87 protein-coding genes and 1 pseudogene (1 of these 88 only partly in view) are annotated in these 50,562 nt (G+C 66.4%); 5 read left to right on the forward strand and 83 right to left on the reverse strand.

What is annotated here, in order from left to right; all coding sequences use genetic code 11:
• Nucleotides 1-67: 67 nt before the first annotated feature.
• The gene (locus IH80_RS0121585; protein WP_030962596.1) at nt 68-517 is read right to left on the reverse strand and encodes an SRPBCC family protein; all 450 of its coding nucleotides are present in this window, start codon (nt 515-517) and stop codon (nt 68-70) included.
• A gap of 163 nt (nt 518-680) precedes the next feature.
• Here IH80_RS0121585 and IH80_RS0121590 point away from each other — a divergent pair.
• Nucleotides 681-893: pseudogene (locus tag IH80_RS0121590) on the forward strand (radical SAM protein); the annotation flags it as partial.
• An 83-nt stretch (nt 894-976) separates the two neighbouring features.
• Here the strand turns inward: IH80_RS0121590 and IH80_RS40965 are convergent.
• Nucleotides 977-1,465, reverse strand: coding sequence for a hypothetical protein (locus IH80_RS40965; protein WP_158943546.1), 489 nt, complete (start codon nt 1,463-1,465; stop codon nt 977-979).
• A gap of 636 nt (nt 1,466-2,101) precedes the next feature.
• Nucleotides 2,102-2,302: a hypothetical protein gene (locus IH80_RS0121605; protein WP_051809718.1), complete on the reverse strand. Its 201-nt coding sequence runs from the start codon at nt 2,300-2,302 to the stop codon at nt 2,102-2,104.
• Between the two features lie 173 nt (nt 2,303-2,475).
• On the opposite strand from IH80_RS0121605, the gene IH80_RS42555 reads away from it, so the two are divergent.
• The 4 genes from IH80_RS42555 (at nt 2,476) to IH80_RS0121620 (ending at nt 4,058) form a co-directional block, all read left to right on the forward strand.
• Nucleotides 2,476-2,901: a helix-turn-helix domain-containing protein gene (locus IH80_RS42555; RefSeq protein ID WP_158943548.1), complete on the forward strand. Its 426-nt coding sequence runs from the start codon at nt 2,476-2,478 to the stop codon at nt 2,899-2,901.
• Nucleotides 2,870-3,328, forward strand: a complete 459-nt coding sequence (locus IH80_RS42560) for a DUF5753 domain-containing protein (RefSeq protein ID WP_234432339.1) — start codon at nt 2,870-2,872, stop codon at nt 3,326-3,328. The genes IH80_RS42555 and IH80_RS42560 overlap by 32 nt, the downstream gene beginning before the upstream one ends.
• Nucleotides 3,325-3,534: a DUF397 domain-containing protein gene (locus tag IH80_RS0121615; protein ID WP_030962601.1), complete on the forward strand. Its 210-nt coding sequence runs from the start codon at nt 3,325-3,327 to the stop codon at nt 3,532-3,534. Before IH80_RS42560 ends, IH80_RS0121615 begins: the two co-directional genes overlap by 4 nt.
• A gap of 71 nt (nt 3,535-3,605) precedes the next feature.
• Entirely contained in the window at nt 3,606-4,058 is a 453-nt protein-coding gene (locus IH80_RS0121620; RefSeq protein ID WP_030962603.1) for a hypothetical protein, read from the forward strand.
• Nucleotides 4,059-4,065: 7 nt separating this feature from the next.
• On the opposite strand, the gene IH80_RS0121625 is transcribed toward IH80_RS0121620, so the two are convergent.
• The 80 genes from IH80_RS0121625 to IH80_RS0122020 all read right to left on the reverse strand — a co-directional run.
• Nucleotides 4,066-4,278, reverse strand: coding sequence for a hypothetical protein (locus IH80_RS0121625; protein ID WP_030962605.1), 213 nt, complete (start codon nt 4,276-4,278; stop codon nt 4,066-4,068).
• 110 nt (nt 4,279-4,388) lie between these two features.
• On the reverse strand, nt 4,389-4,523 hold the full coding sequence (locus IH80_RS46905; protein ID WP_267883523.1) for a hypothetical protein: 135 nt from the start codon (nt 4,521-4,523) through the stop codon (nt 4,389-4,391).
• Between the two features lie 18 nt (nt 4,524-4,541).
• Nucleotides 4,542-4,868 (reverse strand): recombinase family protein, encoded by a 327-nt coding sequence (locus IH80_RS0121635; RefSeq protein WP_030962606.1) that lies wholly within the window; start codon nt 4,866-4,868, stop codon nt 4,542-4,544.
• Between the two features lie 67 nt (nt 4,869-4,935).
• Nucleotides 4,936-5,622, reverse strand: coding sequence for a DUF2637 domain-containing protein (locus IH80_RS0121640; RefSeq protein WP_051809722.1), 687 nt, complete (start codon nt 5,620-5,622; stop codon nt 4,936-4,938).
• Between the two features lie 77 nt (nt 5,623-5,699).
• Entirely contained in the window at nt 5,700-6,044 is a 345-nt protein-coding gene (locus IH80_RS0121645) for a hypothetical protein (protein ID WP_030962608.1), read from the reverse strand.
• A gap of 94 nt (nt 6,045-6,138) precedes the next feature.
• Nucleotides 6,139-6,303: a hypothetical protein gene (locus IH80_RS44840; protein WP_158943552.1), complete on the reverse strand. Its 165-nt coding sequence runs from the start codon at nt 6,301-6,303 to the stop codon at nt 6,139-6,141.
• The gene (locus IH80_RS0121655) at nt 6,300-6,521 is read right to left on the reverse strand and encodes a hypothetical protein (RefSeq protein WP_158943554.1); all 222 of its coding nucleotides are present in this window, start codon (nt 6,519-6,521) and stop codon (nt 6,300-6,302) included. Before IH80_RS0121655 ends, IH80_RS44840 begins: the two co-directional genes overlap by 4 nt.
• A gap of 5 nt (nt 6,522-6,526) precedes the next feature.
• Nucleotides 6,527-6,715, reverse strand: coding sequence for a hypothetical protein (locus IH80_RS0121660; RefSeq protein ID WP_030962611.1), 189 nt, complete (start codon nt 6,713-6,715; stop codon nt 6,527-6,529).
• Nucleotides 6,716-6,793: 78 nt separating this feature from the next.
• Nucleotides 6,794-7,021 carry a hypothetical protein gene (locus tag IH80_RS0121665; RefSeq protein ID WP_030962612.1) on the reverse strand — a complete coding sequence of 76 codons (228 nt, stop codon included), beginning with the start codon at nt 7,019-7,021 and terminating at the stop codon, nt 6,794-6,796.
• Nucleotides 7,022-7,103: 82 nt separating this feature from the next.
• On the reverse strand, nt 7,104-7,424 hold the full coding sequence (locus IH80_RS0121670) for a hypothetical protein (protein WP_158943556.1): 321 nt from the start codon (nt 7,422-7,424) through the stop codon (nt 7,104-7,106).
• A 14-nt stretch (nt 7,425-7,438) separates the two neighbouring features.
• Nucleotides 7,439-7,711, reverse strand: coding sequence for a hypothetical protein (locus tag IH80_RS0121675; protein ID WP_030962615.1), 273 nt, complete (start codon nt 7,709-7,711; stop codon nt 7,439-7,441).
• An 86-nt stretch (nt 7,712-7,797) separates the two neighbouring features.
• On the reverse strand, nt 7,798-8,061 hold the full coding sequence (locus IH80_RS0121680) for a hypothetical protein (RefSeq protein WP_030962617.1): 264 nt from the start codon (nt 8,059-8,061) through the stop codon (nt 7,798-7,800).
• Between the two features lie 67 nt (nt 8,062-8,128).
• Complete coding sequence (locus IH80_RS0121685) at nt 8,129-8,455, reverse strand: hypothetical protein (RefSeq protein WP_030962618.1); 327 nt, start codon at nt 8,453-8,455, stop codon at nt 8,129-8,131.
• 107 nt (nt 8,456-8,562) lie between these two features.
• Entirely contained in the window at nt 8,563-8,712 is a 150-nt protein-coding gene (locus IH80_RS44845; protein ID WP_158943558.1) for a hypothetical protein, read from the reverse strand.
• Between the two features lie 75 nt (nt 8,713-8,787).
• On the reverse strand, nt 8,788-8,964 hold the full coding sequence (locus tag IH80_RS44850; protein WP_158943560.1) for a hypothetical protein: 177 nt from the start codon (nt 8,962-8,964) through the stop codon (nt 8,788-8,790).
• Nucleotides 8,965-9,062: 98 nt separating this feature from the next.
• Complete coding sequence (locus IH80_RS0121700; RefSeq protein WP_030962619.1) at nt 9,063-9,413, reverse strand: hypothetical protein; 351 nt, start codon at nt 9,411-9,413, stop codon at nt 9,063-9,065.
• Between the two features lie 87 nt (nt 9,414-9,500).
• The gene (locus IH80_RS0121705) at nt 9,501-9,701 is read right to left on the reverse strand and encodes a hypothetical protein (protein WP_030962620.1); all 201 of its coding nucleotides are present in this window, start codon (nt 9,699-9,701) and stop codon (nt 9,501-9,503) included.
• 80 nt (nt 9,702-9,781) lie between these two features.
• Nucleotides 9,782-9,994 carry a hypothetical protein gene (locus IH80_RS0121710; protein ID WP_030962622.1) on the reverse strand — a complete coding sequence of 71 codons (213 nt, stop codon included), beginning with the start codon at nt 9,992-9,994 and terminating at the stop codon, nt 9,782-9,784.
• An 85-nt stretch (nt 9,995-10,079) separates the two neighbouring features.
• Entirely contained in the window at nt 10,080-10,634 is a 555-nt protein-coding gene (locus tag IH80_RS0121715) for a hypothetical protein (protein ID WP_030962623.1), read from the reverse strand.
• Between the two features lie 51 nt (nt 10,635-10,685).
• Nucleotides 10,686-10,820: a hypothetical protein gene (locus IH80_RS46910; protein ID WP_267883524.1), complete on the reverse strand. Its 135-nt coding sequence runs from the start codon at nt 10,818-10,820 to the stop codon at nt 10,686-10,688.
• A gap of 26 nt (nt 10,821-10,846) precedes the next feature.
• Nucleotides 10,847-11,617 (reverse strand): sigma factor, encoded by a 771-nt coding sequence (locus IH80_RS0121725; RefSeq protein WP_051809724.1) that lies wholly within the window; start codon nt 11,615-11,617, stop codon nt 10,847-10,849.
• A 169-nt stretch (nt 11,618-11,786) separates the two neighbouring features.
• On the reverse strand, nt 11,787-11,918 hold the full coding sequence (locus tag IH80_RS46915) for a hypothetical protein (protein WP_267883525.1): 132 nt from the start codon (nt 11,916-11,918) through the stop codon (nt 11,787-11,789).
• A 55-nt stretch (nt 11,919-11,973) separates the two neighbouring features.
• A complete protein-coding gene (locus IH80_RS47405; RefSeq protein ID WP_420708825.1) occupies nt 11,974-12,432 on the reverse strand; it encodes a DUF7169 domain-containing protein in 459 nt (152 codons plus the stop codon).
• A 199-nt stretch (nt 12,433-12,631) separates the two neighbouring features.
• Nucleotides 12,632-13,000 carry an HNH endonuclease signature motif containing protein gene (locus tag IH80_RS47410; protein WP_078906683.1) on the reverse strand — a complete coding sequence of 123 codons (369 nt, stop codon included), beginning with the start codon at nt 12,998-13,000 and terminating at the stop codon, nt 12,632-12,634.
• On the reverse strand, nt 12,997-14,925 hold the full coding sequence (locus tag IH80_RS0121740) for a DNA polymerase (protein ID WP_051809726.1): 1,929 nt from the start codon (nt 14,923-14,925) through the stop codon (nt 12,997-12,999). The genes IH80_RS47410 and IH80_RS0121740 overlap by 4 nt, the downstream gene beginning before the upstream one ends.
• Nucleotides 14,922-17,420 (reverse strand): phage/plasmid primase, P4 family, encoded by a 2,499-nt coding sequence (locus IH80_RS0121745; RefSeq protein ID WP_030962629.1) that lies wholly within the window; start codon nt 17,418-17,420, stop codon nt 14,922-14,924. Before IH80_RS0121745 ends, IH80_RS0121740 begins: the two co-directional genes overlap by 4 nt.
• 73 nt (nt 17,421-17,493) lie before the next feature.
• Complete coding sequence (locus tag IH80_RS0121750; protein WP_030962631.1) at nt 17,494-17,982, reverse strand: hypothetical protein; 489 nt, start codon at nt 17,980-17,982, stop codon at nt 17,494-17,496.
• A complete protein-coding gene (locus IH80_RS0121755) occupies nt 17,979-18,353 on the reverse strand; it encodes a DUF6915 family protein (protein ID WP_051809728.1) in 375 nt (124 codons plus the stop codon). The genes IH80_RS0121750 and IH80_RS0121755 overlap by 4 nt, the downstream gene beginning before the upstream one ends.
• Nucleotides 18,350-18,544, reverse strand: a complete 195-nt coding sequence (locus IH80_RS0121760; protein ID WP_030962634.1) for a hypothetical protein — start codon at nt 18,542-18,544, stop codon at nt 18,350-18,352. The genes IH80_RS0121755 and IH80_RS0121760 overlap by 4 nt, the downstream gene beginning before the upstream one ends.
• The gene (locus tag IH80_RS0121765; protein WP_030962635.1) at nt 18,541-18,948 is read right to left on the reverse strand and encodes a hypothetical protein; all 408 of its coding nucleotides are present in this window, start codon (nt 18,946-18,948) and stop codon (nt 18,541-18,543) included. The genes IH80_RS0121760 and IH80_RS0121765 overlap by 4 nt, the downstream gene beginning before the upstream one ends.
• Complete coding sequence (locus tag IH80_RS0121770; protein WP_030962636.1) at nt 18,941-19,351, reverse strand: hypothetical protein; 411 nt, start codon at nt 19,349-19,351, stop codon at nt 18,941-18,943. Before IH80_RS0121770 ends, IH80_RS0121765 begins: the two co-directional genes overlap by 8 nt.
• Nucleotides 19,348-19,707 (reverse strand): hypothetical protein, encoded by a 360-nt coding sequence (locus IH80_RS0121775; protein WP_030962637.1) that lies wholly within the window; start codon nt 19,705-19,707, stop codon nt 19,348-19,350. The genes IH80_RS0121770 and IH80_RS0121775 overlap by 4 nt, the downstream gene beginning before the upstream one ends.
• Nucleotides 19,707-19,904: a hypothetical protein gene (locus IH80_RS0121780; RefSeq protein ID WP_030962639.1), complete on the reverse strand. Its 198-nt coding sequence runs from the start codon at nt 19,902-19,904 to the stop codon at nt 19,707-19,709. The genes IH80_RS0121775 and IH80_RS0121780 overlap by 1 nt, the downstream gene beginning before the upstream one ends.
• A complete protein-coding gene (locus IH80_RS0121785) occupies nt 19,904-20,143 on the reverse strand; it encodes a hypothetical protein (protein WP_030962640.1) in 240 nt (79 codons plus the stop codon). The genes IH80_RS0121780 and IH80_RS0121785 overlap by 1 nt, the downstream gene beginning before the upstream one ends.
• A 77-nt stretch (nt 20,144-20,220) precedes the next feature.
• Nucleotides 20,221-20,946, reverse strand: a complete 726-nt coding sequence (locus IH80_RS0121790; RefSeq protein ID WP_030962641.1) for a phiSA1p31-related protein — start codon at nt 20,944-20,946, stop codon at nt 20,221-20,223.
• Nucleotides 20,943-21,215 carry a hypothetical protein gene (locus IH80_RS0121795; protein WP_030962642.1) on the reverse strand — a complete coding sequence of 91 codons (273 nt, stop codon included), beginning with the start codon at nt 21,213-21,215 and terminating at the stop codon, nt 20,943-20,945. Before IH80_RS0121795 ends, IH80_RS0121790 begins: the two co-directional genes overlap by 4 nt.
• Nucleotides 21,208-21,702: a hypothetical protein gene (locus IH80_RS0121800; RefSeq protein WP_030962644.1), complete on the reverse strand. Its 495-nt coding sequence runs from the start codon at nt 21,700-21,702 to the stop codon at nt 21,208-21,210. Before IH80_RS0121800 ends, IH80_RS0121795 begins: the two co-directional genes overlap by 8 nt.
• Nucleotides 21,703-21,763: 61 nt before the next feature.
• Entirely contained in the window at nt 21,764-22,267 is a 504-nt protein-coding gene (locus IH80_RS0121805; RefSeq protein WP_030962646.1) for a DNA cytosine methyltransferase, read from the reverse strand.
• 88 nt (nt 22,268-22,355) lie between these two features.
• Complete coding sequence (locus IH80_RS0121810) at nt 22,356-23,069, reverse strand: hypothetical protein (RefSeq protein ID WP_030962647.1); 714 nt, start codon at nt 23,067-23,069, stop codon at nt 22,356-22,358.
• Between the two features lie 326 nt (nt 23,070-23,395).
• A complete protein-coding gene (locus IH80_RS39585) occupies nt 23,396-23,980 on the reverse strand; it encodes a hypothetical protein (protein WP_037880731.1) in 585 nt (194 codons plus the stop codon).
• Nucleotides 23,971-24,321, reverse strand: coding sequence for a hypothetical protein (locus IH80_RS0121825; RefSeq protein ID WP_030962648.1), 351 nt, complete (start codon nt 24,319-24,321; stop codon nt 23,971-23,973). Before IH80_RS0121825 ends, IH80_RS39585 begins: the two co-directional genes overlap by 10 nt.
• A 7-nt stretch (nt 24,322-24,328) precedes the next feature.
• Nucleotides 24,329-24,772 (reverse strand): hypothetical protein, encoded by a 444-nt coding sequence (locus tag IH80_RS0121830; RefSeq protein WP_158943562.1) that lies wholly within the window; start codon nt 24,770-24,772, stop codon nt 24,329-24,331.
• Complete coding sequence (locus IH80_RS0121835) at nt 24,765-24,986, reverse strand: hypothetical protein (RefSeq protein WP_030962651.1); 222 nt, start codon at nt 24,984-24,986, stop codon at nt 24,765-24,767. The genes IH80_RS0121830 and IH80_RS0121835 overlap by 8 nt, the downstream gene beginning before the upstream one ends.
• Nucleotides 24,983-25,285, reverse strand: a complete 303-nt coding sequence (locus tag IH80_RS0121840; protein WP_158943564.1) for a hypothetical protein — start codon at nt 25,283-25,285, stop codon at nt 24,983-24,985. Before IH80_RS0121840 ends, IH80_RS0121835 begins: the two co-directional genes overlap by 4 nt.
• A 2-nt stretch (nt 25,286-25,287) precedes the next feature.
• Complete coding sequence (locus IH80_RS45395) at nt 25,288-25,446, reverse strand: hypothetical protein (RefSeq protein WP_199819292.1); 159 nt, start codon at nt 25,444-25,446, stop codon at nt 25,288-25,290.
• Nucleotides 25,446-25,625 (reverse strand): hypothetical protein, encoded by a 180-nt coding sequence (locus tag IH80_RS0121850; RefSeq protein ID WP_030962654.1) that lies wholly within the window; start codon nt 25,623-25,625, stop codon nt 25,446-25,448. The genes IH80_RS45395 and IH80_RS0121850 overlap by 1 nt, the downstream gene beginning before the upstream one ends.
• Nucleotides 25,622-25,831, reverse strand: coding sequence for a hypothetical protein (locus tag IH80_RS0121855; protein WP_030962656.1), 210 nt, complete (start codon nt 25,829-25,831; stop codon nt 25,622-25,624). The genes IH80_RS0121850 and IH80_RS0121855 overlap by 4 nt, the downstream gene beginning before the upstream one ends.
• Nucleotides 25,832-25,896: 65 nt before the next feature.
• On the reverse strand, nt 25,897-26,112 hold the full coding sequence (locus IH80_RS0121860) for a hypothetical protein (protein ID WP_030962657.1): 216 nt from the start codon (nt 26,110-26,112) through the stop codon (nt 25,897-25,899).
• Nucleotides 26,109-26,249: a hypothetical protein gene (locus IH80_RS44860; RefSeq protein ID WP_158943566.1), complete on the reverse strand. Its 141-nt coding sequence runs from the start codon at nt 26,247-26,249 to the stop codon at nt 26,109-26,111. Before IH80_RS44860 ends, IH80_RS0121860 begins: the two co-directional genes overlap by 4 nt.
• Nucleotides 26,243-26,428, reverse strand: a complete 186-nt coding sequence (locus IH80_RS0121870) for a hypothetical protein (protein WP_234432335.1) — start codon at nt 26,426-26,428, stop codon at nt 26,243-26,245. Before IH80_RS0121870 ends, IH80_RS44860 begins: the two co-directional genes overlap by 7 nt.
• Nucleotides 26,429-26,516: 88 nt before the next feature.
• Nucleotides 26,517-26,699: a hypothetical protein gene (locus IH80_RS0121875; protein ID WP_051809737.1), complete on the reverse strand. Its 183-nt coding sequence runs from the start codon at nt 26,697-26,699 to the stop codon at nt 26,517-26,519.
• The gene (locus IH80_RS44865; protein ID WP_158943568.1) at nt 26,696-26,911 is read right to left on the reverse strand and encodes a hypothetical protein; all 216 of its coding nucleotides are present in this window, start codon (nt 26,909-26,911) and stop codon (nt 26,696-26,698) included. Before IH80_RS44865 ends, IH80_RS0121875 begins: the two co-directional genes overlap by 4 nt.
• 87 nt (nt 26,912-26,998) lie before the next feature.
• Nucleotides 26,999-27,226 carry a hypothetical protein gene (locus tag IH80_RS0121880; RefSeq protein ID WP_158943570.1) on the reverse strand — a complete coding sequence of 76 codons (228 nt, stop codon included), beginning with the start codon at nt 27,224-27,226 and terminating at the stop codon, nt 26,999-27,001.
• Nucleotides 27,223-27,804: an RNA ligase family protein gene (locus IH80_RS0121885; RefSeq protein ID WP_030962662.1), complete on the reverse strand. Its 582-nt coding sequence runs from the start codon at nt 27,802-27,804 to the stop codon at nt 27,223-27,225. The genes IH80_RS0121880 and IH80_RS0121885 overlap by 4 nt, the downstream gene beginning before the upstream one ends.
• 70 nt (nt 27,805-27,874) lie before the next feature.
• Entirely contained in the window at nt 27,875-28,072 is a 198-nt protein-coding gene (locus IH80_RS0121890; RefSeq protein WP_030962663.1) for a hypothetical protein, read from the reverse strand.
• Entirely contained in the window at nt 28,069-28,404 is a 336-nt protein-coding gene (locus IH80_RS39590; RefSeq protein ID WP_037880733.1) for a hypothetical protein, read from the reverse strand. The genes IH80_RS0121890 and IH80_RS39590 overlap by 4 nt, the downstream gene beginning before the upstream one ends.
• Nucleotides 28,401-29,189, reverse strand: a complete 789-nt coding sequence (locus tag IH80_RS0121900) for a hypothetical protein (RefSeq protein WP_030962664.1) — start codon at nt 29,187-29,189, stop codon at nt 28,401-28,403. Before IH80_RS0121900 ends, IH80_RS39590 begins: the two co-directional genes overlap by 4 nt.
• Entirely contained in the window at nt 29,186-29,989 is an 804-nt protein-coding gene (locus tag IH80_RS0121905) for a hypothetical protein (protein ID WP_030962666.1), read from the reverse strand. The genes IH80_RS0121900 and IH80_RS0121905 overlap by 4 nt, the downstream gene beginning before the upstream one ends.
• 237 nt (nt 29,990-30,226) lie before the next feature.
• The gene (locus IH80_RS0121910) at nt 30,227-30,823 is read right to left on the reverse strand and encodes a hypothetical protein (protein ID WP_030962667.1); all 597 of its coding nucleotides are present in this window, start codon (nt 30,821-30,823) and stop codon (nt 30,227-30,229) included.
• A 1,085-nt stretch (nt 30,824-31,908) separates the two neighbouring features.
• On the reverse strand, nt 31,909-32,190 hold the full coding sequence (locus IH80_RS0121920) for a hypothetical protein (protein WP_030962670.1): 282 nt from the start codon (nt 32,188-32,190) through the stop codon (nt 31,909-31,911).
• A 9-nt stretch (nt 32,191-32,199) separates the two neighbouring features.
• Entirely contained in the window at nt 32,200-32,802 is a 603-nt protein-coding gene (locus IH80_RS0121925; protein WP_063757325.1) for a hypothetical protein, read from the reverse strand.
• Between the two features lie 82 nt (nt 32,803-32,884).
• Nucleotides 32,885-34,765, reverse strand: a complete 1,881-nt coding sequence (locus tag IH80_RS40980) for an SGNH/GDSL hydrolase family protein (protein ID WP_030962673.1) — start codon at nt 34,763-34,765, stop codon at nt 32,885-32,887.
• A 2-nt stretch (nt 34,766-34,767) separates the two neighbouring features.
• Nucleotides 34,768-35,070, reverse strand: coding sequence for a hypothetical protein (locus tag IH80_RS0121935; protein ID WP_030962674.1), 303 nt, complete (start codon nt 35,068-35,070; stop codon nt 34,768-34,770).
• The gene (locus IH80_RS0121940) at nt 35,070-35,963 is read right to left on the reverse strand and encodes a peptidoglycan-binding protein LysM (protein ID WP_030962675.1); all 894 of its coding nucleotides are present in this window, start codon (nt 35,961-35,963) and stop codon (nt 35,070-35,072) included. Before IH80_RS0121940 ends, IH80_RS0121935 begins: the two co-directional genes overlap by 1 nt.
• A 68-nt stretch (nt 35,964-36,031) precedes the next feature.
• A complete protein-coding gene (locus IH80_RS44870) occupies nt 36,032-36,628 on the reverse strand; it encodes a hypothetical protein (protein WP_030962677.1) in 597 nt (198 codons plus the stop codon).
• Between the two features lie 82 nt (nt 36,629-36,710).
• Entirely contained in the window at nt 36,711-36,971 is a 261-nt protein-coding gene (locus IH80_RS0121950; protein ID WP_234432336.1) for a hypothetical protein, read from the reverse strand.
• Complete coding sequence (locus IH80_RS0121955; protein WP_030962680.1) at nt 36,968-38,074, reverse strand: DUF5047 domain-containing protein; 1,107 nt, start codon at nt 38,072-38,074, stop codon at nt 36,968-36,970. Before IH80_RS0121955 ends, IH80_RS0121950 begins: the two co-directional genes overlap by 4 nt.
• Nucleotides 38,074-39,969 (reverse strand): hypothetical protein, encoded by a 1,896-nt coding sequence (locus IH80_RS0121960; RefSeq protein WP_158943572.1) that lies wholly within the window; start codon nt 39,967-39,969, stop codon nt 38,074-38,076. Before IH80_RS0121960 ends, IH80_RS0121955 begins: the two co-directional genes overlap by 1 nt.
• A gap of 463 nt (nt 39,970-40,432) precedes the next feature.
• On the reverse strand, nt 40,433-44,968 hold the full coding sequence (locus IH80_RS0121965; RefSeq protein ID WP_030962682.1) for a peptidoglycan DD-metalloendopeptidase family protein: 4,536 nt from the start codon (nt 44,966-44,968) through the stop codon (nt 40,433-40,435).
• On the reverse strand, nt 44,968-45,291 hold the full coding sequence (locus tag IH80_RS0121970) for a hypothetical protein (protein ID WP_234432337.1): 324 nt from the start codon (nt 45,289-45,291) through the stop codon (nt 44,968-44,970). Before IH80_RS0121970 ends, IH80_RS0121965 begins: the two co-directional genes overlap by 1 nt.
• A gap of 74 nt (nt 45,292-45,365) precedes the next feature.
• Nucleotides 45,366-45,719, reverse strand: a complete 354-nt coding sequence (locus IH80_RS0121975; RefSeq protein WP_030962685.1) for a hypothetical protein — start codon at nt 45,717-45,719, stop codon at nt 45,366-45,368.
• Between the two features lie 102 nt (nt 45,720-45,821).
• On the reverse strand, nt 45,822-46,403 hold the full coding sequence (locus tag IH80_RS0121980; protein WP_030962687.1) for a hypothetical protein: 582 nt from the start codon (nt 46,401-46,403) through the stop codon (nt 45,822-45,824).
• Between the two features lie 63 nt (nt 46,404-46,466).
• Nucleotides 46,467-46,832, reverse strand: coding sequence for a hypothetical protein (locus tag IH80_RS0121985; protein ID WP_030962688.1), 366 nt, complete (start codon nt 46,830-46,832; stop codon nt 46,467-46,469).
• On the reverse strand, nt 46,825-47,184 hold the full coding sequence (locus tag IH80_RS0121990; protein ID WP_037880737.1) for a hypothetical protein: 360 nt from the start codon (nt 47,182-47,184) through the stop codon (nt 46,825-46,827). The genes IH80_RS0121985 and IH80_RS0121990 overlap by 8 nt, the downstream gene beginning before the upstream one ends.
• On the reverse strand, nt 47,184-47,537 hold the full coding sequence (locus IH80_RS0121995) for a hypothetical protein (protein ID WP_030962690.1): 354 nt from the start codon (nt 47,535-47,537) through the stop codon (nt 47,184-47,186). The genes IH80_RS0121990 and IH80_RS0121995 overlap by 1 nt, the downstream gene beginning before the upstream one ends.
• Nucleotides 47,534-47,917, reverse strand: a complete 384-nt coding sequence (locus tag IH80_RS0122000; RefSeq protein WP_030962692.1) for a hypothetical protein — start codon at nt 47,915-47,917, stop codon at nt 47,534-47,536. The genes IH80_RS0121995 and IH80_RS0122000 overlap by 4 nt, the downstream gene beginning before the upstream one ends.
• 237 nt (nt 47,918-48,154) lie before the next feature.
• The gene (locus IH80_RS0122005; protein WP_030962693.1) at nt 48,155-49,171 is read right to left on the reverse strand and encodes a major capsid protein; all 1,017 of its coding nucleotides are present in this window, start codon (nt 49,169-49,171) and stop codon (nt 48,155-48,157) included.
• A gap of 13 nt (nt 49,172-49,184) precedes the next feature.
• The gene (locus IH80_RS0122010; protein ID WP_030962694.1) at nt 49,185-49,583 is read right to left on the reverse strand and encodes a head decoration protein; all 399 of its coding nucleotides are present in this window, start codon (nt 49,581-49,583) and stop codon (nt 49,185-49,187) included.
• Between the two features lie 20 nt (nt 49,584-49,603).
• The gene (locus IH80_RS0122015) at nt 49,604-50,242 is read right to left on the reverse strand and encodes a hypothetical protein (protein WP_030962695.1); all 639 of its coding nucleotides are present in this window, start codon (nt 50,240-50,242) and stop codon (nt 49,604-49,606) included.
• A gap of 41 nt (nt 50,243-50,283) precedes the next feature.
• Nucleotides 50,284-50,562, reverse strand: partial view of a hypothetical protein gene (locus IH80_RS0122020; protein ID WP_030962697.1) — the end only. The gene runs 531 nt beyond the window's last position; the window shows 279 of its 810 coding nt (coding positions 532-810); its start codon lies beyond the right edge, outside the window; its stop codon occupies nt 50,284-50,286.

Raw genomic sequence — 50,562 nt, forward strand, 5'->3', positions numbered from 1 at the left:
CCGCCCGACCCCGCCCGACCCCGCCCGACCCCGCCCGGGCCCCTTCGGGCCCGGGCAACGGCCTTGCTCAGGCCTTGCCTTCGACTTCCGCGGCGAGGTTGGCCAGCAGGGTGTCGTAGATCCGGCCGAGGCCCTTGGGCGCGAAGGTGCGCTCGAAGAAGCCGCCGATGCCGCCGGCGCCGTCCCAGACGGTGGTGACGACGGCCTTGGAGCGGCCCTCGCCGGCCGGGGTGACGACCCAGGTGGTGACCATGGAGGAGTTGCGGTCCTTCTCCACGAGCTGCCCGTCGGTGGGTTCGGTGACCTCGAGCAGGCAGTCGCGCACGCGCTTGCTGGTGGCCTGGAGCTTCCAGTGCACCAGGGTGCCCTCGCCGTCGCCGCCCTCGCGCACCTCGTACTCGCTGAAGTGCTCGGGCAGCAGCTTGCCCCGGGTTCCGCTGTAGTCCGCCAGCGTGTCGAAGACCGTCTCCGCGTCGGCCCCGATGATGCGCTCCGTGGTGGCCTCGACCTGCGCCATACCTGTTCCTCCAGCAGTTGTGTCCGCTCGTCACCGCGAAGCCAACCACCTCGGGCGCGGTGGCCCAAATCCGGGCCGGCCGCCCGCCGCCGCAACCCGGACCCGCACGATCATGGGAACGTTTGTTCTATTCTCTCGGCAGAGCCAGCAAGGGAGGCGCACCATGCGCTGGGAGAACCTGACCGAGGGCCCCACCGGGCCGGCCGCGCTCTTCGGGGCCGGCGCCGTCGTGACCCGCACGATCGACACCCCCGAGTTCCGGGGGATCACCTTCCACGAGGTGCGGGCCCGGTCGATCGTGAACCGGGTGCCCGGCGCCTCGCGCATGCCGTTCGAATGGACCGTCAACCCCTACCGGGGCTGCAGTCACGCGTGCCCGTAGTGCAGTCTCTCACAACGAATGGGGGTGTGCGACCACATGACAAAGCCCCGGTCACAGACCTGACCGGGGCTCAACAGTCAGACGCCAGCGCCAACCGGCAGTAGCTCCCGCGCTTGCTTCATCAGCACTTCGTCGACGAGCAGCCGCTTCCGTCCGGCCTCGTCGGTTTCCGTGCCCGTGATGAAGGTCAGCCGGCCGGTGTAGACCTCAGAGTGCCCGTACATGAACGAGGACCCCTTGTCTCCGTCTGCGCCGCCCCGGTTGTCTACTTCGAGGTGCCAGTCCACATCCTCCAGGAGAAGACTTCCAGGCTTGGCGACCGTGAGGGACGACCACCCGGTGCACAGGATCCAGTTCGCCGGCGACATGGACCCGACCACATGCCGCGCTGCAACGTCCCACCAGTGGATATCAGGCGCCGCGGGGATCGGGATGTAGCCGACCACAGCCGTCGTACCAAAGTGTCCTGTGCTCGTGTACGCCGCTACTCCGTACGTGTCCGGCCACATGTGCAGCATGGGGAACAACATGACTCTGCCGGTCCCTGTGAGCTCTCGTCGTGCCATTGCGCCTCTCCTCACCCATGGGTCAGCCCCGCCCTGGATCCTGCCAGAGCGGGGCCGTGATCACTTTCTAGCTGGGGCTAGTTGTCGCCGCAGCCGGACGACGGGTTGGAGCCGCCTCCGTCGCCGTCCTCGATGTCGGTGTTGTCGGGGTCGCCCTTGACGGTCCACTGCGGTGCCACTCGGTACATGTGCCTGTCCCTATCTCTCGATGGGTGGTGCATGACTGGTGGTGCAACCCACCCCACTTGGGGGCGGGGGCTTACCCGCCCTCGCCGAAGGCGTTGCCCCGCCATAGCGGCTCGGGGTGCTCATTCGACGAGGGCGGAGTCAGGGGGCGGCCGTCAACGCGCGGGATACGTCGACGACCGCTTTTGGGGAGCGGGCAGGGCCCCAACCTCACCTCCGGCGTACCGGTGCTGAAACCCTGCCGCCCCACCGCACGCCCATCGCTCAGCGATCGACGGCGGGTCTGCGTGGGCGCGTGTTGTCACCCTCTATGGCGCCGCGGACGGAATCGGCTACGCCGTAAGCGTGCTCCACCCATTCGGCATCTGCCGCTTCCCTCACACGACGCTCAACCGCGTCGCGCAGTTCCTGGAGAAACATCGCGTCAAACCGGTACCCCGCGGCCATGGTTCACGCCCCATGGGGGTGGCTGCGGATCTCGTGGGACGCCTCCGCCGCACGGGCGGGGTTGTACTCCGGCGACGACTTGTTCATGTACTTCAGTCGCTGCGTGTACAGCGCGGCGCAGATGTCGCACCCCGTCACGGGCTGTGGATTCGGAAGGAGGCGTTCCACCTCTGCCGAAACGGTCGTGCCGGGTTCCATGGACATGACGCACCCCTCACCGCAATCGCGTTGTGACGCTCAGTGGCTGTGCAATCAGCGTGGCACTTGCAGAGCCGCAATGCAACCGTGCGGCTCGGATTTACAAATCTGCATATTCGCGAGGCGAGTTGCGCCGCTCGTGTGGAAGCATGGGGCCGTCGGCCAGAGAGGGAGGGTCCATGGGTGCACCATCGGTACGTGCGCGTCGGTTGGGCGTGGAGCTGTGCTCCCTGCGGGACGCGAAAGGCCTGAAGCAGGACGAGGCGGCCCGTCATATCGGTTGGGACGGGCCACGTCTCTCGCGCCTGGAAGGCGGTCGCGCCGGCATCAAGACCGATCTTCTGGGTGAACTCCTCGATCTCTACGGAGTCGACGACGCGGCAAAGCGGGACGTCCTGACGACCCTGGCTCGGGCAGGAGCGCGCCGGGGATGGTGGCAGACGTACAAGGACATCATCTCGCCGGCGTACGCGGAGCTGATCAGTCTGGAGGCGGACGCGAAGAGCCTGCGCAGCTACCCAGACGCTCCTCGTCCCCGGACTCCTCCAGACGGCCGCTTACGCCCGCGCGTCAATCTCTGCAATCAACATGGGGTCCACCCCTGATCAGGTGAACGCCCTCGTCGAGGTACGGCAGGCACGTCAGTCCGTGCTCTCCCGCCCGGAGCCGCTGGAGGTGTGGGCCATCATCCACGAGGCGGCCCTCCGGTCGTCGACGGCGGACGCGTCGGTTATGGCCGGCCAGTGTCAGCGGCTGCTCGACTTGATGGAGCTGCCGAACGTCTCGATACAGATCATCCCTCTCGACGCCCCACCGCATCCCGGTATGGCGGGTCCGTACACGCTGCTCGGTTTCCCCGAGAGCGCTGACCTTGACGTTGTTCTCGTGGAGCACCTGGCCAGCGCGCTATATGTTGAAGACGCTGCCGACGTGTCGGTGTACGGAACTGCGTTCGAGCACCTGCGGGCGCATGCCCTTCCCTTCGACAAATCGGCCGACCTCACCGCAAGAATCAAGCAGGAGCACAGATGACCATCACGAACGCTTCCGCCCACGGACTGACCTGGGCCAAGTCCAGCTACAGCGACGGGGGGAACAACTGCATCGAGGTTGCCGCGGGCCAGATGGCAGGCGCCACACCCGTTCGCGACTCGAAGGTTCCTGCCGGCCCGGCGGTCGTCTTCGGCGACACGTCGTGGGGCGTCTTCGTCGACGCCGTCAAGGGCGGACAGCTCTAGCACCAGAAACACCCCCAGCGCCCGTCTTCGAGGCTGGAGGCGGGCGCTTCGCTGTGTCCTAAGGGGGACGCATGAGCACGGATGATCACGTGTGGTCGGACCAAGTCGCGTGTATGACTCTCGCGTTTACGGCCGGCATGGACTACTGGGACCAGCCTGACGGCCCATGGGGCGAAGAGGCCAACGCGCGCTACCGGTTAGGTGGCGCCGCCCTGGCGCGCTACGACGAGAGCGCGGCAAGCTGGCTCCGGGAAGCCGTCGACGAGGAGCACCCCGGCGCCGCGTTCCGCATGGCGCTGTGGGCGTTTCGCCAGGACTATCAGGACGTCGGGAAGGTGTGGCTCGTCCGCGCCGCGGACCTAGGCCACGGGGATGCCACGCAACTGCTCGACATGCACGAAGACTGTGAAGCGGCCGGCATCCGCGGGCATCGGCTCGTCGATTTCCTGCTTGCCGCCATTGACGAGGACTGCCAAGATCTTGCCTTTGCGCCGGAGGTGGCTCGACTGCTCGCGCGATCGTAGTGCGGTGCTACTGCTCTGCACCCCATACCTCCGGACCTCCCCCGCGCCACTCGACGAGGGAGGAGAGGGCCGCCCCTTCAGGGTCCAGCTCCAGCCCTGCGCGGCGGAGAAACTCGACGAGGTCCCGCATGGACGTCGCGCGCCCCAGTATGGTCCCGTCGATGCGCACACGCCGGCCGCCCTCGTCGTCGGGCGGGTGGACCACTACGCGCAGGCTCATGCCTCCAGAGTGCGGAGCCCTCCGCGGGCCGCACGCCGTGTGCGCCGTCCGGGTGACGCCCCAGAAACGCAGAAAGCCCCCGCCGGATGTCCGACGGGGGCTCTCGGTGATCAGTCTTCGTCTACTGCGTGCACGTCCATAGCGGTGAGCACAGCGGCCAGCCCCTCGGGGGTGACGTGCTGCTCGTAGACAACCTCTTCCCCCTCGTCGCTGGTGTAGTTGACGGTCAGACGGACGCTGCTCATGCCGTTCCTTTCGGCGATCTATTGGGTCAGCTGCACGCTTCCGCCCGCTTCCGCAAGGCGGGCCACCCACAGGTCGTAGACAGCCTTGTTACGGCTGACACGCGAGGCGCCGTCGACGGCGACCACGGAGGCTACACCGCGTTGCACACGCTCGATCAGCTCGTTAAGGGCCACATCGTTGGCCCCGGCTTCACCGGGTACAAGGATGTCCTCGACCCAGTCGACGATCAGGTGACCGGTCCGCGCAGCCCAACTCTCGATCGCTGCGCGCTGGGCGTCAGACTCCGTCATAACACGAGCGGTATTTACACGTACGTAGCCAATGGCGGGGACCGGGTCGGACACGTGCTCTCCTCGTAGTTCGGTTACGGTTGAAGTTTCTCATCAGGCACTGACAGGCGTGGTCAGCGCTCTAGACGCCGACGGGACGACGGGTGTCGCGGTACCGCTGAGTGCAGGCCTGAAGGTCCACGCGGACCGTTCCGGGCTTCGGCCCGTCGTACTTCCGGATGTGCCCCTGCGCAGCCCATCCGCGCACGGTTTCGACGGCCACGCCCAGCGCGTCAGCAACCTCCGCGTACGTCCGCAGAATGGGCTTCTCCGGCTCTTCCAGGGGCTCCGCGACCACTTCCTCCGGCAGTTCCTCGCGCGGCCCCTCAGCGGGCAACTGCGGCTCCTGCGCGGGCTCTTCCGCCGCCTTGTCGACGTCGTTCCGCTTGCGCGAGTGGATCAGCAGCGACCCCCCGAGGAACGCAAGCACTGGCCACCCGGCGACGATGATTCGGAGTTGCACGGGCGGGTTCGTCAGGTCCAGCACGCCAGCCGTGGCCACGTTGGCGCCGAGGGACGCGGCCAGGGAGAGGACGAACCACAGCCACGGGCCCGGAGCAACTTGCCCGGCCGCACGCGCCGCACGGATCCGCTTCCACGCCATGACGAGCAACAGATCCACGCTGACCGGGTAGGCCCAAGCCTTCCACCCGTTCTGGCCTGCCGCAGCTGCGATGTCGTGGATGTGGCTGAAGGAGATGGCGGCCGCGATGACGGCCTGAATCAGGATCGGGTCAACGTCGCGCAGGCGGCGCAGTTGGGCTCTCATGTCTCCTCGTTCGTGTGCAGGGTTCGTACATGGGTGGAGCCCCTGTCTCCGCAATTGACAGGGGCTCCGGGGGTTGGTCAGCTCCAGCGACGCTCACCGACGCGGGCCCACGCCTCCTCCAGCGTCAGGCGCCCGCGCTCGTCAAGGCGGGTCCCGGTCACGTCGTGAGTGGCGTCGGGGCAGTGCGAGAACAACATGCCCAGGATCTTTTGGGCTGTGTCCGCGTCGCACTCCTGGCACAGGTGCGACGCCGCGCGCTCCCCCTTGGGCTTTGTCGTCAAGACCGCCGGCCGCGTGCAGTAGTCGAGGCCGACGACCTTGTAGCCCTTGAGTACGTGGTGCCCGTCGTCGAACACCACGCGGTTCGGGTCCTCGTAGATGATGCGGGCGTTCTCACAGAGGTTTCCGCGACTGGTCTTCACATTTACCACCCGTTCGTGAGTTCCTTGCGTGACTTCATGGTCGCACAGTTATGGCGTGCGCCACAACATCTAACGGCGACTTCCGTGAGTCGACTTACGGAGCCTCACGCAGCACGGCCACCATGGCGCCCGACGGGAGGGTGACGACGTGGCCCCGGCGGACCGGTGTGGTGTTCCAGCCCCGTTCGCGCGCCTGCCGTAACAGGCGGGAACGAACCTCGTCGTCGACGACGCCAGTGATGCCGCTCTCGAACGTCACGCGGTAGCGCACGGTCGCTCCGGGACGCTCCGGCGGACGGTGATCGGCTCCAGCCGCGGGAGGTAGACCACTCCCCCGTCGACGGTCGGTACGGCGACGTCGCTTGGGCCGGCAAGGCGCGCTTCCTGCGCCGCCATCCACTCCCGACCGTGGCGGGTGAAGACGTCGTGACGGCGGATCATGTGGGCGACGGTGGGGACGTCCTTCAGGATGCTCATTGTCATCACGCCTTCGAGGCCGTGCCGAGCGTGACCGTCATGACGCGAGTCAACTCGACACGCGACTTCCCGGGCATGCAGCGCGCCGCGCTGTCGAATGCCTGCACAGCGTCCGCCTCGTTGTCGAACTCTGTCGTCACGTCGTCGTCCGTTGCGTCAACGCATCGCAGGACGTAGCGCTCTTTGAACTGCATGGTGCCTCCTCAGTGAGTGACTCACGGAATGCGCGGAGCCCCTGCGTCCGCAATTCGCAGGGGCTCCGGGGTGAGGTGTTAGAGCACCTCGTAGGACTGCGACCAGCCCTTCATGACTCGCTCGATCTCCGTCGGGTCCGTGGAGAGGTAGCGGGCCGGCCCGAAATCCTCGCGGAAGCGGAACACCGCGCCCGACGGGGAGACTTCCTCCACCGTCCCCGTCTTGACGAAGTGAACCTTCCCCAGGGAGTTGAAGCGGGTGACGCGAACGCGGGTGCCGGTGGTGATGGTGATGGTGGCGTTCATGGTGTCTCCTCCAGTTCGGGGGCTCCGTGTGAGCTCCTTGCGTGACTCCATAGTGACACAGTTATGGCGTACGCCACAACATCTACCGGTGAGAAATTTGCTCCGCATCCATCAACGCCGCCTGCGTCCAGTCGCGGACCCGCCGCTCGGCGTTGGTCAGCACGTCGTCGCGGGACCGTGCGGCCTCCAGGGTGATCGAGCGGCCGGAGTACCGGCACAGCGCGGTTCCGGGATAGAACGGCTCCGTCAGCCGGCACTGTCCATCGGAGCCGAACGAAGGGAAATGGTTGGCCAGGAAGCCATCGCGCTGCCCTGGCGACGCGCCGCACGGGCAGCTGACAAACCACATGCGCAGACCGTGGGCATAGTGATTCGGAGGAAGAATCAGTGCATCAGAGTCCACAGTGGGCCCCTTAATCAGACCAGGACGACGAGCACGGCCGTCACGAGCACCGCCAGGGCCAGGGCCACGAGGGCGTGAACCCCGGGGTCGTCGGACCACTGAAGCCGGCACCGGCGGACCGACGAGGCCCACACGATGCGCCCTGACGGGGTGCGGACATGGAAGGGCTCCAGCGGATCCGCGTACATGTCGACAGCCGTGAGGCGTCCACGCACGCCGACGTGCCGGCCGTACGGGGTGGAGGTGACCGTCACACGGTCGCCGAGTCGGATGGGGCGAGAGGACATGGCGTGTCCCTTCGGAGATGGGTGGTGCTTCGAGTGCCCCGGGTGAGCTATGACGCTCGTACGGCTGGACCGTCCCGGGGCCGACGTCACTCGGCGTCGTCTGCGTGCTCCTCATGGCGCTTCGACGCTTCGCGCCACGTCAACGCGTGTTGGCGGTAGACCTTTCGGGAGTCGTCGGCCAATACGTGTTCGAGCTCCGCCAAGGTTCGCTCGCGCGCGGTTTCTGCGGCTTCCTCCGCGCGCCACTTGACGATCTCTTCCGGGGTGGCGTCGGTCAGGATGAACGTCTCGGTAATACTTTCGAACACCGCAAGCAGCCCGTTCGGCTGCTTGATGATCTGCTGTCCCATGCTCGTCTCTCCTCAGGCAGATGGGTAATGCGAACCTACCGGGCAGCGCTGTCAGCGTTCGCGTCCGTTAGCGCGACGGACTGCCGCCGAAATAGCGGCCGAAGCTGAGGGACTCCAGTACCGCGTAACGGGACAGCTCGTCGCGGGCGGCGTCGCCGGATAGCTCTACGACGCGAGTGGTCGTCCGCCCCTCCATCGTTATGAACTGCCAGACTCCGGGACGTACCTGAGTGGCGTAGACGCGGGTGTCTGTGGCGTCGCGGCTCTTGTAAATGGGGAAGCGCAGGGTGTCCGTGCGGAGCTGCGCTGCGTGCTCGCGCATCTCGCCGGCCAGAATCGGGTCTTCGACGTAGTTGGCTCGCTGCTCCAGACGATCCGCTTCGGCGTTTTCCATCGCCTTCCCTCTCTGCTCAGTCGGTTTGCTTCGAGTGCCCCGCCGCGGGTTCGAACCGCGCGCCCGCCGGGGGAGGTCGGAGGGCTTGCCTATGCGGGGCGGATAGTTCAAAGGCTCCGGTCAACCAGCCGGAACATCTGCTTGGTAACGATCTCCAGGCGTCCGAAGTGGTATGCCGCCCGTGCCGAGTCTTCGTTCATGTCGTTCACGATCTCCGTGTACCGCTGACGGAGTCGCTCCAGCTCGATGGTGTCCATATCTCCTCCTACGGCCTGCCTCATCAGCGCGGGGAGGCCATCGTTTGCGGACGCCCCGGAGGGCGTTTCGGCGTATCAGTACAGGCTGTGCATGTCACGCACGGGCACCGTGCGGTGCTCGCCCGTCCGGACGTTTCGGAGGAGGTAGCGGTCTCCGACCACGGCGCGGCGGACTTTCCACTCTCGACCGCCAACCACCGAGCGCACGCAGCACACGCGGTTGATGTTGTTCATCAGGTCAACGGTGAACATGGCGTCTCCTCAGGATTCCTGCTTGCATCGAGTGCCCCGGGCGGAAGTCGAATCCGCCAGCCCTTACGGGCCACCATCGGGGCGGGTGGGGCGGAGCGTCAGCGACGGACGCCCGGGATAAGGCTCTGGATGATCCGGCTCGCCTCCGCGTAGTCGTCGAGGCTCGGGCCCGTCTCCTGCGGCTCCTCGCGCTCAGCCTGCTCCCTGTCGGATTTGGCACTGAGGCGCGCCTCGTGCTCGTCGTGCAGCACGCGAATGTACGCCAGTGCCTCACGCTTAGTGGCGCGCTCGCCGTCGGCCGTCATCTCGCCGGGGTGGGTGATCATCCACCGAGGGCCGGCGGGGAAGCCGGTCTCACGCGGGTTTTCGGCCGGGCAGTTGTCGACGCTGTACGTGCCGTGGTTCGTGTGGACCTCGTACCGCCCGGGTCCGATGCGCGTCACCTTCATAGTTGCTGCTCCCTGGTGTTCGAGTCTTCGAGTGCCCCGGGCCGGATTCGATCCGGCACCGTCGCGGCCTGGCCGGGGCGGGTGGTGCTAGCGGGTGGCGCTCCGTGCGTTGTTCTCTCGGAGCAGCAGGCACAGGCCCGGAACTGCCGCGTCGTCGATGTCGACGAACCAGCGGTTCGTGTCAAGGTCGTAGTCCGCGGACTCCAGTGCCGCGCGAGCCTCGTCGTCGATGTCCAGGGTCAGCAGCGTTTCGCGGGCCGCGTGGGTGAAGTTGGGCTTCGGGTTCATGACGTCCTCCCCTGCCGGACCCTCCGTGAGTCCCTGGCGTGGCTCCATAGTGGCACAGTTATGGCGTACGCCACAACCCCCTAGTCTCCGGCCAGGAACGCCGCCATCGCGATCACGTCCGCGGCCGTGTGTTCGGTGCCGGCCAGGAGCTCCTTCGCGCGGGTGACGAGGGCTTCGCGGTCAGCTCCCCGCGGCCGGTCGGCCGGCTCTACCTCCTCCGCCCACGTGACGCCCCCTGAGTCGTCGACGACCCGGAACGGCACCTCGTCGTCTTCGATGTCGATGCTTGTCACGCGCCCTACCCGACCTACATGACTAGCGTCCCAGCTGTCGGAGCGCGTGACCCGAACGCGATTACCGACCTTGATGTCCGCCATCTCAGTTCCCCTCCAGGTACGCGGCGATCCGAAGCCAGTCGGCGACGTCCCCGCCCGGCGCCAGGCGCTTCGCGGCTTCGAGGAGTTCAAGGCGAGCGGCACGCTCGTCGGTGACGGTGGAGGCAGCAACGTCGTCGGCCGGCGGCTCGTTGACGGGTTCCAGGCCGTTGCCGATGTGCTCGTAGTCGAATCCCCAGCTGTCACCCGGTTGGTTACCTGTCGTGGCGAAGTCCCCAAACGGATGATCCAGACTGGTAACGACCAGGACATCACCGACGTTGATGGCCGCGAAGTTCAGATCGGCTTCCGTCACGCGGAGTCGATCGCCCGTCCGGACCGTGATGGGGCTGGCAGGCTTCGCCTCTCCCCCGTCAATCTCGTCGCACAGGGCGATGATCCCGCGGGCAAAAGCCCGCGCCTCAGCGGCGGGGATGGAAGCGTTGGCCTTCTCAACGCTGTCGTTGTAGGCCTCGATGTGGACGCTGGCACCCGCGCGGTAGGCCTTCAGAAAGTCGTTCTCCGCCCAGCGGCATTGCGCGTGGAAGGTCTGGCTCATGTTCTCTCCTCGTGGTTTGCGGAGCTCCGTGAGTCGACTTACGGAGCAGGGTCAGAGCTCGTCGAGGTCGGGCAGCACGTCGGACAGCTCGTCGACGGCGTAGCGCACCTCGTCGCCCCAGAGGGCGGCCTCGTCGGGGCGGACGCCCTGCACGTCGTAGGCGTCGAGGGAGGGGAGTCGGGTCATGGCAGTTCTCCAGTTCAGTGAGTGTCTTACGCAGCGATGCCGTGGGCGTCGGCCACCATGCGGGCACGAAGGGCGGCTTCGGCCCGGTACGGCTGGACGGACCCGGGCTTGATGCCGAGGTGGCCTGCAATCTGGGCGTCGGCCATGGGCTCCATACCGACGCCGTGGAACGCCCGCAGCGCGAACGACTGGCGCGGGGCGATCTGCGTCATGAGCCAGTGGGCCAGGTTGCGCCGCTCCGCCACGTCGGTGAGCTCGTGGGAAGTGTCCGGAATCGTTTCGCCAAGGGTCATGTCGTCCCCGTCGCCGGCGCCGGTCGGGGCGTCAAGGCACTCGACGTTGGCGAGTGCGTCGATGATCCCCATGAACGATTCACGCGACATGCGTCGTGTAGGATTCGCGGCGCTCGTGATGATCATCCACGCGGCCTCGATGTCCCCTTCAGTGGTCCAAAGCAACTGACGCACGCGCAGGACGGTGGACGCGGGGGCCGTCAGGCCGACGGAGTGCCGTACCCACTCTTCCGCCACGCTGCGCCGGATGGAGCGGTAGGCGAACGAGGAGAGCTGTGCGGCGGACGACCCGGTGACGTACGCGTGGACGTGCTGTATCAGCGCCACGCGGGCTTCCTGGAGGAGATTCTCCGCGTCCTCGGGCTTTGCACCCGGGGCCACCGCCCGCACGATCCCGACGAGGACGGGCTCATAGGCGCTGACGATCTGCCACATTGCGTCCTGGTCGCCGGCCTGCGCCGCGTGAATCATCTCGTCCGTGACCGTAACCGTCTGGGTGCTCATGTCGTTCCTCCGTGTGTGAGTGACTGGCGTGATTGGGTTATGGGGGAAAACGAGGCCGATCCAGTACCGGCCTGATGTGACGTGCGTCACTCATGCGACGAGGCGTGCGGGTACGACAAAGCCCCCGCCCCTGACGGGAAACGGGGGCTCCGTGAGTCGACTTACGGACCTAGGCGGTGAGGTCAACCATGGGAATGGCCAGGGCGTCGGCCACCGCAACATCAGCGGTCCCCAGCGGGCAGGCGTCCCACTCGGGGAGCCGGTAGAGGGCCTGCACCGACGCCCAGTTGATGCAGTGCACGGTTACGAGCAGGGCGGCATAGGCGCCGGCCAGTTCAGCCAGCGTTCCACGTTCATCAGGAGTCCGCTGGGGCCCTGTCATGACAATCACTCGCGACCCCCCAAGGGACGAAAGCGGATGCGTCCTCCCCCTCCCAGCGGGAGAGCGCGCGATCCATGGATGCGGAGACGCCGAGCACGTACGCGATTGCCGCGGGCAGATATTCAGCGCCGATCTGGAGTTCTGTCGTCAGCGCCTGACGCGCCGAATCTAGTGCTATGTCCTCCGTCGGGCGGGACGGACCGCTCTTCACAGAGCCTCCGGCCCCGCCCTGGCCCGCCGTCGGGCGTCGTCCCCGGGCGGTCAGCGCGTCGTCGTACGCCGCAGACATCTGGCGCAACTCGTCGACCGCTTCCTGAAGGCGGTTGAGCAGTTGTGCCATCCGATGACCGGTGGCGTGTTCAGGACTGTAGGTCACGCTCTGCGGCCGGGCAATTGCCATGCGACGAGAAGTCGCCGTCCAGTCTGATCCCATTCGCTCCCCTATGTACAGATTCGTGAAAACAGGTCAGCGGGTATGACTTGTGGCGTACGCCATGCCTCACCTGCGGATATGGCGTACGCCACAGGTCAACTCTCAACTATTGCCGTTATGAAACCGTGACCTTATGGAGGAGGTGTGAACGTTGCCCGCGGAACTCTCGCCGCGGACCCGTCCGCTCCACTCATCGACGTCATGGGGCTTGACCTGCGAAAACTGACAGCCACTCAGCTACGTCACGGTCGGCCTTCGCCCGGTTGCACTCCGCACACGCTGGCGCGATGTTCCACATCGCATGCACACCGCCCTTTGCAAGCGGAGTGATGTGGTCCATCTCTGGTACAACCATTTCGCTGAACGAGCCGTCACAGTAGACGCAGGACCACCAGTCGAGCTCCTCCCAGTGCTGGACCACTGCGGCACGAGAGGGCCCGTAGGCGGGCTCAATGGGCCTCAAAAGGGGCGTGATGCGCGTGTGGCGGCGGACGAGGCGGTTTGCCGCGGGTCGGTTTCCGGCCATCGCCCGGCGAACGAGCGTTACCCTCCGTGGCGTCGGCGTCATGCGCGGACTAGCTCCGCGGCAGCTGCCTCCTCCGGGTGAGCCGCGTACCAGGGATCGTTTTCGATCATCGTTGCCGCCTTTTTCATGTAGAGCGAGCCCCACGACACCCCACCCACTTCCGGGTCTGTGTCGAGCGGTACGCCGAAGAAGTCCATGCGCATGGACGCACCCACCTCCCGCGCCACGTCCTCCGCGATGTCCGCCGGGGCGGAGCCCAACACCTCGTCATGAATCGGGAGGTACAGGAAATCATCGACGAGGCCCCTGTCATCCATGTCGATCAGCGCCTGACACAGGACGTCGCGTGCAGTGCTCTGAACCGCGTAGTTCGTCGCGGCGTAGACACGGTCCCGGTCCAGCGGAAGGCGCCGGCCGACGGGTGTCCAAACGACATAGCCGTCAGCGCGGGCGGTGCGCTGGAGCCTCGTCGAGTAGCGCCTGATCGCCCGATAGGTGCGGTCGTACGCGCCGATGGCCGTCTTGACGTCGCCCAGCGGAGCGCCGGTCTGACGGCTGAGCGTGGTCGCCCCGCCTCCGTAGACCTTTCCGAACCCCACGCCCTTGCACAGCTTGCGGTGAAACGTCGTGTAGTTGGGGCCGTAGATCAGTTCCGCAGTGAAGCCGTGGAGGTCCCGTCCTTCCGCGATGGCCCGCTTCATGACGGGCTCATCCGCCAGCGCTGCCAAGACGCGCATCTCCACAGCCGCATAGTCGACGCTGAAAATCCGGTGTCCCGGGTCCGGCAGCAGTGCGCGGCGGATGGTCCAGTCTCCGGAAGGGAGCTGCTGGAGCGGCGGCCCGGAGATGGACATGCGCGCCGTCCGGGCCTGCAGGCTGTTGATCTTCGGGTGGATCCGGCCGGCGTCGTCGAGGCCGTCACGCATGGCTATGCCGTACGACGTCGCCCACTTGCCCGCCCTCTTCGACCTCAGCACTGCATCCGCAAGCGGGTTCGGGGTCCGTGTCCCGCGCGGTTGCCACTGCGCGTCAAGGTCGGCCAGGTCGAGGAGGATGCTCTTATCCACCTTCAGAGCGCCGCTGTCAGTGGTCTCCGTTAGCGTCTCCCCCATGCCCAGAAGAGCCGCCGCCACCTGCTTCGGAGCGTTCACCGACGTCACGCCGTACTGCCGCGCGCGGGCCGCGTGATGGCCGGCGTCTTCCTCCAGGCGGCCGACGAGGCCCCGCACGTACTCCTGATCGACGAGCATTCCGCGCCGCTCCATGCGGGCGCAGATGAGCATGATCCGGTGCTCAAAGTCGACGAGGCGCTGAGGGATACCGGCCGACGTCAGCCGCGCGAGCAGTACGGGCAAGAGCCGACTGACGAGGATCGCGTCAAGGCCGGCGTATTGGAGATAGATCGGGTGATTGATGTCGATCTTCCGCCACCCGGTCGCCTTCGTCTCGCCGATACTGCGAAAGACCTGCGTCAGGTCTTCCTGCGTGTCCGGCGCCGAGGGGTCAACGTCCTTGGCGCACAGCTCCTTCAGGCGGAGTCCGTATCCACCCTCGTGTCGGGGTCGCGGATCGAACAGGTGAGCGATAATCTTCGAGTCCAGCGACTTCAGCCCCAGCACCTCCAGGGGCACACGCAGGTGCTTATCCAAGACCAGAAGATCGAAGGTCGCGTTGTGGAAGACGAGTCGAGGCAGCGTCAGCAGGGCCCACCGCGCGGCTTCCTGAGCCGCCGGGCGGCCCTCCACCTGGAGGACCCACGCCGTGTGGGCGTCGCCGACCTGCACGGTGCGCAGGCCGTACGACGGGCTGAAGGTGTCGAGACCCGTCGTTTCGGTGTCGGCGCCGACTATTTCGCCCGCGAGCGCCTTGCGCTCTACCCAACGGCGGAAGGCGTCGAGGTCCGCAGCCGTTTCCGGCACGTGCGTCAGGGTCTCGTCGCCCGCGACGGTGTAGGGGAAAAGCTTCACGCTGCTGCCTCCTCTCGTGCCTGCCCGAAGATGTCTGTTCCGGTCGTGCGGGTCGCGTCGGTCTGGGCCTCGTCCGCTACGGACTCGGCATCGCGCTGCGCCGCCTGCGCCTCTGTGTCGGAGGCAAGGCGGATGCCGTCGAAGCCCCACCGGCCACCGCGCTTGGCTTTCTTGAACCCGCGAGACTCCAGCTCGACGCCCAGTGCCCAGCCGGAGAGCACTTCCTTACGGCTGAGTCCCGCGTCCTCCGCCCACTCCGCGTAGGCGCGACGGACCGCCATCGGAGCCACCCGCGCGCCGACTTCCTGAACCAGCCGCGCGGCAATGAACTCCGCAAGTCGGTCTTCGCTCTCGCGGTAGTCCTGCGTGGCGGTGGCGACGGACGCGGGCTCCTGGAGCCCGTGCTCGTACCACTCCTGTGCGCCGCGCACGGCCCACGCGAGAATGCCTTCCGCCTCCGCACGGAGCTTCTGAGGAAGGGAGGTGTCTGCCGTCGTTCCGCGGTGGAACGTCGCTTCGAAGGGAATCAACTTCACCCGGCGCCAGACTCCGAGATCCTGCGACAGGATCGCCGGCTTGTAGTTGCCTGCGACCATGAGGAGGAAGCTCGGGACGTAGGTGAACGGGTTGCCGTAGAGCCGCCTAGTCGTCACCGGGTCGCCGCCTGTGAGCTGCTTGACGAGAGCCTCCGCCAGGCGGCTGTACTTCTCCGTCTCCGACGCCGTCACCAGCCTCGCGCCGCGGAGCTCCGCCAGTTCGGGCGACGCCTGACCGACGGCCGTCCGCTGCTCGAAGGTGCTGAACTCCGTTGACTTTGTAACGCCGCGGAACACGTGCAGCAGCGCGTCCAGAAACGCGCTCTTCCCGTTGCTCCCCTGGCCGTGCATGAAGGCAAAGCACTGTTCGGCCGTCGACCCGGTGATTCCGTAGCCGACGAGGCGCCGCATGAATGCCGGCATCTCGGGGTGGTTGGGGAACACCTCCGGGAGGAAGGCCTCCCAGCGCTCCGCGCGAGCGTCGGGGTTGTATGCCACGTCGAGGCGGCGCGTGATCATGTCCTCCGGCCGATGCGGGTGCAGGCGGCCGGTTCGCAGGTTGATCGTTCCGTTGGCGACGGACAATAGATCCTCATCCGCGTCGAAGTCCGCGGCCTGCGCCGGTACGCCGGGTACCGACGGAAGCACCTTGATAACGTCCTCGATCGCCCTGTTGGTCAGCGCCTTCAGCGCCAGACGGCGCGCTCCGTCGTCCCCGGACGCGATCAGTTCCGCACCCATCTGGATCAGCGCGGACCGGACGTCTGCACCACCCGGCGTCCAGATGGCCCCATCCCAGACAAGGAAGCCGAGCCCGTTGGCGTACCGCACTCCCCCACCGTTGCGCGCCATGTAGTCACGCAGTCGCACGGCTATGCCGGCGTCCGTCTGGTCGAAGGCTTCGCGAGCAGAGACGCCCATCGTCTGGACTGCGGCGTCAGTGGCGGAGACGTCGGCCGTCTCCCTCGTCTGAGTGGGGGGCGTTGTCGGCGCCAGGTCCACGACTGCCGCCGTACGAACCGCTGCATGGAGTGCCGTGGGGAAGGACTCCGTGTCTCGCTCGCGCCAGTCCGTCAGGTCGTCCCCGTCGTTCGGGATCTCCAGGCGGCGCACCATGACGCCCGCCCGCACGAGGGCGACGGCAAGGGAGTCCGTGAAGCCGGCGCCCGCGCGGTCCCGGTCCCCGGCAATCACGACGTCGAGATCCCGCAGGCCCGCGGCAAGCTCCGCAACGAGAGCGGCGTTCCGCGCCAGTCCGGCGCCGCGAATCGCCACGGCGTCGTAACCGGCACCCACGGCCGTCAGCGCGTCGCCCGGACCCTCACAAATCAGAACGGTGTCAAAGCCGGCGCCGGAGCGCAGGACACCGTACTTCGCCCACGTCCGCCCCTCTACGTTGGTCAGGCCCACCCATCGGGCGGGGCACTGACCCGAGAGGTCGCGGCCCTGGAGACCACGGACGACACCGTCAAATCCGAGGAGCGGAACGGTCAGACGCGGGTAACGCGTGAACCTCGACGAAAGCCACGACTGTGGACGGGAGCCCTCCGCTGCGAAGCCAACGCCAAAGTCCTCCGCCGCCTCCGGCGAGAGGCCGAAGCGCTGCATCAGGTAGTCCGTCGCCCGCGGAGACGACATCAGCGCGGCCGACGTCTCGTCTACGAACATCCGCAGACCGGCAATCTCACCCGGGCCGATGCTCTCCGGCGCCGCTGCGCTGATGGTGCGGGCGCCCTGGCCGTCGACGTTGAAGAGGTCTCCGTCCCGAAGTCGCAGCTTCTCCAGGATTTCTGCGCGGTCGCACCCGGTCCGGCAGACGACGAGGAGCTTCCCGTCATCCTTCAGCGTCAGTTTCAGCGACGGGTGCCGGCGGTCGTTGTGCGCCGGGCAGAGCGCAAGGTAGCCGTCGTGATCCTCCTCCACGCCGCTCAGCCGCGCCAGGATGTCTGTCAGTCGCAAGGTCTCTCCCCTCGTGGGCAAGCCGAAGGGGCGCCCCGAAGGACGCCCCTTTCAGCGGTGTTCGGTTGTGGTGTTAGTCGTGCGAGTAGTGCTCCACCTCGATGCCGTCCCGGCGGACCGTCACCTGTGCGTGGTCGCCAAACGCGTCCATCAGCACGTTCTCGAACTCTCCGGACTCCACCACGCCACGAAGCGCTTGCACCCGGTCGTAGCGCGCCTCGTCCGGCCCCTCATACGGCAGGTACTCCTTCGTCTCCCACTGGTAGCGCCGGTGTCCGAGGGAGGGATGCGAGCTGTTGTCGGCCTCCAGCTCGTAGAGGTCTTCGACCTCCGTGTCCGCCTCCGTGCGCACCCACAGTCCGTACGCGGAGAACTCGCACGGGTCGCCATCGTTGAAGTAGGGCGTGTACTGCCTCCACCCGAACTCGACGATCGTCGGATCGTCGAGAACTGCCTGCATGATGGGCTGAAGATCCTCGATCGGCCGCTGAGCTACGCGGGTGCTCGCCTCGGAGTAGTCTCCTTCAACGGGAATGCCGAGAAAGTTCCGTGCACCGGTCATACTGCGACTCCTTCGGGCGTACTAAGCAACAGGTGTGAGAGCGGAACTGTCTTACGGCGGGCTCCGGACATCCATGGCGAAATAGCCATGCCGGCGATGTAGTCCGTCGGCGAGGGAAGCCAGCCGAGATCCTCCAGGATGTGCCGCTCGGCGATCAGGCGGACGGGGATCCGCTTCCGCCCCACCGTCAGCGTGTCGCCGAATATGCGCTGACAGAGGTAGACGCCGGCCGTGTGGTGATAGAGCGACCGGTGCCGGACGTCACCGATGATCTGCTTTGAGCTGTCGATGAACTCTTGTATCGGGAGGTAGTCCTCCGGCGTACCGCCCCACTTGCGGGCAGCTGACTGCGCGTGGTGCCAGGAGTTCACGATGCCTCCCGGATGATCACGACAGCCTCACCCGGAGCCAGGTCGTCGACTAGGTCGCCCAGGTGCTCCCAGACGCTGACCATGTCCGCGTCGGACACCGATACATCCGCCTCTCCACGCTGGAGCGACCCCGCGTTCACCTCCAGCCGCCCCACAGCGCGCGTCACCTTCCACGCGTCGAAGGTGCTCACGCCGCCTCCCGGAGTTCCTCGTCGATGCCGTACCAGCGGTCAAAGGACTCGTCCTGGAGCGCTTCCTCCATGAACTTCAGCCGGTTCATCAGCCGCACATCCGTCGCCAGGTCCCGCACGACGTACGCGTCACCGACGCCCTTCATGCGCCGCTTGACGACCGCACAGCCGAACGGTTGGCCGGCGTGGATGGCCTCTCGGTTAGCCTGCGCGATGTAGTCGGAGAGGGTGATCGTCTTCTCCGCCTTCGCCTCCAGGGCGTGGAGGTAGTAGCCGTCGATGTCCCCGATGTCCTTCGCGCCCGTCTGCACGTTGCGGTGCGCGGCGGGGTTGTGGTGCTCGCGGAGGTAGGCGACGACGAGGGATTCAAAGGCGGTGCCCTTTGCCTTGTTGGGGTTAGCCATCGGCGCCGCCCATCAAGCTCCGGTAGAAGTCCTCCGCCACCTGCGGGTAGCAGTCCTCCCCGGTCTCCTCGTCGCACTCCAACGCCTTGTGCTGGTCATAGTCCTGGTGTGCCATGAAGTTCCGGAGAGCGTCCTCCACGTCGGCAACGGTGGGCGGCGTGACGCCGACGTGCGCCGGTACGGTGCCGTCCGCCTTGCGGAGGACGACCACGTTGTGCCCGAGTTGCCCGCTCCGCGGGTGCTCCGACTCCTGCCGGCCGTACTGCGCGGAGATGTCGATCCGCATCGACAGGTTGCCGGTCCGGCTACGGAACGCGGTGCCGACCTTGACGCGTCCGTGCGTGGTGGATGCGGAGAGGATGTAATCACCCTCTTCGATTTCGACGCCGAATGAGTCCTTCACTGTGCGGCCTCCCACTTCCCGGCCTCGTCCCGTCGGCTGCACGTCTGCCACGCCAGTTCCGTGCGCTCGACTTCCACGCTCACGACGCGGTACTTGTGCTCTCGTTCGTCGTAGTTCGTCGCCCAGTGCGTCTCCTGCGCCTTCTCCGCCGCATCACGGCCCGCCTGGACGCGCGCGGGCGTCTCGCGGGTGTAGGGGCCGCGGACGGTGTAACGGATCTCCTCGTCGTAGCCGTCGAGGTAGTAGGGCTCCGTCTCGCGGAGCTCCCACGTGTAGGCAGGGTTCCTACGGCGCTCCTGGTATCCGACTACAGAACGCCAGACTTCTCCGTCGTTCAGGCTTACGTCGACGGCCATCAGACCATCCCCTCTCGGTTCATCACGTGCACGAAAGCCCCGCGGGCGAACGCCACGCCGGCCGCTTCCCAGTAGCGGGGCCAGTCCCTCCGCGTCGTCGCGTCGGGGCGGATATAGATGCAGTCGTCAGGCCCGCAGTCGCGGACGTCGCCCAGGGCGGGAGCGCCGGCGGACTCGATGACGTGGAGGGCGCCCATCAGTAGTCCCCCGTCTCACAGCTGCAACGCGCCCATCCCCGCTGACTACGCTTCGCGCAGTCCGGGGCGTGCTTCAAGGTCGAGACGGCGTAGTCCGCCGCTCTCGCGACGACGTGCGCCGCAACGTCTTCGATGTGGTCGCTGTCGTAGCTGGGAAGGTCTGTGGCTTCCGCGGACAGCACCTCCAGCGCTGTGCGGATCTCCTCCCGCACAATGCGGCGGATCGTGTCCTCGTCCATCCGGTCTCTCCTCCGTCGTGTGGTCCTACGCCGAAAGCCCCCGGGACCGAAGTCACCGGGGGCTGAGGGTGGGGCGGTTAGATCTTGGTCAGGGGGCCGTAGTCGTCGACTACCGACATCAGGGAGTCGCTGTACTCGTCGATGTCGCGCCGCCCGTTCATGCCGCCGCGCGGGACGCCCTTGATGGCTACGAACCGCCACGTGTCGCCGTCCTTGTCGCGGTACTCCGCGTCCAGGTCGTACGTCACGCCGTCGTGCTCGAAGGTGCTGGCCGGCGCCTCGTCGAGGAGTGCGACCTCCGCTGCGTAGAGATAATCCCCGTCGTCGAGTTCCACCCTGAACTGATGCGCGTCACCATCCTCTGCGCGCCAGTCGAGGCCGACGGCAGTCACCACCCCGGTGCGTCCGTGACACCGGGATGCGTAGGTGGCCCGGACTACCCGCACCCGGTCGCCAACCTTGATCTCTCGGGCCTTCACCTCCACCCTGCTGAGTGAGTTCTCAGTCGGCACCATGTGTGTCCCATCGGACTTCTCCACAACCCAAATGGCGGCGTCGTGGTGGCCCGACTTGAACGGGCCCGCTACAAGCGTTCCGCCCCCGCCGTACTCGTACTTCACCTCGTCCCCGATGGCGAACTTGGGTTCTGCGGTCAGTGCGCCCACCGACACGCCCGACTCACGCCCGTTCTCCAGCCTCACCACGACGCAGGTCTGTCCGAACGTGTTCTCGTAGGGTCCGTACGTCACCTCCGCGCGGCCTCGGCTCTCGTGCCGCACGCTGTCGCCAACCTTGAACGTCACTGCTGTCCCTCCGCGATGCCGATGACGACGACGTGTTCAGCGCTGACAATCTGCTCCGCCAGCGTCGAGCGGGCGATGAACCCGCTGTCCCGGCCGGTCGGCTTGACCTTCAGCATCGGGACGATGCGCCCGCTCTGCCTGCCGCTCTTCAGCTCCTTGACGACGGCTTCACTGTTCCGCACCCGGTTCCCCTGGCGCGTCGGGTAGGCGATCAGGACACCGGGGCGGATCTCCGCTCCGGTGAAGTCAGTCAGTCGGGCCTTAGCCATTGCTCTCCTCCGTGTGTGCCTCTTGTGTAAGCAGCCACTTGAACGCGTGGTACGCCTGATGTGGAACCACGCCGTTGCCGATGCGGCCGATCTGTTCCTTGTGCGTGAGTCCCGGGACGTCCGTAACCCATCCGGGCTCCAGCCCCATCAGCCATTCGGCGAACTTCGGGGCGAGCTTCAGGCCGCCTCGCGGCCCGCGCATGACGGGAACCGGTGCTGCCGTCCCGCGGATGCACTCCCACCGGTAAACGGCGCGGGCAAACTCGCCCCACCACTCGGCCGGCGAGTGCGGCCCCTCGTCGGGCAGCTCGTCGTCAGGATCGACGTTCAGCAGGAAACAGACTTCGTCCTCCAGCGTCGGCCCGTGTCCGCCTGCTTTCCGCTTGTCCGGGTGCTGGGCGGACCCGTTGTTCGCCAGGTTCGCCGTCGGCGTCTTGAAAAGCTTTTCCGCCTTCTCCCGAGGGAAGAGACGACAGACAGCCGTCACGAGGTCGTCTCCGCCGCTCCCCTTGCGGTCCCGCTTCGCGTAGTCAGGTCCGCGGTAGGCGTCAGCTACCGTCGGAGTCGGCAGATGAGGCAACGCAGAACCAGCGGTCCCGATGATGCGGAGCCCCGATGTCGGAAGCTCGTAGAGTCGTCCACCGCGCGTCATACCCGATGTCGTGAAGCGATGTGAGCACTGCTGCTTGTCCCCGATTTCGGAGTGCCCCAACGTTCTCCAGGAAGACGTATCGCGGTCGAAGAACCCGTACGGCTTCAGCGACGTTGAACCAGATTCCGGAGCGCTCACCCTTGATCCCCTGCCGTCGGCCTGCGTTCGAGATGTCCTGGCACGGGAACCCGGCCGTAATGATGTCGATGCCTTCATCGAGCAGCCCGCCCCACGACTGGTAGCGGATGTCACCGATGTTCGGAGCGTCGGGGAACCGGTGCGCCATCACCTGGCATGCGGCCCCGTGGACTTCGGCGACGACGGTGACTTTGTCGCCGGTCAGCTGCTCGACTGCGATTCCAAGGCCGCCGTATCCGGCGCAAAGCTCAAGAATCGGCATCCTCTCTCCTCTTCAGTGTGCGTAGAATCGTGGATACGCCCGCCCCTCCCGACCGCAATTCGGGAGGAGCGGGCGCAGACTTTTGCCGTCAGGCGGCGTCAGCGAGCGGCGCGGCCACCTCGTAGGCGCTGAGCACCTTCACGACCGGCTTGTTGTAGGAGACGTCGCGGCCCGCCTTGGTCGTGTAGCTGACGTTCTCGATCGAGAGCGTCGCGCGGACCGGCCGGCCCTCGTAGGCGTCGACGTCAGCGAGCACGTTGTGCAGCACCTTGACGAGCTCCCACGAGCCGGAGTTGAAACGGAAGAGGCCGATCTCCGGCGCCGCTGCCAGCTTGAACACGATGTCGATGCTCGGCTTCGGCCCGCGGCCCGCCTTGGCCTTGTCCTTGCGGTCCTGAAGGAGCGGCGGGCACCCGCAGGGAACGCCCTTGTCCTCGTCCGGCGAGAGGAACTCCACGCCGTCGCAGTGGTGGACGAGGCCGGTCATGCCGAACAACTTCATGGAGGCATCGATCTTGTCGGACGACTCGATGATGATCTCGACGGAGGCGCTCTCCGTGAGAACTTCGAGGTTGTCTTCCTTGTCGGTGTCCCACTCCTCCGACTCACCGCCCATCAGGCGGGCGATTTCCGCGGCCACGACAGGATCACCCGTCGTGACGCGCCAATGGTTCAGCGCCTCCGGCTGCTTACCGACGAGACGGCCGGATCGGAAGCGGCCCACGAAGTCGTCAGAGAACTGACGCTCGCGCGGCTTCGAGTCGGGGTCGGTCTCCCAGATGCGGCGAATGTTGTCTGCCAAAGTGTGCTCCTCGCGTGAGTGTCTTATGTCGTTCGGGCGTTCTCCGCCGCCCACACATGAGTTATGGGGGAAACGAGGCCGGATCCAGTACCGCGAGCGGCGCTATTTTTCGGCGCCGTAAAGGTGGTCTGCGAGCCAGACCACGCCAGCAACGGCCGCCGCCTGACCGGCACGCGTGTGGAGGGACCGCTTACGGGCGCCCAGCACGTAACGCAGGTGCGACGAGAGAGGCGCGTCCGGATGCCCGCCCCGCAGTGCGGCGTATTCCGCGGCAGTGAAGTAGGCGGCCCACCCTGCCCATACGAGGGCCCAGCGGGCGCGGGGTGTCACGTGGCGTCCGTCAGGTAGGCCGTCAGCCGGCCGTCTTCCAGACGCCACACAACGGAGCCGCCCTCCACGCTCACGCACTCCTGCGGAGCTCCGTAAGTCGACTCACGGAGCGCGCCGTACTCCCGCTCCATGCGCGGGACGAAGGGACGACGCTCCCGCTGGGCGTCCTCCAGCTCACGCAGCGATTCGTACACGGGTCGGAGGTGGCTCTCCATGAGGTCCGTCGCTGTTTCGAGGTCCACCATGGCCTTGCCGCGGACACGCTGGACCTCCACAACGAATTCCCGATGCCGACGCAGCTCCGCGGACAGGTCGGCAATCTCCTGCGCCTTCCGCTCCAGGGCTTCCCCGCCGTGGTTGAACTCGTCGACGGCACGCCGGCGGGCGGAGAGCCAGGCAAGGCGGTATCGGCGCTCTCGTTTCTCCGTGCGACGAAGACAGCCCATGAGTAGCCGCACCGCCGCTTGCGCCCGCTCCGCCTTGTCCTCCGCGTCGACGAGGTCCGTCGCCAGGGACCGCGCGCTCTCGTGGTAGTACGTCTCTATGCGCTCTTCGCGCGTGCGCTCCGGGGTCACACCCACTGATCGTCCTCCTCCTCGTCGTTTTCGCTCGGGTCCCACGGTGCGCACTTGTCCTCGTCGAGAATGGCGCGCAGATGCGTGGCCAGTAGATCTGTCAGGTGCTCGCCCGGAAGCCACGCGGCGGCGTCAATGCGCTTCAGCGCGCCGGCGAGATGCTTCGCTGCCGCGTCCTCCGCAACGTCGCCGTACCGAGTGCCCGGCCTATAGGCCGCAATGCGAACGCCGTCGCACAGCAGCACGGTTCCGATGGTCGCGCCGATGTCCCGGGTAACGACCTCCACGGACCCGAAGGCCACCCGCCGCGACCGGAAGTCGAGGACGGTCCGCTTGATCACGTGCACTGCCCGGTTAGACATCGCTCTCCGCCTCTCTCAGGACCGTTCCGACGACCGACGCCCACGCGTGTACCTGACGTGACACTGCGCGCTCTAGGGCGTCATACAACGGTTTCTCGTACACCGTCAGTGCCTCCGCCGACGTCGGCCCCGACTTCAGCAGCAGCCGGAACCGCAGCGCGCGGGCGTACCGCTGGTAGGCGCGCAACTTCTCCCGGGCCTGCGCCAGCTCCCAGTACGTGCGTTGGGCACGCTCATACTCCCAGCCTCCGCCTTCGCAGGTCCGGCAGTCCGCCGCGCGACCGTGCCACGGAGTCTCGCGGAAGTCCTCACGGTCCCTCCGGCGTCGACACAAGCCGACGCACAGCAGCGTGTTCTTCCCGCCCGGGTGCCGTCGCTCAAAGTCGTCGCGGACGGCGTCGGCCAGGGTGTAGCGGCGGGGGTTGGCGTCAGCCACGGCCGCCACCTGCAATCGCTCCTAGCGTCCCGCACAGCCACACGCCGGCGGCTTGCTCGGCCATCGTCGGGGACCAGCCGCGGGACTCCAGTTCGCGGCGCATCCCGTCGGCTGCGTCGTAGATCGGGATCAGGATGCCCGCCATGTCGAGCATGCCGACGGCCAGTTGCTGGCGTACCTCTTCCGGATCGAACGGGGTGTCAGGGGTTGTCATCGTGCGCCGCCCCTCGGGTCGTGGTCTCCGATGTACGCCGTCACGGCCCGAAAGCGGGCGATGTCGTCTGCCTCCGCCTGCCACTTCTCGTGCGCCCTCGTGCACGCCGCCACAACGGCCGACTGCGCGTCGTCGTGCTGGCTGTGAAAGACGTACGAGTACGCGCCCCGGACAGCCGTGGAGCCGACGCGCCGTCGGCGCCGGATGTCGACGCGCAGCCCGACGAGGTGAGTGTCTTTGATTCGGTAGAACCAACCGTCAGGCAGCTCCGGCGCGCCAGCTGCGACGAGCTCAGCCATGCTCACTGTCGTACCTCCAGTGCGGCCCGCAGCTCTGCCGCCTCGTCCCACTCCTCCGGGTCCCCGTACGTCCGCACGAGATTCAGCGCGCGCTGAACGAGCGCCAGCTCGCGCCCGGTCAGTTCCACGGTGTACGACGCAGTTTCGGTAATCTTGGCCATCAGTCCTCGTCCTCCGTCTCCAGGAACCGCGCGACACTGATCACGTCGTGCACGCCGTAGCCGTCCGGCCACTCGCGCGACGAGATGAAGCCGTACGCGCTGGACAGGAGGTCCATCCGGCTGAGCTTTTCCTCGTCGTCCTGCGCGGCCGGGGAGAGGGCAGGGTCGGTGCGGGTCATGTGGTCACCTCCGGGTCGATCAGGTCTGCGATCAGGTCCACGTCCGTCACGCGCCGGCCCGCCATGCGGATCACCCCGGCGTCCATGGCGCGGATATGCTCCGCCAACTCGTGCGCGTGACGACGTCGCGCCTCCACGACGACGGCCTTCGTCATCGCCGCGTACTTGCGGGTGGCTTCCTCCGGCGACACCGTGCCGGCAGCCACCTGGCAAAGAAGCCAGTCAGGGCCGCCGTTCCGGGGGCCGTGAGCCTCGTGGCAACGTGCGCGCCTCATGCAGTCACCTCCGGGTCGATCAGGTTGGCGGCCCACTGAGCGCCGTTGTCGAACATGTCGACGTGAATCTCAGGGAGGTCCGTCGTGCGGATCTGCTCCGCAAGTTCGTGCGCGTGCTGTGTCAGGAACCGTTCCGCGAAGAGCGATGCGTCTACGGCGTCGAGGCGCGCGTAATCCTGGAGGAACTCCGTCAGCTTCATCTGTGTGCTCACCGGTACTGCCTCCACTCTTCCTTGACCCGCGCGACCATGGCCTTCGCGTCCTTCTCGTTGTGCTGGTACGTCCCGCCGCGCGACTTCAAGAGCAGATGCGCCAGTCGGCGGACGAGCAGTTCCTCCGCAGTTACCACGGGAGGTTCACCTCCGCCTCGTCGACGAGGGCTCGAAGGTCCGCGGCGGACATGACGACAGTTGAGATGGTCTCGCCCCTGGCGTTTCGGGTCTCCAGGTCGTAGGCGTGGTTCCCATGCGGCCGGATGGTGACGGTCGAACCGTCAGCGGTGTGGATGGTGCTGCCTCCGTTGATCACGAGCGCTCTCCTCTGCTTTGTGGGTACACGCCGAAAGCCCCCGGCGCCGAAGCAACCGGGGGCTGAGGGAGCGCGTGAGTGGCTCGCGCTAAAAGGCCGTCGTGACAGGGAGGCTCAGCTCCACGTAGGACTCCGTGGTGTCGCCGTCGCAGACCTCGTTCAGATCCATTCGGTAGATCGGTGACCCGCTTCCGTTGTCCAGTTCGTATCCATCGTCCGCGGCAGCCTGAATCGCTGCTTCAATGGCGCGGGCGTGCTCTTCGAGGGTCATGCCTCGTGTCCCTTCATCCCGTTCAGCACAGCCGCAACGGCGTCCGCGGCTTCACGTGTCGCGTACGTCGTGAGTCCCCACGACTGGCGAGCGGAGTTCCGACGAGCCAGGAACCACCGCCCCGGACCATCCGCCCGTACCTCGTAGCTGATCCGTGCACACCGCTCGACGCGCTCGCTCTCCAGCGCAGCCGCGTACTCCTCCGGACTCATGCTCTTCTCCTCAGTGCGGTGTCGGGCACGCGCCGCGCATGCAGCCGTGCGTCCAGCAGTAATCGGGGCTGCGCTGATCGTTCGGTCTCATCGCTTCCTCGTCGACGGGGCCTTGGCGGCCGGCGGCTTGGGGGCTGCGGGCTTCGGTGCCGCGGGCTTCGCGGTCTTCCGGGCCTTTGGACGGTCGATGTCGAGCTCCACGCCCGTCGACGAGGCCGGCTGGTCGTCGCATGCGGCGACGGTGAATCCAAGGAGCAGCGCCAGGACGACGAAGGCGGCAACGTGGGCAACGACGAGGCGCTGTCGCGTGGTCACGCCGCCTCCCACTTGCCAGCGTCGTTGTGGTCAAGGGTGACCTTGAAGACGCTGCGGGTCTGCGTGTGGAAAATGCAGATCCCTTCGGGGTTCATGAAGCCGGGGGCCGCGTGGGAGCCGTGCAGCTTCAGGCTCATCAGAGCGTGGTGTACCCGAGCCTCGCTAAACGTGCCGTGATACATCACGGGCACTGCACTGAGGGAGCCGTCACGGAGCTGAATGACGGGGTCGATGTCGCCGTGCATCGTCTCTTGCCCCACCCATCGTGAGGTGTTGAACAGGCTGAACCGGCGCTCGGTCATGCCGTAACCCCGCTGAATACCGTGCCCCCACCACTCGCCGTAGTGGAGGCCGGTGCCGAGAATCTGGTGCAGGCTGTCAGCGTTGGTGTGCACCCACTTCGCGAACCCGTAGTTGTCGCTGTCCGGCGTGATCAGCCGGTTCCGGGACTGGGCGGCAACCCGGCCGTCCTCCGCAATGTGGATTGCTGCGTTGGTGCCGTCGATCTTCTCCGTGATGACGATGTCTCGGAAGAGCCGGGCTGTCTTGGGCCAGGGGGTGAACTCAAAGTCGGTCATGCTCTCTCCTCTGCGCATGCGTGAGAGCGAGACGTCCACGTCGGACGCCCCGCTGTGTGAATGACTCGCGTTACTTGGCCTGGCGGAGCTTCGTGATCGTCGCCGCGAGAGCGTCGATGCCGAAGACGATGCCGAAGGCGGTCCAGTAGCCGATCGCCGCCACGGGCAGGAAGCTGTGCAGCGCCCCCATCAGGATCATGAGACCGAACGCTTCCACGGGCAGGAGCGCAACGCCGGTGACGAGCTTCTCGAACCGGTCCTCGTTCATTCGCTCTCCTCCCCCAGCAGGAACCGTGCGAAGGTGTCGACGGCCGACACCTTGTTGGCCAGGCTGACGCCGTCCTGATAGCCGCGGGCGTTGGTGGACATCGACTCGACGTGCTCTCGGGCGAGCTTCAGAGCGTCGGCGCGGGACATGACGGGATCGACCCCGCTGCGCTGCCCAACAAGCTGCATAGCTGCCTTCAGCGACAGAACCTCAGCCCGGAGCAGCTCCAGGAACTCCGCTACCTCCTTCGGCAGGTCGTCGGACCCGGGGTAGCTGCCGTGACAGGTGTACTCCTCCTTGACCTTCGACAGCAGCTCGTCCATGCGGCTCACTCGCTCTCTCCCTTCAGCCGCGCAATCTCGCGGGCCTGGCTCACGATGGTGTTCTTCAGATCGGAGACGAGGGAGTCCAGCAGCGCCCGCATGGCCACGCTCTCCGCCAAGCGCTGAAGTTCCTCGTCTGTATGGGTGTGCTCCTCTGTGGTCAGCGTCCGCCACACAACCCCCGGAGCGACGCGCCGTTCATCGGCGGCCGTTGTGTGGAACACCACCCGCCGTGCAGCCGCTCGCGCGGTGCGGTTCTCCGCGATGAGCTCAGCGTTCTTCTCCCGCTCCTCACGCAGTTCGCGCTGAAGGGGAAGAACGCGCTTGGCCTCCATCTGCTCCAGCGCCGTCTTCCAAGCGTCGCGCTGCTCGCGGGCCTCGTCGCGCTCTGCCTCGAACTGCTCCGCGGCTTCGTCTGCCGCTTCCTCACGGGCAATGGCGGCGTCGGCCCGCTCCTTCTCCTTGCGCAGCAGATCACGCAGGCTGCTGCATGTTCCCGCAAGGTAGTCGCGGTCCCGCACCATTGCCGTGACAGCGTCCGTCACGCGGCGCATGTGGTCGGCGTCCCAGCGGTGCCCGGGGCCGGCGTCAATGTCGACGTCGAGAGTACGAGCGACGGCGTCGACGACGCTCCGGGCTTCGCCTCCGCGGGAGTTCTCCGCGTACACCTCCCCAAGCGCCGCGTGCTCTAGTCCCCCAATCATCCCCACAACCTCACCGACGCTCAGCACGCTCCGGCCGGCCAGGCTTACGCGCGCCGCACGGTAAGCGGCCCTCAACCCGGAAATCGTCATGCCACCCTCCGCTGGGTACCGGTCTGGAACTCCCCGCCGCTGGCGATCGGCTTGCCGATGACGCGCTTCTTCCCTTCCCGCTCCCAGTCGAAGACCCCGCGCAGGTGCAGGAACGTCTCGAACACCTCCGGGCCGCACTCGACGGGGTGCAGTGCCCAGCCCTCCGGCCGAACATGGAGGGCCGCTCCACCGACGAGCTCAGGCACGTCGACGGACTCGCCGTTCGCCGCCAGAATGATGCGGTCGGCGTAGCGGTAGGCCGACAGCTGGAGCGCCACAGAGTCGTAAACGCTCTTCGACGTCTTCCAGTCGACGATCACCGTCTCTCCGTCAATGACCGCGATGGCGTCGAAGCTGCCGGCGTAGCTGTGCGTGTCGCTCCAGACCGTCTCCTCCAGGTGGAGGAACTCCGGCTGAACTTCCTGGAGGAACTCGCTGAACCAACGCACGTGCGGCTTGACGTCGGCGTGCACGTGCCGCGGGTTGACCGTCTCGCCGCGCGCCAGGCGCTCGAAAAGGTCGTGTGCCGCAGATCCTAGGTCGGACGCTGCCGTCGTCTTCCGGCGGTGCGCGTTCTTCAGGTAGTCGACGGCGCCCTTCGGGTCACGCTTGCAGAGCTCGCTGACGATGTCCCAGTTATTGACGGCCGCCTCCGCGGCTTCCTTCGCCGCCCAGAACGTCAAGTAGTCCTTTGGCAGCATGCCGCCCACGGACGTCACGCCGGGCACCTTAATGTGTGCGTCATCCGGGTCGATGTAGAAGCGGGACCCGCCCCGCTTGATCGTGCTTACTCCGGCCATCTGCCCTCCGTCTGCTGTTGCTTACAGAGGGGTTATGGGGGAAACGAGGCCGGATCCAGTACCCAGGTTCAAGATTCTTTCGGCCGCCTCCCCCAAGACAAACCAGGGGCCGAAGTACCAAAACTGACCCCCACTTCCACTTTCTCTATAGCGCGTTAGAGAGAAACTGAAAGTAGGGGTCAGGTTTGCTACTTCGGCCCCACGGAGGAGGAAGCGCATGCGCGACGATGGGGCGCGTTAGGCCGCTGACCTGCGGCGACTGTGCCGCCGGAGCCTGGCGATTGCCTTCTGAGCGGCCTCCAACTCCTCGTCCAGTTTGGCGCGCTGTCCGTCGGTCATGCCGTCGATGATGTCAGTCGACAGCTGACTGATGATCGTCGCGGCGCCCTTGCTCAGGCGCAGGTGGTCCGCGACGAGGGAGCCACTGGAGGAAGGGGCGGCGGGCTCCACGGCCGGCGCCGCCTTCTTCGACTTCTTCCCGACGTCTGCCGCTGCGAGTTCGGCGCGGGCGACCGTGACGATAGCCGCACGGGACGCACGTCGTTCGCGGCCACGGGCTACGGGGCTGAGAGTTTTCAGGCCGTAGTCCTCCAACTCCTCCGCCGACAGCTCGTCGCGCAGGATGTTGCCGATGTGGTAGCGGACGGCCCCCTGAATCGTGTCCTGACTGTCCTCGGGGATGTTGGCCTGCCGGTAGAGCTCCTGCGCCTTCCCGCGGTAGTCGGCGCTTCTGCCCACCCAGTCTGTACGCCCGTCGGTACCGATGCACCGGCTTCGCAGGGCTACGAGGACGACCGCGATTGACCGCAGGAGCGTCTTTTCTACGTCCTTCACGCGGTTGTACTCGCGGACGTATGCCGCTCCACGGGCTACGAGCTGGTCAGTGCTCTCGTCTTGGATGCTGGCAAGAGACAGTTCGGGAGACGCTGACGAGACACGTGCGACCGGTCCTCGTCCAACGTGGACGGGGTCAGAGGTCGGGGACATGCGTTAGCTCCTCACGGTGGGTGTAGGCACAGCGTAGCGTCAACTTAGGGCGCCCTGTCTAGAGCGCCCCTTGTGGACGTTACGTAAAAGACTTCCCGCAGATACCGCAGATGATAGGACCAAGATCGGCCACCGACTGCGCCGCCCAGATTCGACGCGCCGGGGTGCATCCGCACCGGAACGACGGCCGACCTGCGCGTTTCGACGCCGACTTAGGTGCCTCCAGGTGCGGCAGGACGTCGGGCAGGATGCGCGCGAGAGCCTCCATGTCCGGGACGTGCGCGGCCCGGGTGGCTGACGTCATCCGCGGGTCTGGGTACCCCTTGACCCGGTCGCGCTCCCGCTCCTCCGGCCATTCGAGGCCTACCTCTATGGCGGCTTTCAGGTAAGCGTCATTGTGGTAATAACCGCGGGTGGCGGTGTCCTTGATCCCTCTCCGCCAGCACAGTACGTGCGCAGCATCGTGGAGGAGGGACGTCACAATGTCCTCAGGGCCGGCACACAGGACGTCGAGGCTGACGGCCAAGCCCTGAAGCACGTCCCCCGGGGTAAGGCTCCACCTGTCCGGCCCGTGGTCAGCGGGTGGCGCTGTGGTCACTACGGCAATTTGCGCTTCTGGTAGATCAGGTAGGTCCGCTCTGATGCGGGTCCACGCGGTCGTTAGAGCGTCTACCAAAGCGCCGGGTGAGGTCGGCATGATCGCTAGGGTACGCCCGGAAATCTCCACCACGATCCCTCCGTGAGTCGACTTACGGACGAGGCTGGAGGAAGTGTGCCCCGTTGTGCCCTCTGCCAGGCGACATGAAACAACTGTGTGCCCTAAATCACAGGTTCCTCCGCCTCCTCCGTCAGGCGTCTGGAGCGGCCATGGTCATGCCGGAAACGCAAAAAGCCCCCGCCCTCCCACAGGGGGAAGACGGGGGCTTCGGGTGCTACTGGTCAGTCGTTGGGCTGACCCGCTTGCGCGTCGACTCGCCGATGATGATCGGGAGGACGACGGCTCCGATTACGGCTACCTGTTCCACGTAGCCGCTGACGTCGAGGCCAAGCCAGGCGCCGGCCGCGAGGATGGCTGACGCGAGTGCCGCGCGCAGTCGTACAGGTTCCTGCGCTGCGAAGAGCTGCGCCGCAACGAGGCCGCGGAGCACGGCATCGTTGACGGCCGACTTGACGCGGTTGACGACGTCCTTGACCAGGGTATGGAAGGGCTTCATGTGGTCCTTTCAGGAGAGGGATCGTGCGTACTGACGGCGCGACTCGTCGGTGTGGAGGGCTGTCCACACCGCGTGCGTCCGCACCTTCAGCTCACTTAGGGAGCCTGAGTTGTTGATCACGTAGTGCGCGTCCGTGGCCGTCAGCGCACCTTCGGACTCGTGGTCCAGCTGCAGCACGCCCGGCCGGTCGATGTAGATCAGGTGGAAGCCGGCACGGCGGAGGGACTCGGCCTCGTTGGGGTAGCGGACGTCGGTGATCACGACGGGTCGCCCCGTTGCGCGGTTGACTTCCTCCGCTCGGGCCAGACCGGCGCGGAGCCAGACCTCGGGGTCAACGGTGCGCATGGCGGCGCCGAGCTCCTGAAGGATGCGGCGGACCTCGGGTTCTTCCTTTGCCTGCTCCCAGCCGCCCCACTCGACAACTTCGGACAGCCTCGTGTTCTCCGTCCCGTAGCCGTCGACGGTGAACGAGTAGACGACCGGGTCCAGCCGCAGCGCCGCTTCCTTCAGCGGGTCCGCGAAGGCGACGCGCTCGTATCCGGCGGCCTCACGGAGGATCCGTCCGACGGTGTCCTTGCCGACGCGTGCTCGTCCGATAAGGCCGATGTTCATGAGCGTCCCTCTCCCCTGCTGTTGGTGTTGCAGGGGTTATGGGGGAATCCCGGGCCGATCCAGTACCGGCCCCCAAGATTCTTTAGAGCGGCAGCAGCGGCGTCAGGGCACGCGTCATCCACCGCGCGAGTGCCTCGTGTCCCGCGTCCGTCGGGTGCACCGTGTCGGCGCCGATGTACGTCGCGGCGTTGGCGGAGGTGATGAACGGCGTCTGGGAGCTGATCACCGTACCGGCCTCGTTCCTCGTCTCGCCCGTCACGAGGGAGACGAAGGGGAGGCCCGCGGTCTGCGCCGCAGTCCGAAGGGTGGTGTCCGTGTTGGTGATGCCGGCACCGGGCGACGCTGTCGGAGCGATGGGCCCGACCACGATGATCTGCGTCGACGGGAGCGCGGTCTTTGCCGCGGAGTACAGGGATGCGGCGGCCGTCGCGATGGCCGGCTGAGATCCCCCGTTGTCGTTGTACCCGCCCTTGATGATCAGGACGTCAGGCGAGTAGGCCGTGACGTCGGCCGCCAGGCGGTCACCAAAGACTGCGTAGCTGCCGGCAGTGACGTAGCCCGTGCCTCCGCGCGCCTGATCCCAGACGTCCGTTACGCCCAGCATTCGCGCCGCCCGGTAGAGCCAGGTGCCTGTACCTCCGCCGGAGTTCTGCGTACTGCCGTCGGTGATCGAGTCCCCCAGCACCATCAGCCGCCCGCGGGTCGTCACCGGACGGTAGAGGCGGTAATCAGAGCCGATGTAGATCCCGCCGAACGGGACCGAGTAAAGATCGAGCCTGATCCGCCGGTACGTCGAGGAGCCGAAGACGACCTTCAGCATGTGGCCGCTACCGGCCGTTGTTCCTCCGACGCTCTGAGGGGCCAGGGTGACCGGGCGTCCGTCGATGGTGAGGCGGTACATGCTCGCGGAGCTGATGTACTTGAACCGCATTTCGAACTCAGGGGCGTCCGTGACGAACTCCAGGGCCCACGAGCTCTGACCTGACGCGTACGTGTGCGGGATCTTGCTCGTCGGTAGGGCATAGGACGTGTCGGGCGCAGAGGCGCCGATAGCGAAATCGGACGCTCCGAGGAAGAGGAAGTCACCGCGGACGTCGCTACCGCTCAAAGTCACCAGGGGCGGAGCGTGCTTGATCGGCGTCGCAATGCTGCTCGTCGTCGTCTGTGCTGTCGTGATCGTCGGGGCGCTGCCGGAGTAGAGCGGGTCGATCAGCGACGGATCCGGGATGCCTCCGCGTCGGATGCTCTTCCGCTGCTGCGCGGCGAGAGTCGCCTCCGCCGTGGTTACCCGTGCCGTCACCGTGGCCGGTGCGTATGCCGCGTCCGCCCTCGTCACCTCCGCTGCTACGGCTGCAGCAGCGGTGCCGACAGGGTCAGCGTCGACGTCATCCGCGTCGAGGACGACGGCGCCCGTCAGGCCGTTCACGGAGCTGATAAGCCCGCTACCGGCCAGTGCGACGCCGGAGGGCCAGGTGCCCGTCTTTGGCCCGTAAATCGTCCACGTGGCCGTATCGATGTAGAAGTCACCCGCGATGCCGGTACCGACGCTGGGGGCGCCCGTCCCACTGAGGATCGTCTTCCCTGGCGTGCCCGGTGGGCCGATGACGGGGACGTAGTTACCGCTCGCGGGGTTCGCCGGCGCGATGTCCGCCAGATTGACGTTAGGCGTCCCCTGCGGCAGAGCGATGGCGTAGGAACGCGAGGAGACGTCCTGGAGACGTTCAATCACGTTGTACAGCCAGTCAGTGGGCTGCGCCGATGCGTTGTCCGTGGCGATCAGGACCACGCTGAACGCGCCGTCGACGAGCGTCACCGTCACGGAGCCCGTGGCGATCGTGTCGGCGCCAGAGATCGTCAGGAGCGACGGGGCGGAGAACGTGACGGTGCCGGAGATCGGCGTCCCGTCGGGGTGGCAGTAGCGGCCGGTCAGCGTGACCGTAGCTACGCCAGGGGGAAACGGCATGGTCAGTCCTCCGCTCGGGGTGGGTGCTGGCCGATCAGGAGGTGTTCCGCGTCATGGCCGGCCTGCCACTCGCGGATGCGGGAGACGTCTTCGCGGATGTCGTCGATGTCGTCGCGGACGTCGTCGATGCGCGCGTGCAGTGCAGCGCCGAGCGCCTCCAGCGACTGCCGCGTTTCCGCACCGTCCTCTGCTACGGCGACGCGGGTACGCCGCAGAAGAGCGACGAGGGCGGGGGCCGCGCCCAGCCCGGCCGCGACGACAACTGCCGCAGCCGAGATGAGCGCGATCAGAACTTCAGGTCCCATCAGGCGCGCACCGTGAATCCGTGCTTCGCCCCGAGCTTGGTCAGGGACGTCTTTCCAGGGATGCCGTCAGCGTCCGCCCCGGAATAGCCGAGTCGACGCTGCCAGCCTGCGTAAGCGGTTCGCGTGAGGGAGCCGAACGATCCGTCCTTCGCGTACGACGCCGACAGCAGACCTTCGCGCTGGAGCGCGGCCTCCACGGGCCGGACATCCGCGGCGCTCGTCGTCCCGCCCTGCGGAAGGCCCGGGTCGCGCTGGGCTGCGCGGATGACGGCCGCGAGAGAGACGCTGGGCGTCGAGGGAGCTGGCGGCGTCGGGGTGGACGTCGAGCCGCCGGCCGCCAGGAGCGCCGCGCGGTCGATGTTCCCCGGGTCCCAGTGATCGTTCCCAGGAACGTTCGAGTGGCCGTAGTGGCCACCCCGAGACGACCACACGGAGGCCGATCGGTTTGACGCGTCGCTGTAGCTCTTCGCCAGCTCCCCCGCCGGCCAGTCGTCCGGGACGCCCCACGAGCGGATTGCGCGCATCAGCGCCCGGAAGTTGGGGCCCGGCCGCCAGTACTCCGTAAAGGGCTTGGCCGCTCGGGCGAGCACCTCGATCTGAATACACGCCGCACCAGTGCGGTTCGTCCTCAGGCTCCCGTAGTTCCGCAGCGCCCGCGCGGACTGGTTCAGTGGCCCGTACTGGGCGAGCCGGTCGGTCGTCGGGTCGTAAAGGATGTGCGGCTCGGAGGCAACTGAGATCAGGTAGGCGCCGACGCTCTTGAAGGCCGCGTCCCCCGCCCCGCTCTCCGTGGTGTGCCAGACGACGCGGGCCGGCGCGGATGGGGTGTCCATCGCCCCGCCGATCGAGCCGTCTCCGAGTCGCTCAGCTTCAGCAATCCATATCTCACCCATGTGGGTTCCTCTCCAGGGCATGAAAAAGGCCCCGTCGGTGCGGGGCCTGACAGTTGTTGGGCGGTGGGTCAGCTGAGTGGGTAGCTCACTCCGTCGAGGGCGATCCAGCGGGCCACGGCTGCAACTGGGGCGGTCCCTGTTGGCGGCAGCACAGCCGTCAGATTTCCGTTCGGCTGCACGGTTAGCCACCCGAACAGATCCGCCGCCCACTCCGTCGCCACGATGAAAGTTCGCTCGCTTGCGGGCCGGATGGCGTTGGGGAGGCTTGCCAGTCGAAACGCCGTTGCGTGGACCATTGAGACGAATCCGGAACGCTGAATTTTTCCGCGAAGTTCAACGGAGTTGTTGACGATTCGATAGGCGGGATTAGATGTGGAGTACGGCGCGTATCCGGAATCCAGGGACAACGGCACCCAACCGCCGGGCGTGATGGTCACCCACGCTGTTCCGTCGTAAATTTCCTTTCGCTTTTCGGCGATCAGGAAGCACTCCATCCCCGCCACGGGGGAAGTGATCGTCGCAGCGCGGGCGTTGGCGTCGGCAAAACGCAAGTTGAGTCGTGGAACGACGCCGTCAACGAGGTTGGACATTGCTGACTCAATGTTGGGCGGGTCACTCAGCAGTGGAAATTGAATGTTCTGATCGAGGTCGTCGACGCCGGGCATGGATTCTCCGTCGGTATGAGTCGGGGCATGGCTGAGATTCGGGACGCCCCTTCAGCTACGGGCCCCGACAGGTAGGGATGCGCTATGCGGGATCCGGCTCCGTCGCCAGCGCGCCGACAATGAGCCAGTTGCCGGCTGCATTGGTGGCCACCATGACGTGATCTCCGGCGGCCGGATTCCAGCCGCGGAGGTACCGGACCGCGAGGACCGGCCCACGTCCCGTGTCGACGTCGGCCGTGCCGTCCAGATGGACAGCAGTGACGACCGCCAGCATCCAACCCGCGGCGTTCTGCTCTACGGCCGTCTCTGCGGCCCTCTGGATCGCGTCTGCGAGCCTCGTCATGCTGGTTCGTCCTTCCCGCCGCGGAGGGTCAGCGACGAACTTCCAGTGGCCGTCAGGGGGATCGTCAGGGCCTGCGCAATGAAGAGTTGCCGGCGCCCCGCATACCGCATGCGAATGCAGTCACCGGGTTCTAGCGCGGGGTTAGGTGCGGCGGTTACCGATACCTGGATATTCGGTGCCGTGGCGTCAAAGAGCATCGACTCCGCAGCAGCGAGGCACTCCGCCTCCGTCGTCAGGAGCGCCGACGAGTAATAGCGGGGGACGCGTCCGAAAGGACCGCCCCAACGCGTGGGGCTCGCCGGGTCATCGTCGTAGGCAACGGCGCTTACGGGCGAGGAGTTCGATGCGGCGTTCTCACCGGACACCACAACGGCGTTGTAAACGGCCGTTCTGGACATCGCGCGCGCCGCTGACATCAGCGTTCCGCCCTCCCCATCCGCGATGTCCCAGACAACGGGGTTAGTAAGCGGGTTGGGGGTGTCGGTGACCACGAAATGGTTGAACGCATCGCATGCAATTTCAGCGTTCATCGCTCGCGCAACGCTGGTGACTGCGTCCCATCGGTCCGCTTGCACATTCCACGTTGCTACCGGACAGAGAGGGTCCCGCAGATCTCCTGTCGCGTTGATGACAACGGCTCCGGGGATCGTTTCCTGAATCAGGAACGTGATCACGTCCATGCACGTGAAATAGCCAGCGGACGAAGTGGGCTGCATGAAGCGGTCGTCCTGTATCGCTACCTCTGCGGACTTCCCGGTCAGGGATATCGGGCCGCTTCTGACGTTTCCGGCGGGCTCGTCGATGCGGAAGGTTCCGAGCCGCACCCATTCGGTACTACCGGCGTACGCAATTCCGCGCTTGACGACGAGCTCTTGGCCGTACACCGCCAGAGGATCTGTCGCATCCCAGGGTAGGAGCGACAGGTCTCCGACGGTCAGCGACAGAGAGCGCCGCGTCTTCGATCCGCGGTCCAGAGTTACTGCGCCATCGTTGACGGGGAGCCCCGCGTACGTCAGCTCCCCGTCGTAGTAGGCGTCGACCTGTACCGCCATACGGTGGGACGAGGTGAGCGCCTGACGGAACGTGTTGCTGATCGGCTGCATCAGGGCCGCTCCTCGTCGGTGTAGACGTCGAGCCACGAGGCGTAGCGCATCAGCACGTGGAGCCAGTCAAGATTGCCGGCGCTCACGTCCGCCCACGTGCGCGCGGCAGACCCTGTGAGTCCGCCCACGGGGCGGTCAACTTCGGTCAGCGCGAGCGTCCATGTGCGATCCGCGTAGTCGGCCCACTGGACGACGTGTGCCTCACTGACGTCGCCAACCTGAACATAGGTGTCGTCTTCGCCCCACGTTGATGGCCACTGGATCAGCAGCGTGGACCCCTGCTCCACGAGCCACCAGAGCCGCTGAATTTCGTCCCGAGTCGCGGTGACGACGGACAGCGTGCCCGTGCGGCTCATGCGCACGTCAGTGATCACGATGGGCCGCGCACGGCCGCTGATCTGATGCACGCCCTGTCGGGCCTGGCGGGTCCAGTCCGGAAGGGTCGCAACGGTGAGCGTGGCCTGTCGAATGGGCTGCGTCGGATCCTTGACGACTATGTCCGTCGGTGACGGCTCGGGAAGGGTGATCGGGCGCGACGTAGAGCGCAGGTAGTCGGTCCCTGTGAATGCCCTCAGCAGGTAGCGAACCGGAACACCTAGGGGCGCCTCGTAGTCCGCGGCTACCGCCAGGTCCCCCGTGATTGGGACCGCCTCCATGTCGCCGCTCTCGCCGCGCACAGCCGTCAGGGCCCCGTCGTCGCGCATGCGCCATACGCCGTAGTGGGTGTGGCCTCCGACCGTCAGACCCTGCATGCTGATCGCTGCACCGTAGGCGCCGGTGATGACCTCCGCCACGATGCCCAGACCGCCAGCACCTAGGCTGATTTCGTCCAGGTAGTAGAAGTCGAGGATCCCGGGATCCAGCACGCGCACTGTGACGCGGAGAGACGCTGCCCCTGCCGGGGCTACGTCGGAGCCGACGGGCGTGTACCAGCCGGCGGCGGTGCCCATGACCCATCGGAACGTACCCTCAGCGAGCGTTGTCCCCAGTGCGTTGTACCAAGTGAAGATCACGTCGACGTTGACGTCTTGGCTGGACGTGTTGTGGTACAGCCAAAAACCGCACCTGTACGCCTGCCCCGGCGTCACTGGCACCGGGTTGGTCAGCTGCACGCTGGCTTCCGGCCCCACGCCAGTGGGATTGATCCGCAGTGACGCGCCACCCTGCACCGCGAGAATCGTCGACCGTTCTACCGTGCACCCGGTGACAGCAGCCCACGCGCTGGCGTCCACCTCCATGGACTGCGCGTTGTACCTCAGCAGCGTGCCTGGCAGCAGCGGGGCCGGCATGAGTCCCATTTGGTCGCACAGCCACGTCTGACCACCCGCGGATGCGGTAGGTCGGAGGCCGATGCGCGCGCCAACGGCGCCGGGTGGAGCGACGTCGATGGCGGTCACTCGCGTCCACGTACCGGCAGTGAGAGCCCATGTGACCGGCGTTGCCGAGATAAACACGCCGCCCGCGTCGTACCAGCGCAGCTCAACAATGAAACTCGTCGAGGCGCCAGGCTTGACCATTGCCAGCGCTACGTACTCTTGCCCCGGCGTTACTGGCACCGTCGCTGTCGGCTGCACGCGGGTGGCCCCGGACGCCGTCGCTGTGATGCGGAGGCTGTAGAAACCTTCCCAGGAGTCCGACGAGACGCGGTCCAACGTTGCGTTTTGGTACGCAGCCCAGTCGCCAATACCCGTTTCACAGCTTGCCGCTGTGTACGGCATCAGCGTCCCCGGCCACGCAGTGGGAGCTCCGAGCGTCATTACGTCCGCGGCAACCACCGTGCCGGCAGTGAGGCCGGTTACCGTGATCGTCACTGACGCGTAGGCGGCGCCGACCGGAGCGACTGCCGTGATCTGCGGGGGCGGAGTCACCCACGACAGATCGTTCGTCAGCGTCACTCCGGCACTCGTTGACGTCGACAGTGCGGAGCCACCTATAGCGGCGGCGTACCAGGAGATTCGGACCGTCGCGACGCGTCCCGCAGCCTGGTTCAGCTGATGCGTAAAGAACGCGTACGCCTGGTACTCCGTACCGGCCACCACTGGCACTCGTGATGCCGTGGTGGCCGATACGGAGCCGTCGGCCGTAGCCGCCATGCCTAGGGAGCGTGCTCCGAGGAAGAACCTAGTCGAGTGGGACAGCGTGGTGTTGCTCCCCGCTGTCCACCCCGACGTCCCCGATTCGACGCCGCTGACGACGTCCGACAACAGGTTGGTTGGGACGGTCATCCGTCACCGCCCTGTTCGCCCCGCCGCTGGGTAGCGCCGATGTTCGGAGGTGGCTCCGTCAGGGGCGCCGTGTAGACCGGTCGGTCCGGCACCGGTTCGGTCACCGGGTCCCCCGGTGCCGACTCGTCTGCTGTCACAGCCGCCTCCCTGCGGTGAGTTGGTCTACCGCGACGGATTCGCGGTGTTCAATGCGGACGTCGACAATGTCCGTGATCTCCCGGTCACCCACGTAGACGTGAGCGACGAGGTTGACAGGAGCGGCGCCGCCGGACGTCGTCCCCAGCCCCTTCAGGCTCGACGCCTGCCGGGCCATCGCCACCGATTCGCGGTTGCTGTAGACCTGCGTCGGGGAGAGGAAGCGGACGAGCTCCGGGCCCTGCTCGCCAACCCACGCCAACTCGCCGATACCGGGGAACCCGCCGCTCGCGTAGCCGCCGGGGCGGTCGTACGCGCGTGGCAGGGACCCATAGCGGCTGAGTGCGTACCGCATCGACGCGTAGATGTTCGCGATTGGATCGACGCTGACGCCGTGGAGGTAGGGACCAACCCCGCGCATGGGGCCGGAGTAGGCCTCCCACGTGCCGCGGATGAGCTGCATGAGGCCGACCGACGGCGTGCCGTTCCGGGCGTTGATGTCCCAGAGGTTCACCGCCCGCGGGTCACCGCCGGATTCCTGCATCATGCGCCGAAGCGTGGTGTTCGCCATGCTCTCCGGCTGTCCCACCATGCTCAGCGCACGGAGGACCGCGGGGCGCCAACGAGCGACGCCGGAGCCGCCGTTACCTCCTCCGCCACCCCCGAGGTAGGTCATCGGGTCCACGGCCTGGCCGTTCACCCGCGCTTCGAGGTGGAGGTGCGGGCCGGTGACGTTGCCCGTCGCACCGACGCGCCCGATCGTTTGACCGGCGCTGACGGTGTCGCCAACCTTCGTCAGGATCTCGTTCAGGTGCGCGTACAGGGACTGCACGCCGCCACCGTGGTTGATCATGACGTGATTGCCGTACGGGCCTCCGCCCGTCGCCATGCTGACCTTGCCGCCTGCGACAGCGCGGACGATGGTGCCGATAGCTGCGGGGAAGTCGAGGCCGGTGTGACGACCTGACGACCACATGCCGCCGGCCTGGCCGAACGGAGTGCCCGCACGAGCGTCAACGGGAGCCGACCACGTCCCGCCGCCAGCGCCGCTGAAGTTGAACCACTCAAGAGCCTTGTTCTTCAGGCTCTCGATCATCTTCATCGGCATCTTGCCGACGGCCTGCGCAAACGGGTTTGCCGCCAGTGCCGTCAGCTTGTTGCGCACTCCGCCGGTCAGCTCGTCGAAGAGCTCAGACGGGTTTGTCAGTGCGTCCCATCCGCCCTTCAGGAGCGAACCGACCTTTCCGGCCTTGTTGGACACCCAGTCGACGATGCCACCCGTCGCGTAGGCCGGCATGCCGGACGCGATGGCGCGCTGGACTCCGCTGACTCCGCCAGAACGGGCAGCAGCGTTCCACGAGTTGATTCGGTCGGCGCCGATGGCGCGCGTCCACTCGGGACGCATGATCGCCTCACCGCCACCAACGGCAATCAGGCGGTCGTCACGGCCGGGCGAGTAGCCCGACATGATGCCGCCCGTGTGGAACCCCTTGAACTTCTCCAGCGGGTTCACGCCGGTGATCTTGGCTACGGCGTTCCAAACGGGCAGAATTCCGCGGTTGTAAACCACGTCCGCGACAAACTCGACCGGGCCCTTGCAGATTTCCTTGATCTGATCCCAAGCGCGTCCGATGTTGTCCTTCGTCGACGTGAATCGGTCGCCCAGTTCACCTAGCAGATCTTTAAGCCGGTCGATGTGCGGCTTGACGCCTGAACGGTAGAGCCACGCCGCCTTCTCCCCGATCCACTCAAAGACAGGGCGGAGGATGTTTTCCCAGACCCACGAAGCCGCGTCGCCCAGCGCCCTCAGGAGAGTCATGAAGTTACTGAAATGCGGCTTGATGGCGTTCTCCCAAAGCCAGAGCGATTTCGCTCCGACCTCCTGGAAGAACTGCTTCAGGAAGTTGTCCCAGACCCACATAGCGATATTGCCGAGGAGCTTGAACCACAGATAGATCGGCGTCAGGACGGCTACGACAAGAATCGTGTAGAGAATCCGCCCATATTCCCAGATGTTCTGAAAGGCAGGCTTTATGCCGTTCTCCCAGAGCCACATCGCAACGGTTCCGATGCCCTTGATCGCCCACCAGAGGGTCTCGAAAACCGGCTTCAGGACGACTTCCCAGAGCCACACCGTGGCCGTCTTGATTCCCGCCCAAGCCGTGTCAACGGCCGTGCGGAACCATCCGACGTTCTTGTACGCCCAGATGATGCCGATCACGAGCAGGCCGACGACGAGGACGATTGCCCTGATCAGCGGCACAATGCCGGTGGCGTTAATTGCCGCCGCCCACCCTGCCGTAACCAGCGTCGCGCCGGCGACGGCAATCTGATAGAGACCCATTGCGGCTACGAAGGCCGCCATGCCGATGGTTATCGCCTTTTGGACGAAGTACATCCCCCAGAGAACCTGGATAAACCCCGGTGCATTCGTCGAGAGCCAGCTGACGGCCTTAAAGATCGGCGAAAGAACTTCGAACATGGTCTGCGAGAGCGGCGCCAGCGCCTTCCCCACGTCGAGCATGGCAGTCAGTACGTCGCCGAGGAATTCGGCCAGTCCTGGAGACGTGTCCTTGACGTATGCCAAGAATCGCTCGAATTCCGGCGAGCCCTTAAGGCTCGTCCCCCACTTCGCGAACCGCTCGGTTATGGAGTCCGACCGGGTCGCGATGCCGTCCATGTGCGGAAGGAAGGCGTCGATAATCCCGGCTATGCCTTCCAGTACATTCCCAACGGCGACGCCAAAGCCCACGATGGCCGGCTCCGCCTGATCGGCAATGCCCTTCTTGAACTCCACCCAGAACGGCGTCTTCCAAGCCGCGGACGCCTTGTCCATCAGGGTTGTCACGCCGCGAGCAGCGGCCAAGACGAGCGGCGTCAGTCCGGGGAGAGACGCTTTCGCGCTATTGACCCCGCGGGTGAATATCGGCATAGTCTCCGGGTGCAGCGACTTCTGCCATTCCGTGAACGCTGCCTTCAGGCCCTGGGGGCCTGCGATCGAGTCGAAGAGTTCCCGCTGTGATGGCGTCAGCTTGGCCAGTGCAGCCTCGTAGGCCTCCGTCTTCGACGTCGCGGCGTCACTTACCTTCGAGGCCGACAAACGAGCAGCGGCAATGCCGCGCTCTGCCGTCGTGATGGCCTCCGCGGCCTTGACGTGCGCGTCTGATACCGCCTTCTGTGCACGAACCAACGCCGCAGCCTGATCAACGGTTGCACGCTGCGCGTCCGTCACTCGCTGCTGCGCCCGTCGGACGACCTCCGAGCCCTCCACCCCGGCCTTGCGCTGCTCAGCGGCCGTTGACGCGAGCTCCTTATGCCGGGCCGTCTGATCACTCAGCCCCTGAACCGCCTCGTCGTAGGCGAGTTGTGCCCGTTCGCGCTGAACGTCGGTGGCCTTCGTGTTGCTGAGCGTCTCGTCGAGTTCGGCCTTCGTCTCCTTGACACGGAGCGCTGCGGAGCGCTGATCCAGCGCCGAGCCGGCCAACTGCGCGTCGAGCGATCGAAGCTGCTGCTCTGCCGTGCGGCGCGCCTGCGTGAGTTCCTGCTGCGCCGTCAGCTCAGCCTTTTGGGCATCCGCGAGACTGCGTTCCGCACGCGCCACCTGATCCGACGCCGCAGCGATAGACGAGGCTGCGGAGCGACGGGCCGACGTCAGCGCCTGCTGTGCACCGGCCATCTGAAGCGCCCGCTGCTGCGCCTGAATCTCAGCGTTGGCTCCCGCGGCCGTCGCTCGGGTGGCGTCGTCGCGAGCCTGCGTCTGCGCCTGTATGGCCGTCGCAACGCCCTTGATCGCGGGCACCGATGCCAGCGTCAGGGCGCCCAGCGCGCTTCCTGCTGCCGTCGCCATGGTGACGATGGACCCGAGCCCGGCCGCCATGACGGGGCCGATGGGGATCGCGATGAGCGCCGCAGCCTGAATCGCGAGCGCCAGGAGCGCCGTTCGGGCCTCGCGGGTACTGACGTTAACGTCAAGATCGATGTCTGAGGCGTCCACCGCCGCAATCTCCGCGCGGATCTCCGCCAGAGCCGCTCGGGCGGTGGCGGTGTCTGCGCGGACCGCAATGTTCGGGTGGTTCGCACCCAGTCGGCGCAGCTCCGCGTCAATGGCGATGATCTGCCGTTCGGCGTCCGCAGCGTCAATGTCGATGCCGATCCGCTTGTTGCTCAGCACCTCCATCCGGGCCCGGAGCCGGGCCAGTTCGGCGTCTACTCCGGTGTCCCCAAGCCGGATGTCCAGCTTCGGCATAGCACGGAAAGCGGCCGTCAGCTTGGCGCGGAGGCTTCGGGCGAACGCGCCTCCCACGTCGTTACCCTGGCGGGTTGCAGCCGCGGAGGCCGCGTTTCCACCAGCTGTGATGGCCTGCGGAATGGCAATCACGATGTTGTTGGCTATCGCGTTGCCCATCCGCTCTCCCGCCTCCCGACCCACACGGTCGGCGATGGGGAGAACGATCGCTTTCAGCTTCTCGTGGAATCCGGGAACAATCGGCACGACGTCGACGGCTACGCGGCCTACGATATCGAGATCAGGCATCACGCCTCCATCGGCTGGTCTCTCAGCCGCGGATCAATGGCGCGGCGCTGCTCGTCCGTCAACGTGCGGCGCACAGCTGACTTAGGCGGAATGCCTGGCCGGGACATCGGCTCAAATTCCGGCGCCGTTCCGCCGGCAGCGGCAATCGCTACGTGGCGCGACAGAACGATTTCGTCGCGCAGTGCGGCCAGGAGCATCTCAACGGCACTCCACTGACCCAAGTCGGGACGGTAGTCGCCGGATGCTGTGAGTTCGCTCGGATCAACGGAGTTGCGAATCTCAGTCTTCGTTGCCGATTCCGGCGGCAAGTGCTCAATGAGCACCCGGAGACGCCTCAGCGAAAGGCGTCCCCGGTATACGTCAAGCAGATCGATCCCGCGGAATGCGAGATCTGCCTCTAGCGCCTCCGCGTGGTCTTCGAGGACGCGGAGCGTGCTCCAGACTTTCCCGGGGTCTCTCCAACCGACGCCATGGCGTCGGCAGTGAACTTGTTGATCTCGTCAAACGTGGCGTCGATCTTGATAAACTCATCCACGTCGTCCGGGTGCAGGGCGCCACCCTTTCGGTTGCCGTCTTCGTCCAGCGGGCCGGCAGCCCAGCCGTCGTAGTCCCCTTCGCGAAGTGCACGAAGGTAGGACGGCCGCCACTGGGTAACCGGCTTGATGCGAAGTGCCGTGCCGCACAGCTCAGCCGAGCCGTACTCCTCCGTCGCCTCGTTCTCCTGAGCCTGAGCGGGGGTGGTAGCAGACATGCGCGGGTCTCCTAAGTCGTTGTATGTTTGCGCGGGTCTTGTAGGTTTGCTTGTAGATGAAGCGGGGCCCGGACCCGCGCAGATACGGGCCCCGCTGGTTCATTAGGCGAAGAAGCCGGAAACGTCGGTGCCGCCGAACTTGATGAACTTCTTCACAGCTGCCGCCGTTGCGCCCTTGTAGAACTTAAAGGTCATCTGCACCGGGACTACATCGGACGTCTGAGACTGCTCGTCGCCACGCTCGGAAACCTTGCCGTTCGGCATGTAGTAGCGAAGCCGCTTGTTGCCGTCCATCGAGTCAAAAATGAACGCGTATCGAAGGTCAACCGCCTTATCCGGCAGGTCGTACGACGCGACGTCGGTCGTCGGCTCCAGCGAGGCAAGGGGGACGTTGTCGTAAAGCGACCGAACCGCCGGGTTCAGCGCTTCCAGGAAAGTTACCTGGGTGGTCTTCGTGGACTTCGTCAGGAGCGTTCGAATTGGCTCCAGCGAGCCCGCAGCTTCAACGTCCTTAGTCTCCTCCTCCATCTTGAAGAGACCGCCCTCAGTGGTCGTCCACCCAAGGTTCAGCCACCCAGACGCAGGGTCGCCAAAGGCCGCTGGCGGCGCAGTGTTCGCCGGCGCGTAGTACACGAGGTAATCGGTTCCGCCGAACGTAAGATCGGCGTTGCGGGTATCCGCCATGAGCCCTCCAGGGCATGCGAAAGACCCGAAAGCCGAATGGCAGACGGGTCGGAATGTCAGGGGTTATGCGTCCCGGAGGCTCACGGTGTAAGTGGCGCCGCGACGGTAGACAGCAGGGTTTGCCCATGGCTGCCGGGACGGGCCGGCGTCGCACCGAACATCGCGCACCACGGCGTCTCCGACCGGGCCGCGGAGGAAGAGGAGTGCGTCACTGATCGACTTGGCAACGGACCGCGCCTCGTCGGCCGTGGCTGCGAAGACGTCTACAGCGATCCGCGGGTGACCGCTAAACCGCTCGTCCGCACCTCCGACTCGCTCGACGCGAACGAAGGGGAGCCGCTCCTCCAGATCCGGGGGCGTCTCAGCACCCGCCGTAACATCGAAGGCACCTTCGATCCAGGGCGCAATCACGGACTCAACGTCAGCCACCGAAACCCGCCTTCACCGCGTCAATCGCCTTTTCGAACGGCGCGTAACGGGGTACCCGTCCGTCCCCCTTTTCCACTCGCCAGGCGTGCGGAGCGGTGTTCATGACGCGGGCACCGGAGCGAATACGGGGCTTGCCGCGGAAGGGCACGTTCGCGTTCAACGGAACGACCCAAAACGACGCCTTGTAGAGGCCGGGGTGCCGGTCCTCTTCCGGGTCACCGATGGGGGAAACAGACTGCGCCGCCTCCATGATCTTCAGCGCCGCGTCTCGGCAGGGGCGGTGCAGCCAGGGCTTCGAGAGCATGGAGCCGATCCCGGAGTAGCGTCCCGTGTACTTAGAGCGGTAGCTCATCAGCCCGTGACCTCCCGCACCGCAGCTTCAACCCGGGCCAGGGACGTCAGGGGGAAGATCGTCGGTCGCCCGATGACCTCCCACACCTCATTGCCGCGGACTATCCGGTCTGCCGGGCGGACGTCGGTGCCGAGCGGCGCAGCGAACACGCGGCGGGTCTCCACCGTTTCCGACGCATCAGCCGTCTCCGACGAGGATCCGACGGTCACGCCGTAAGGGCTGATCACTCCGCAGTTGTCGACGCGGATCTCTACCGGCGGGCCTGCGACGTATGAACCCGTCGAGTCCCGCACCCTTGGGCCCGGCCGCCGGATGTAGCACGTCTCCGAGAGGAGTGCGGCGATCAGGCTCATGACGGCCGCCACGGCGTCGTTGTCAGCGGAGTCGTGTCCTCCGGGGCTACGTCGAGCATCCCGGCGCCGGACGCCATCCCGACCGCTCGTCGCAGCCGGCGCCGCTCATCTCCGGAGAGGACGACACCGGTCTGTGTGTCGGCGTACGACACGAGCATCCCGCCCGCCTGTTCCGAGCGGACTCCGCCGGGGTTGGTGAGGACACGTGCCGCGACGGCCAGGGCCGCGCTTTTGACGCCTGCCTGAAGGGGCTCCGTCAGACGGTTCCCGACCTCACCACGGATCGCGTCGAGCGTCATCTCATGGATGAGATCCCCCTGGGCCTGTGTCAGCGGCCGGCCCATGAGGACGGCTAGCTCAGTCGTCGTGAACAGGAGCATCGACAGCCGCCTTCCGTCGCGCGGTGCGGCGGGGAGCGGGTGCTCTAGGTGCCGGCTCGGGCTCCGTAAGTCGACTCACGGAGGGAGCCTCCGCCCACGCCTTCGGGTTGGTGATCTTGGACGCGGCCCACGCAGGGACCTCGTCGTCAGGGCCGTAGACAGTGCTCCGGCCCTCGTCGTCCATCACGTGGACGTACGTTGCTAGACGTGCCATGCGTGAATGCCTCGCGTTTCCGATCAGAGAACGTCAGCGACGAAGGAGAGGTCCGGGGCCGCCACAACAGGGAGCGCGATTGCCGTCGCGCGGGTCCATACAGTCTGTGGGTCTTCGCTCTTGTACGCACCGACAGCAACACCCGCAGCGTCGCCCGCCAGGCCGTAGCGCGGGTCGTCGGCCTCCACCGGCACACCCCACAGGGTCTGTCCGAGAGCGTCGCCCTGCGCCGGCAGGAAGGCAAGCTTGTCATTGGGGGTGACTCGCGTGGAAACACCACCGACAGACACCTTGGCGTCATAACGAACGAGCGGCGGAATGCCGTGGTCGGCCAGGATCGCGGCAAGGAGGCTGTCCGTCAGGATGCTCGGCGCCGTCGCGCCCGTCGTCGAGAGACCGCGCAGCTGGGTGTTTCGCTTCAGGGCCGTCCAGATGGCACGGGAGATGAGAACGCTGTCCGGGTCGCCGCCGTTGGTGTCGTTGTAGACCTCAAGCCACGTCTGAAAGTCGCCGATCACGTCGGCCGCGGGGTTAGACCACGCGGTGCCAGCGGTCACGGTGTGGCCCGCGGCACGGCCGAAATCCACGCTCGCCTGCACACCGTTCTCGTTCAGTGCCACGGACGCGTTGAAAATGGCTTCACCGCGCGCGAGCTCCATACGTGCTTCGATCTGGCGGGCCAGGCGAACGCCGTCGTCCAGCATCGCGTCGCGAATCTCCGCGTGCTGGGTGTCGAGGTTCCGGCGCCGGATGCGCTCGTACTCGCCGACGGGCATCTTGCGCGAGATGGGCGGCAGTTCGCCGCTCACCCGGGCGCCACCGGGCCGTACAGCGATGTCCGACTGGGCGTCGTAGGCGCGGAACATCGCGGCTTCAGTCAGACCGCCTCCGCCCCGGGTAAATCGGTAACTCAGGTCGTTGATAGTCCGGTTCGGCAGCCACCGATCCAGGGAAAGCGCGTTCTCTGGCCGGTCCGCCAGAGCCGCTCGCGCATACCCGGTCAGCTCCGCCGGGGTCGCGAACTCGTCAATAAGCTGCATGGGTTAAGGCCTCTCAGATGAAGATGACGCGGGCGCCGAGGTCGGTCTTCCCTGCGGCATCGACGGCTACGGGGAGCTTGGACTCCCTGACAAAGCAGTGGACAAGCATCGAGCCGACCGCAGAGCTCAGCGTGGCCCCCCGCTTCGTCACGACCTCCACGCCGGTAAAGAGGAAGCCCACGCAGGTCTGCCGGCCGTCCGATGCACCGTCGTTGTAGAGGCCGTACTTACCGGAGGCAGTGATCTTCCCGAGCGGAATACCGCTCTTGATGTAGCCGTCTGGGTAGTGGGTGCCAGCGGTAAAGGTCGAGGTGTCGAGCGTGATGCTCAGTGGCGCGTCGGTGCCGTGCTCGCTGCCGAGCCAGTCACGCCGATCCTGGGAAAAGCTCTCGGTAATCAGTCCGAGATTCATGGTTCCTCCGGTGAGGGTGGTTAGTTTTTGCCGTGGCGCAGGCGGTAGAGCTCAGCGCCGGTTGCGGTCGTCTTCGCACCCCCACCTGCGTCGGAGCCGCGCGGACCGCCAGAGCGGACGTTGCCTCCCTGATTGCCGCCCTGGGGTGTCCCGAAGTCGGCCAACAGTCGGTCTGCGGAGGCTTCGAGCTCCTCCTGAGTGGAGCCCTGGAGCCAAGCGGCCTGTGCGGGAGTGAGCTGCTTCGACGCCGCTACCTTCGTGCGCAGCAGCTCCGCCGTGGCGGTCGCAGCCGTCGCTTCCGCAGCAGCGCGCGCAGCTTCCGCGGCGTCCTTCTCCGCCTGAAGTCGCTGAGTTTCGGTGAGCTCCGCAGTCTTGCGGGTGGTGAGCTCCGCGTCTGCGGCGCGCAGGCGTTCCAGCTCTGCAGCATCCGGAGAAGCCTTTACGGCGGCTTCGTGCTTGCGGGACTGGTGCTTCCAGTACGCCAGCTGATGTTCAACGGACATCGAGGCAATCGGCGTCGCGTCCGGATAGCCGTGCTCGTTAACGGCCGGCGCACCACCGCCACCCCCACCGCCGGCGCCCGGGTCGTCCTCGAAGAGGTTCCAGGGCTGAGCAGCAAACGTGAGCAGATTGCAGCGTGCGAGAGTGCGTCGAGGCATGCAGGGTTCCCCTGTCGGGAGTCGTCGGCCCATGGCGGGCGTCAGGTCGGAAGGTGAATGTCGTCGGGGCCGGTGAATCGTTGACCCCTGTAGCCCAGCACCGGACCAATTTCGCCGTGCTCGCGGGCAATAATGATCTTGCGGTAATCCATGGCGCGGCCTCCGCGGTCGAAGTCGCCTAGCGCGGCCTCCACGGCGTCGTGGATCGCCTCTAGTCGCTCTTCGTCGATGACCTGGCCGGGGTCCTCGTCGGCCGTCACGAGCTTGACGAGGCAGTCACAGCCCGGGTGAATCGGGGCCAGGTCCCGCTTCCGGTAACG

Origin of the sequence: Streptomyces sp. NRRL S-378 (assembly GCF_000720645.1) — a bacterium.
Lineage (GTDB): Bacteria > Actinomycetota > Actinomycetes > Streptomycetales > Streptomycetaceae > Streptomyces.

Excerpts from the sequence above, each read along its gene's own strand:
- IH80_RS40965 (WP_158943546.1), bottom strand. The coding sequence starts at position 1,465 with ATGGCACGACGAGAGCTCACAGGGACCGGCAGAGTCATGTTGTTCCCC.
- IH80_RS0121715 (WP_030962623.1), bottom strand. The coding sequence starts at position 10,634 with ATGAGCCAGACCTTCCACGCGCAATGCCGCTGGGCGGAGAACGACTTT.
- IH80_RS0121925 (WP_063757325.1), bottom strand. The coding sequence starts at position 32,802 with ATGAACATCGGCCTTATCGGACGAGCACGCGTCGGCAAGGACACCGTC.
- IH80_RS47405 (WP_420708825.1), bottom strand. The coding sequence starts at position 12,432 with ATGGGATCAGACTGGACGGCGACTTCTCGTCGCATGGCAATTGCCCGG.
- IH80_RS0122005 (WP_030962693.1), bottom strand. The coding sequence starts at position 49,171 with ATGCAGCTTATTGACGAGTTCGCGACCCCGGCGGAGCTGACCGGGTAT.
- IH80_RS0121890 (WP_030962663.1), bottom strand. The coding sequence starts at position 28,072 with ATGAACGAGGACCGGTTCGAGAAGCTCGTCACCGGCGTTGCGCTCCTG.
- IH80_RS0121665 (WP_030962612.1), bottom strand. The coding sequence starts at position 7,021 with ATGAACGCCACCATCACCATCACCACCGGCACCCGCGTTCGCGTCACC.
- IH80_RS0121680 (WP_030962617.1), bottom strand. The coding sequence starts at position 8,061 with ATGGGACAGCAGATCATCAAGCAGCCGAACGGGCTGCTTGCGGTGTTC.
- IH80_RS0121675 (WP_030962615.1), bottom strand. The coding sequence starts at position 7,711 with ATGTCCTCTCGCCCCATCCGACTCGGCGACCGTGTGACGGTCACCTCC.
- IH80_RS0121935 (WP_030962674.1), bottom strand. The coding sequence starts at position 35,070 with ATGGGACCTGAAGTTCTGATCGCGCTCATCTCGGCTGCGGCAGTTGTC.
- IH80_RS0121750 (WP_030962631.1), bottom strand. The coding sequence starts at position 17,982 with ATGACCGGTGCACGGAACTTTCTCGGCATTCCCGTTGAAGGAGACTAC.
- IH80_RS0121900 (WP_030962664.1), bottom strand. The coding sequence starts at position 29,189 with ATGACGATTTCCGGGTTGAGGGCCGCTTACCGTGCGGCGCGCGTAAGC.
- IH80_RS42555 (WP_158943548.1), top strand. The coding sequence starts at position 2,476 with ATGGGTGCACCATCGGTACGTGCGCGTCGGTTGGGCGTGGAGCTGTGC.
- IH80_RS0121995 (WP_030962690.1), bottom strand. The coding sequence starts at position 47,537 with ATGAGCCTGATCGCCGCACTCCTCTCGGAGACGTGCTACATCCGGCGG.
- IH80_RS0121765 (WP_030962635.1), bottom strand. The coding sequence starts at position 18,948 with ATGGCTAACCCCAACAAGGCAAAGGGCACCGCCTTTGAATCCCTCGTC.
- IH80_RS0121975 (WP_030962685.1), bottom strand. The coding sequence starts at position 45,719 with ATGTCTGCTACCACCCCCGCTCAGGCTCAGGAGAACGAGGCGACGGAG.
- IH80_RS0121840 (WP_158943564.1), bottom strand. The coding sequence starts at position 25,285 with ATGGCTGAGCTCGTCGCAGCTGGCGCGCCGGAGCTGCCTGACGGTTGG.
- IH80_RS45395 (WP_199819292.1), bottom strand. The coding sequence starts at position 25,446 with ATGGCCAAGATTACCGAAACTGCGTCGTACACCGTGGAACTGACCGGG.
- IH80_RS47410 (WP_078906683.1), bottom strand. The coding sequence starts at position 13,000 with ATGACGCCGACGCCACGGAGGGTAACGCTCGTTCGCCGGGCGATGGCC.
- IH80_RS0121625 (WP_030962605.1), bottom strand. The coding sequence starts at position 4,278 with ATGAGCCTGCGCGTAGTGGTCCACCCGCCCGACGACGAGGGCGGCCGG.
- IH80_RS0121685 (WP_030962618.1), bottom strand. The coding sequence starts at position 8,455 with ATGGAAAACGCCGAAGCGGATCGTCTGGAGCAGCGAGCCAACTACGTC.
- IH80_RS0121835 (WP_030962651.1), bottom strand. The coding sequence starts at position 24,986 with ATGACAACCCCTGACACCCCGTTCGATCCGGAAGAGGTACGCCAGCAA.
- IH80_RS0121795 (WP_030962642.1), bottom strand. The coding sequence starts at position 21,215 with ATGGCTAAGGCCCGACTGACTGACTTCACCGGAGCGGAGATCCGCCCC.
- IH80_RS44865 (WP_158943568.1), bottom strand. The coding sequence starts at position 26,911 with ATGAGTCCGGAGGAGTACGCGGCTGCGCTGGAGAGCGAGCGCGTCGAG.
- IH80_RS0121885 (WP_030962662.1), bottom strand. The coding sequence starts at position 27,804 with ATGACCGACTTTGAGTTCACCCCCTGGCCCAAGACAGCCCGGCTCTTC.
- IH80_RS0121605 (WP_051809718.1), bottom strand. The coding sequence starts at position 2,302 with ATGTCCATGGAACCCGGCACGACCGTTTCGGCAGAGGTGGAACGCCTC.
- IH80_RS0122000 (WP_030962692.1), bottom strand. The coding sequence starts at position 47,917 with ATGCTCCTGTTCACGACGACTGAGCTAGCCGTCCTCATGGGCCGGCCG.
- IH80_RS0121775 (WP_030962637.1), bottom strand. The coding sequence starts at position 19,707 with ATGGCCGTCGACGTAAGCCTGAACGACGGAGAAGTCTGGCGTTCTGTA.
- IH80_RS0121850 (WP_030962654.1), bottom strand. The coding sequence starts at position 25,625 with ATGACCCGCACCGACCCTGCCCTCTCCCCGGCCGCGCAGGACGACGAG.
- IH80_RS0121965 (WP_030962682.1), bottom strand. The coding sequence starts at position 44,968 with ATGCCTGATCTCGATATCGTAGGCCGCGTAGCCGTCGACGTCGTGCCG.
- IH80_RS46910 (WP_267883524.1), bottom strand. The coding sequence starts at position 10,820 with ATGACCCGACTCCCCTCCCTCGACGCCTACGACGTGCAGGGCGTCCGC.
- IH80_RS0122015 (WP_030962695.1), bottom strand. The coding sequence starts at position 50,242 with ATGCCTCGACGCACTCTCGCACGCTGCAATCTGCTCACGTTTGCTGCT.
- IH80_RS0121940 (WP_030962675.1), bottom strand. The coding sequence starts at position 35,963 with ATGGGTGAGATATGGATTGCTGAAGCTGAGCGACTCGGAGACGGCTCG.
- IH80_RS0121725 (WP_051809724.1), bottom strand. The coding sequence starts at position 11,617 with ATGAGCACCCAGACGGTTACGGTCACGGACGAGATGATTCACGCGGCG.
- IH80_RS0121700 (WP_030962619.1), bottom strand. The coding sequence starts at position 9,413 with ATGAAGGTGACGCGCATCGGACCCGGGCGGTACGAGGTCCACACGAAC.
- IH80_RS0122010 (WP_030962694.1), bottom strand. The coding sequence starts at position 49,583 with ATGAATCTCGGACTGATTACCGAGAGCTTTTCCCAGGATCGGCGTGAC.
- IH80_RS40980 (WP_030962673.1), bottom strand. The coding sequence starts at position 34,765 with ATGCCGTTTCCCCCTGGCGTAGCTACGGTCACGCTGACCGGCCGCTAC.
- IH80_RS0121905 (WP_030962666.1), bottom strand. The coding sequence starts at position 29,989 with ATGGCCGGAGTAAGCACGATCAAGCGGGGCGGGTCCCGCTTCTACATC.
- IH80_RS46905 (WP_267883523.1), bottom strand. The coding sequence starts at position 4,523 with ATGAGCAGCGTCCGTCTGACCGTCAACTACACCAGCGACGAGGGGGAA.
- IH80_RS44870 (WP_030962677.1), bottom strand. The coding sequence starts at position 36,628 with ATGCCCGGCGTCGACGACCTCGATCAGAACATTCAATTTCCACTGCTG.
- IH80_RS0121640 (WP_051809722.1), bottom strand. The coding sequence starts at position 5,622 with ATGAGAGCCCAACTGCGCCGCCTGCGCGACGTTGACCCGATCCTGATT.
- IH80_RS0121615 (WP_030962601.1), top strand. The coding sequence starts at position 3,325 with ATGACCATCACGAACGCTTCCGCCCACGGACTGACCTGGGCCAAGTCC.
- IH80_RS0121875 (WP_051809737.1), bottom strand. The coding sequence starts at position 26,699 with ATGACCCTCGAAGAGCACGCCCGCGCCATTGAAGCAGCGATTCAGGCT.
- IH80_RS0121805 (WP_030962646.1), bottom strand. The coding sequence starts at position 22,267 with ATGCCGATTCTTGAGCTTTGCGCCGGATACGGCGGCCTTGGAATCGCA.
- IH80_RS44845 (WP_158943558.1), bottom strand. The coding sequence starts at position 8,712 with ATGGACACCATCGAGCTGGAGCGACTCCGTCAGCGGTACACGGAGATC.
- IH80_RS44850 (WP_158943560.1), bottom strand. The coding sequence starts at position 8,964 with ATGTTCACCGTTGACCTGATGAACAACATCAACCGCGTGTGCTGCGTG.
- IH80_RS0121950 (WP_234432336.1), bottom strand. The coding sequence starts at position 36,971 with ATGACGAGGCTCGCAGACGCGATCCAGAGGGCCGCAGAGACGGCCGTA.
- IH80_RS0121785 (WP_030962640.1), bottom strand. The coding sequence starts at position 20,143 with ATGGACGAGGACACGATCCGCCGCATTGTGCGGGAGGAGATCCGCACA.
- IH80_RS0121620 (WP_030962603.1), top strand. The coding sequence starts at position 3,606 with ATGAGCACGGATGATCACGTGTGGTCGGACCAAGTCGCGTGTATGACT.
- IH80_RS0121990 (WP_037880737.1), bottom strand. The coding sequence starts at position 47,184 with ATGAGCTACCGCTCTAAGTACACGGGACGCTACTCCGGGATCGGCTCC.
- IH80_RS0121920 (WP_030962670.1), bottom strand. The coding sequence starts at position 32,190 with ATGAAGCCCTTCCATACCCTGGTCAAGGACGTCGTCAACCGCGTCAAG.
- IH80_RS0121980 (WP_030962687.1), bottom strand. The coding sequence starts at position 46,403 with ATGGCGGATACCCGCAACGCCGATCTTACGTTCGGCGGAACCGATTAC.
- IH80_RS0121655 (WP_158943554.1), bottom strand. The coding sequence starts at position 6,521 with ATGAGCATCCTGAAGGACGTCCCCACCGTCGCCCACATGATCCGCCGT.
- IH80_RS0121780 (WP_030962639.1), bottom strand. The coding sequence starts at position 19,904 with ATGGGCGCCCTCCACGTCATCGAGTCCGCCGGCGCTCCCGCCCTGGGC.
- IH80_RS0121660 (WP_030962611.1), bottom strand. The coding sequence starts at position 6,715 with ATGCAGTTCAAAGAGCGCTACGTCCTGCGATGCGTTGACGCAACGGAC.
- IH80_RS0121705 (WP_030962620.1), bottom strand. The coding sequence starts at position 9,701 with ATGAACCCGAAGCCCAACTTCACCCACGCGGCCCGCGAAACGCTGCTG.
- IH80_RS0121585 (WP_030962596.1), bottom strand. The coding sequence starts at position 517 with ATGGCGCAGGTCGAGGCCACCACGGAGCGCATCATCGGGGCCGACGCG.
- IH80_RS0121955 (WP_030962680.1), bottom strand. The coding sequence starts at position 38,074 with ATGCAGCCGATCAGCAACACGTTCCGTCAGGCGCTCACCTCGTCCCAC.